The 55828-nt window shown below is 62.8% G+C and carries 60 protein-coding genes, 1 tRNA gene and 1 pseudogene (1 of these 62 cut by a window edge); 57 read left to right on the forward strand and 5 right to left on the reverse strand.

The window, feature by feature from the left end; genetic code table 11:
- The 13 genes and pseudogenes from LB525_RS22800 to LB525_RS22865 all read left to right on the forward strand — a co-directional run.
- Window positions 1-84, forward strand: a pseudogene (locus LB525_RS22800) (elongation factor Tu); the annotation flags it as partial.
- Between the two features lie 2022 nt (window positions 85-2106).
- A complete protein-coding gene (locus LB525_RS22810; protein ID WP_224547459.1) occupies window positions 2107-2592 on the forward strand; it encodes a group II truncated hemoglobin in 486 nt (161 codons plus the stop codon).
- 146 nt (window positions 2593-2738) lie between these two features.
- Window positions 2739-2814 (forward strand) — tRNA-Trp (locus tag LB525_RS22815).
- Between the two features lie 306 nt (window positions 2815-3120).
- Window positions 3121-3852, forward strand: a complete 732-nt coding sequence (locus LB525_RS22820) for a cysteine hydrolase family protein (protein WP_224547461.1) — start codon at window positions 3121-3123, stop codon at window positions 3850-3852.
- A 494-nt stretch (window positions 3853-4346) separates the two neighbouring features.
- Window positions 4347-4550, forward strand: a complete 204-nt coding sequence (gene secE, locus LB525_RS22825) for a preprotein translocase subunit SecE (RefSeq protein ID WP_095765634.1) — start codon at window positions 4347-4349, stop codon at window positions 4548-4550.
- 27 nt (window positions 4551-4577) lie between these two features.
- The gene (gene nusG / locus LB525_RS22830) at window positions 4578-5105 is read left to right on the forward strand and encodes a transcription termination/antitermination protein NusG (protein WP_140545994.1); all 528 of its coding nucleotides are present in this window, start codon (window positions 4578-4580) and stop codon (window positions 5103-5105) included.
- Between the two features lie 189 nt (window positions 5106-5294).
- Window positions 5295-5723, forward strand: coding sequence for a 50S ribosomal protein L11 (gene rplK / locus LB525_RS22835; RefSeq protein WP_095765524.1), 429 nt, complete (start codon window positions 5295-5297; stop codon window positions 5721-5723).
- Window positions 5724-5727: 4 nt separating this feature from the next.
- The gene (rplA, locus tag LB525_RS22840) at window positions 5728-6426 is read left to right on the forward strand and encodes a 50S ribosomal protein L1 (protein ID WP_095765523.1); all 699 of its coding nucleotides are present in this window, start codon (window positions 5728-5730) and stop codon (window positions 6424-6426) included.
- A 405-nt stretch (window positions 6427-6831) separates the two neighbouring features.
- The gene (gene rplJ, locus LB525_RS22845) at window positions 6832-7350 is read left to right on the forward strand and encodes a 50S ribosomal protein L10 (protein ID WP_095765522.1); all 519 of its coding nucleotides are present in this window, start codon (window positions 6832-6834) and stop codon (window positions 7348-7350) included.
- A 54-nt stretch (window positions 7351-7404) separates the two neighbouring features.
- Window positions 7405-7785 (forward strand): 50S ribosomal protein L7/L12, encoded by a 381-nt coding sequence (gene rplL / locus LB525_RS22850; protein WP_224547463.1) that lies wholly within the window; start codon window positions 7405-7407, stop codon window positions 7783-7785.
- 283 nt (window positions 7786-8068) lie between these two features.
- Window positions 8069-12205 carry a DNA-directed RNA polymerase subunit beta gene (gene rpoB, locus LB525_RS22855; RefSeq protein WP_095765521.1) on the forward strand — a complete coding sequence of 1379 codons (4137 nt, stop codon included), beginning with the start codon at window positions 8069-8071 and terminating at the stop codon, window positions 12203-12205.
- 186 nt (window positions 12206-12391) lie between these two features.
- On the forward strand, window positions 12392-16588 hold the full coding sequence (gene rpoC / locus LB525_RS22860; RefSeq protein WP_095765633.1) for a DNA-directed RNA polymerase subunit beta': 4197 nt from the start codon (window positions 12392-12394) through the stop codon (window positions 16586-16588).
- A gap of 80 nt (window positions 16589-16668) precedes the next feature.
- On the forward strand, window positions 16669-17334 hold the full coding sequence (locus tag LB525_RS22865) for an O-methyltransferase (protein ID WP_224547465.1): 666 nt from the start codon (window positions 16669-16671) through the stop codon (window positions 17332-17334).
- Window positions 17335-17341: 7 nt separating this feature from the next.
- Here LB525_RS22865 and LB525_RS22870 read toward each other — a convergent pair whose 3' ends face one another.
- Complete coding sequence (locus tag LB525_RS22870; RefSeq protein WP_224547467.1) at window positions 17342-18271, reverse strand: Gfo/Idh/MocA family protein; 930 nt, start codon at window positions 18269-18271, stop codon at window positions 17342-17344.
- 84 nt (window positions 18272-18355) lie between these two features.
- Window positions 18356-18637: a transcriptional regulator gene (locus LB525_RS22875; RefSeq protein ID WP_095765518.1), complete on the reverse strand. Its 282-nt coding sequence runs from the start codon at window positions 18635-18637 to the stop codon at window positions 18356-18358.
- A gap of 463 nt (window positions 18638-19100) precedes the next feature.
- On the opposite strand from LB525_RS22875, the gene rpsL reads away from it, so the two are divergent.
- The 42 genes from rpsL to LB525_RS23085 all read left to right on the forward strand — a co-directional run bounded on the left by rpsL (window position 19101) and on the right by LB525_RS23085 (window position 51203).
- Window positions 19101-19472: a 30S ribosomal protein S12 gene (rpsL, locus tag LB525_RS22880; RefSeq protein ID WP_006202128.1), complete on the forward strand. Its 372-nt coding sequence runs from the start codon at window positions 19101-19103 to the stop codon at window positions 19470-19472.
- Window positions 19473-19481: 9 nt separating this feature from the next.
- Entirely contained in the window at window positions 19482-19952 is a 471-nt protein-coding gene (gene rpsG, locus LB525_RS22885; RefSeq protein ID WP_027170372.1) for a 30S ribosomal protein S7, read from the forward strand.
- A gap of 29 nt (window positions 19953-19981) precedes the next feature.
- The gene (gene fusA / locus LB525_RS22890; RefSeq protein WP_095765517.1) at window positions 19982-22072 is read left to right on the forward strand and encodes an elongation factor G; all 2091 of its coding nucleotides are present in this window, start codon (window positions 19982-19984) and stop codon (window positions 22070-22072) included.
- Between the two features lie 65 nt (window positions 22073-22137).
- On the forward strand, window positions 22138-23313 hold the full coding sequence (gene tuf / locus LB525_RS22895; RefSeq protein ID WP_095765516.1) for an elongation factor Tu: 1176 nt from the start codon (window positions 22138-22140) through the stop codon (window positions 23311-23313).
- Between the two features lie 69 nt (window positions 23314-23382).
- The gene (gene rpsJ / locus LB525_RS22900; protein WP_006205468.1) at window positions 23383-23691 is read left to right on the forward strand and encodes a 30S ribosomal protein S10; all 309 of its coding nucleotides are present in this window, start codon (window positions 23383-23385) and stop codon (window positions 23689-23691) included.
- Window positions 23692-23752: 61 nt separating this feature from the next.
- Window positions 23753-24469: a 50S ribosomal protein L3 gene (gene rplC, locus LB525_RS22905; RefSeq protein ID WP_224547478.1), complete on the forward strand. Its 717-nt coding sequence runs from the start codon at window positions 23753-23755 to the stop codon at window positions 24467-24469.
- A complete protein-coding gene (gene rplD / locus LB525_RS22910) occupies window positions 24469-25089 on the forward strand; it encodes a 50S ribosomal protein L4 (protein ID WP_095765514.1) in 621 nt (206 codons plus the stop codon). The genes rplC and rplD overlap by 1 nt, the downstream gene beginning before the upstream one ends.
- On the forward strand, window positions 25086-25379 hold the full coding sequence (locus tag LB525_RS22915) for a 50S ribosomal protein L23 (RefSeq protein ID WP_040983033.1): 294 nt from the start codon (window positions 25086-25088) through the stop codon (window positions 25377-25379). The genes rplD and LB525_RS22915 overlap by 4 nt, the downstream gene beginning before the upstream one ends.
- A 22-nt stretch (window positions 25380-25401) precedes the next feature.
- Window positions 25402-26235, forward strand: coding sequence for a 50S ribosomal protein L2 (gene rplB / locus LB525_RS22920; RefSeq protein WP_126084116.1), 834 nt, complete (start codon window positions 25402-25404; stop codon window positions 26233-26235).
- A 16-nt stretch (window positions 26236-26251) separates the two neighbouring features.
- Window positions 26252-26530, forward strand: coding sequence for a 30S ribosomal protein S19 (gene rpsS / locus LB525_RS22925; RefSeq protein WP_006205463.1), 279 nt, complete (start codon window positions 26252-26254; stop codon window positions 26528-26530).
- A gap of 2 nt (window positions 26531-26532) precedes the next feature.
- Window positions 26533-26922: a 50S ribosomal protein L22 gene (rplV, locus tag LB525_RS22930; RefSeq protein WP_006205462.1), complete on the forward strand. Its 390-nt coding sequence runs from the start codon at window positions 26533-26535 to the stop codon at window positions 26920-26922.
- Window positions 26922-27656, forward strand: a complete 735-nt coding sequence (rpsC, locus tag LB525_RS22935) for a 30S ribosomal protein S3 (protein ID WP_095765512.1) — start codon at window positions 26922-26924, stop codon at window positions 27654-27656. The genes rplV and rpsC overlap by 1 nt, the downstream gene beginning before the upstream one ends.
- Window positions 27657-27683: 27 nt before the next feature.
- A complete protein-coding gene (gene rplP / locus LB525_RS22940) occupies window positions 27684-28097 on the forward strand; it encodes a 50S ribosomal protein L16 (RefSeq protein WP_095765511.1) in 414 nt (137 codons plus the stop codon).
- A gap of 12 nt (window positions 28098-28109) precedes the next feature.
- Window positions 28110-28310: a 50S ribosomal protein L29 gene (rpmC, locus tag LB525_RS22945; RefSeq protein WP_042642190.1), complete on the forward strand. Its 201-nt coding sequence runs from the start codon at window positions 28110-28112 to the stop codon at window positions 28308-28310.
- 4 nt (window positions 28311-28314) lie between these two features.
- Window positions 28315-28554 carry a 30S ribosomal protein S17 gene (gene rpsQ, locus LB525_RS22950; RefSeq protein WP_023675136.1) on the forward strand — a complete coding sequence of 80 codons (240 nt, stop codon included), beginning with the start codon at window positions 28315-28317 and terminating at the stop codon, window positions 28552-28554.
- 82 nt (window positions 28555-28636) lie between these two features.
- Window positions 28637-29005: a 50S ribosomal protein L14 gene (rplN, locus tag LB525_RS22955; protein WP_006205457.1), complete on the forward strand. Its 369-nt coding sequence runs from the start codon at window positions 28637-28639 to the stop codon at window positions 29003-29005.
- 12 nt (window positions 29006-29017) lie between these two features.
- Entirely contained in the window at window positions 29018-29332 is a 315-nt protein-coding gene (gene rplX, locus LB525_RS22960) for a 50S ribosomal protein L24 (protein WP_095765510.1), read from the forward strand.
- Window positions 29325-29903 (forward strand): 50S ribosomal protein L5, encoded by a 579-nt coding sequence (rplE, locus tag LB525_RS22965; RefSeq protein WP_095765509.1) that lies wholly within the window; start codon window positions 29325-29327, stop codon window positions 29901-29903. The genes rplX and rplE overlap by 8 nt, the downstream gene beginning before the upstream one ends.
- A 26-nt stretch (window positions 29904-29929) precedes the next feature.
- Window positions 29930-30235, forward strand: coding sequence for a 30S ribosomal protein S14 (gene rpsN, locus LB525_RS22970; protein ID WP_042642199.1), 306 nt, complete (start codon window positions 29930-29932; stop codon window positions 30233-30235).
- 12 nt (window positions 30236-30247) lie between these two features.
- Window positions 30248-30646 (forward strand): 30S ribosomal protein S8, encoded by a 399-nt coding sequence (gene rpsH, locus LB525_RS22975; RefSeq protein WP_066989600.1) that lies wholly within the window; start codon window positions 30248-30250, stop codon window positions 30644-30646.
- A 90-nt stretch (window positions 30647-30736) separates the two neighbouring features.
- Window positions 30737-31270 (forward strand): 50S ribosomal protein L6, encoded by a 534-nt coding sequence (gene rplF, locus LB525_RS22980; protein ID WP_095765508.1) that lies wholly within the window; start codon window positions 30737-30739, stop codon window positions 31268-31270.
- A 139-nt stretch (window positions 31271-31409) separates the two neighbouring features.
- The gene (gene rplR / locus LB525_RS22985) at window positions 31410-31772 is read left to right on the forward strand and encodes a 50S ribosomal protein L18 (RefSeq protein ID WP_095765507.1); all 363 of its coding nucleotides are present in this window, start codon (window positions 31410-31412) and stop codon (window positions 31770-31772) included.
- A gap of 149 nt (window positions 31773-31921) precedes the next feature.
- Window positions 31922-32485, forward strand: a complete 564-nt coding sequence (rpsE, locus tag LB525_RS22990; protein ID WP_032933400.1) for a 30S ribosomal protein S5 — start codon at window positions 31922-31924, stop codon at window positions 32483-32485.
- Between the two features lie 25 nt (window positions 32486-32510).
- Complete coding sequence (rpmD, locus tag LB525_RS22995; RefSeq protein ID WP_224547480.1) at window positions 32511-32708, forward strand: 50S ribosomal protein L30; 198 nt, start codon at window positions 32511-32513, stop codon at window positions 32706-32708.
- 22 nt (window positions 32709-32730) lie between these two features.
- Window positions 32731-33204, forward strand: a complete 474-nt coding sequence (gene rplO / locus LB525_RS23000) for a 50S ribosomal protein L15 (RefSeq protein WP_140708828.1) — start codon at window positions 32731-32733, stop codon at window positions 33202-33204.
- Window positions 33205-33460: 256 nt separating this feature from the next.
- Window positions 33461-34801 (forward strand): preprotein translocase subunit SecY, encoded by a 1341-nt coding sequence (secY, locus tag LB525_RS23005; RefSeq protein WP_095765505.1) that lies wholly within the window; start codon window positions 33461-33463, stop codon window positions 34799-34801.
- The gene (locus LB525_RS23010) at window positions 34798-35388 is read left to right on the forward strand and encodes an adenylate kinase (protein ID WP_224547491.1); all 591 of its coding nucleotides are present in this window, start codon (window positions 34798-34800) and stop codon (window positions 35386-35388) included. Before secY ends, LB525_RS23010 begins: the two co-directional genes overlap by 4 nt.
- Before the next feature lie 232 nt (window positions 35389-35620).
- Window positions 35621-35989, forward strand: a complete 369-nt coding sequence (gene rpsM / locus LB525_RS23015) for a 30S ribosomal protein S13 (RefSeq protein WP_027170351.1) — start codon at window positions 35621-35623, stop codon at window positions 35987-35989.
- Between the two features lie 127 nt (window positions 35990-36116).
- The gene (gene rpsK / locus LB525_RS23020; protein WP_006205444.1) at window positions 36117-36506 is read left to right on the forward strand and encodes a 30S ribosomal protein S11; all 390 of its coding nucleotides are present in this window, start codon (window positions 36117-36119) and stop codon (window positions 36504-36506) included.
- 97 nt (window positions 36507-36603) lie between these two features.
- A complete protein-coding gene (locus LB525_RS23025) occupies window positions 36604-37614 on the forward strand; it encodes a DNA-directed RNA polymerase subunit alpha (RefSeq protein ID WP_027170350.1) in 1011 nt (336 codons plus the stop codon).
- 104 nt (window positions 37615-37718) lie between these two features.
- Complete coding sequence (rplQ, locus tag LB525_RS23030) at window positions 37719-38150, forward strand: 50S ribosomal protein L17 (protein ID WP_140544883.1); 432 nt, start codon at window positions 37719-37721, stop codon at window positions 38148-38150.
- Window positions 38151-38340: 190 nt separating this feature from the next.
- Window positions 38341-39828 (forward strand): DegQ family serine endoprotease, encoded by a 1488-nt coding sequence (locus LB525_RS23035; RefSeq protein ID WP_095765502.1) that lies wholly within the window; start codon window positions 38341-38343, stop codon window positions 39826-39828.
- Window positions 39829-39958: 130 nt separating this feature from the next.
- The gene (locus tag LB525_RS23040) at window positions 39959-41269 is read left to right on the forward strand and encodes a replication-associated recombination protein A (protein WP_224547493.1); all 1311 of its coding nucleotides are present in this window, start codon (window positions 39959-39961) and stop codon (window positions 41267-41269) included.
- Window positions 41270-41438: 169 nt separating this feature from the next.
- Window positions 41439-42266 carry an aspartyl/asparaginyl beta-hydroxylase domain-containing protein gene (locus LB525_RS23045; protein ID WP_095765500.1) on the forward strand — a complete coding sequence of 276 codons (828 nt, stop codon included), beginning with the start codon at window positions 41439-41441 and terminating at the stop codon, window positions 42264-42266.
- A 244-nt stretch (window positions 42267-42510) separates the two neighbouring features.
- Window positions 42511-43479 (forward strand): helix-turn-helix domain-containing protein, encoded by a 969-nt coding sequence (locus LB525_RS23050; RefSeq protein WP_224530051.1) that lies wholly within the window; start codon window positions 42511-42513, stop codon window positions 43477-43479.
- A 136-nt stretch (window positions 43480-43615) separates the two neighbouring features.
- Window positions 43616-45133, forward strand: coding sequence for an aldehyde dehydrogenase (gene adh, locus LB525_RS23055; protein WP_224547495.1), 1518 nt, complete (start codon window positions 43616-43618; stop codon window positions 45131-45133).
- 64 nt (window positions 45134-45197) lie between these two features.
- On the forward strand, window positions 45198-45560 hold the full coding sequence (locus LB525_RS23060; protein WP_224547497.1) for a DUF779 domain-containing protein: 363 nt from the start codon (window positions 45198-45200) through the stop codon (window positions 45558-45560).
- 101 nt (window positions 45561-45661) lie between these two features.
- Window positions 45662-46642: an RluA family pseudouridine synthase gene (locus LB525_RS23065; protein ID WP_140847581.1), complete on the forward strand. Its 981-nt coding sequence runs from the start codon at window positions 45662-45664 to the stop codon at window positions 46640-46642.
- A 43-nt stretch (window positions 46643-46685) separates the two neighbouring features.
- Window positions 46686-47561: a DMT family transporter gene (locus LB525_RS23070; RefSeq protein WP_224547656.1), complete on the forward strand. Its 876-nt coding sequence runs from the start codon at window positions 46686-46688 to the stop codon at window positions 47559-47561.
- 103 nt (window positions 47562-47664) lie between these two features.
- A complete protein-coding gene (locus tag LB525_RS23075) occupies window positions 47665-48456 on the forward strand; it encodes an ATP12 family chaperone protein (RefSeq protein WP_224547499.1) in 792 nt (263 codons plus the stop codon).
- Window positions 48457-48568: 112 nt separating this feature from the next.
- Window positions 48569-49033 (forward strand): cupin domain-containing protein, encoded by a 465-nt coding sequence (locus tag LB525_RS23080; protein ID WP_224547658.1) that lies wholly within the window; start codon window positions 48569-48571, stop codon window positions 49031-49033.
- 280 nt (window positions 49034-49313) lie between these two features.
- A complete protein-coding gene (locus tag LB525_RS23085; protein ID WP_224547501.1) occupies window positions 49314-51203 on the forward strand; it encodes an MFS transporter in 1890 nt (629 codons plus the stop codon).
- An 87-nt stretch (window positions 51204-51290) separates the two neighbouring features.
- Here the strand turns inward: LB525_RS23085 and LB525_RS23090 are convergent, their stop codons facing one another.
- A complete protein-coding gene (locus tag LB525_RS23090; protein WP_140544917.1) occupies window positions 51291-51485 on the reverse strand; it encodes a DUF2735 domain-containing protein in 195 nt (64 codons plus the stop codon).
- 310 nt (window positions 51486-51795) lie between these two features.
- Between LB525_RS23090 and LB525_RS23095 the strand changes: the two genes are divergently transcribed.
- A complete protein-coding gene (locus LB525_RS23095; protein WP_095765491.1) occupies window positions 51796-52833 on the forward strand; it encodes a glutamine synthetase beta-grasp domain-containing protein in 1038 nt (345 codons plus the stop codon).
- 372 nt (window positions 52834-53205) lie between these two features.
- Here the strand turns inward: LB525_RS23095 and glnA are convergent, their stop codons facing one another.
- Both glnA and LB525_RS23105 read right to left on the reverse strand, forming a co-directional pair.
- A complete protein-coding gene (gene glnA / locus LB525_RS23100) occupies window positions 53206-54615 on the reverse strand; it encodes a type I glutamate--ammonia ligase (RefSeq protein WP_095765489.1) in 1410 nt (469 codons plus the stop codon).
- 49 nt (window positions 54616-54664) lie between these two features.
- Entirely contained in the window at window positions 54665-55003 is a 339-nt protein-coding gene (locus tag LB525_RS23105) for a P-II family nitrogen regulator (protein WP_018428041.1), read from the reverse strand.
- A 346-nt stretch (window positions 55004-55349) separates the two neighbouring features.
- Here LB525_RS23105 and LB525_RS23110 point away from each other — a divergent pair, with 346 nt between their 5' ends.
- Window positions 55350-55828, forward strand: partial view of an NAD(P)H-hydrate dehydratase gene (locus LB525_RS23110; protein WP_224547660.1) — the beginning only. It continues 1039 nt past the right edge of the window; only the first 479 of its 1518 coding nucleotides appear in the window; the start codon lies at window positions 55350-55352; its stop codon lies beyond the right edge, outside the window.

Consider the following 55828-nt stretch of genomic DNA (forward strand, 5'->3'; position numbering starts at 1 on the left):
GCGATGGAAGAGAAGCTGCGCTTCGCCATCCGTGAAGGCGGCCGCACCGTCGGTGCCGGCATCGTCGTCACCATCAAGGAATAATCGATCCGGCTTTTGCCGGTTCGACAAGGAAAGGGCGGTCTTCGGGCCGCCCTTTTGTTTGAAGCAGTGCTGCCAGGCCCTTTTCAATTCTGTTGCAACCACCGGCGCCGCAACTAGTATGGTTGCAGCGAGGGGCTTGCCAGACGTGGTTTCCACATTCCGTTCAAAGACCATGCGGTGTTGGCGCGGGCTGCTTCGGCTGGGATTGGCCGCCACGATGGGGCTGGCCGCCTTCGGCGCCGGCGCAAAGGAAGAGCCGCCGGACTATGGTCCGACCATGCGTTTCGTCGTCGTGCGCAGCAGCGCGCCGGGCTGCGAGCCGAACTGCCCGGAATGGATTTCTGCCGAAGGCACGATCGAGGCCGGCACGCCGGCGCTACTGAAACGCCTGCTGAAGACGCTCGGCGGGCGGCAATTGCCCATCGTCGTCAATTCTCCCGGCGGCAATGTCGATGCCGCGCTGCAGCTTGGCCGCATGGTCCGCAAGAACAAGCTCGATATCGCGGTCGGCATCACGGAATTTTCCGGCTGCTCGCCGGGGACGAAAAATTGCCGGGACAATGACGGCAAGGGTCAGCCCTATTCCGGCGTCGCTTACGACAGCGGCGCGATGTGCAATTCGGCCTGTCCGCTGATGTTTGCCGGCGGCATCCACCGCGTCGTCGGCGAATGGGCCTATCTCGGCGTCCATCAGATCACCACCACCTACCAGCGCGAAAAACTGCTCTACCGCACCACCTACCGGGTTGTGAACGGCAAGAAGAAGATCATCGGCACCAAGATCGTCAGCCGCAAGAATGCCGGCAGCTACAAGACCTATGAGATGAGCAAGGCGATCGAGAAGCGGCTGTCGGCCTATTTGAAGGAGATGGGCGTCGAGCAGGGCGTGCTGGGCGTGATGAAGGCCACACCTGCCAGCGACATCAGGCAGATCGAGCCCGATGACATGCTGGAGATGAAGCTCGTGACCAGCCTCGATTCGCTCGATCTGCTGACCGAGAGAACCATTTGCCAGCGCCATCCGGCACCGGCGAATTGTCGCGAGATTCCCGCGAACGGCGCGCCCGTCGCGGTCGCGGCAGTAGAGGCCGGACCTTCTTATACAGCGCCGGCGCCGGCGCCGCCGCCGACACCGCAAGCCCACGAACAGCAGATGCGTTTCGTTCTTGTTCGCGGCAGCAACCCGCTCTGCAATCCCGATTGTCCGGAATGGATTTCGGCGGAAGGCACGATCGCCGCAGATACGGCCGACAAGCTGCGCCAACTGCTCGATATAATCCGTGAGCGCCGGTTGCCGGTCGTAATCAACTCGCCGGGTGGAGATGTGCAGGCTGCGCTCGCCGCGGGCAGGCTGATCCGCGAGCACGGCTTGGATATCGCGGTCGCCCGAACGGATTTTCTCGACTGCGATCCGGGCGCCGTGGGGTGCGTCGCGGCCGACGGTCTCCATGCCGGGCTCACCATAGATGCCGGCGCCGAATGCGACGCCGCCTGCGCGGTGATGGTCGCCGGCGGCGTCCGGCGCCTCGTTGGCGCCGGTGCGCACTTCCTCGTGCATTCCATGGGCATGGAAGACAAGGTCAGGGCCTATCTCGACGAGATGGCGGTCGGCTCGGGCTTTTTCGCCGCCATGCAGTCGGCCGAATATGCAAAGCACAGGGAACTCAGCCGGGACGAACTGAAGACATTCGGGCTGACGACCGGACCGCAATCGGTGGACGCGCTGACGGGCGCCACCATTTGCAGATCCGCACCCAGGCCGGACAATTGCCGGGCTCTTCCGTCCGCCGATGCCGAGGCGAAGGCGCCGGCGAAGCTGTAGATCAGGATGACGTTTCGTTGAATCGCCATCCTGATCTAACTCTTTGTTGGAGCATGATCTTCTCCGAAAACCGGTTTCCACTTTTTGCATTCGCTGACCTTCGGTTCGGATCATGCTCTAGCTGCGCACTGGCCATCGAGACAGGTTGAGCGGGGCAGGGCGCTGCCGCTATCTTGCTGTATGCGCAGGGAGGAGCGGCGATGAGCGAGGACATCCCGACTTTGTACGAATGGGCCGGCGGCAGCGAGGCGCTGAACCGGCTGACACGAACCTTTTATGACAAGGTGGCGGCGGATCCGGTCGTCAGTCCGGTGTTTAGGATGATGTCGCCGGATCACCCGGCGCATGTCGCCGCCTTCATTGGCGAGGTCTTCGGCGGCCCGAAAACCTACAGCGAGAAGCATGGCGGCCATCGCGAGATGGTGATGCATCATCTCGGCAAGCATCTGACCGAGGAGCAGCGCCGCCGCTGGATCAGTCTCCTTGCCGACGCGGCGGATGAGGTCGGCCTGCCCGATGACCCCGAGTTCCGCTCGGCCTTCATGGGTTATGTCGAGTGGGGATCGCGGCTGGCGAAGATGAACTCGAATCTGGGCGAGACCTGCGATCCCGAGACCGAGCCGATGCCCGCCTGGGGCTGGGGCGTGCCGGGCGGGCCTTACAAGCCGCCGGCCGGCAAGTCGTAGGCGCGGGGGTTGTTTGGCGAGCGCGATCGGTCGCCGGCGGTAATGGAATCCAGATTTCCGGCAAAGGGTTTCAAAACCACTGCAGAGTGCTCTTTACAGAGCGCACGGAAGCTTTTAGGAAGCGCCTGCGCCGAACAAGCGCATGCACGGGCATAGCTCAGTTGGTAGAGCGGCGGTCTCCAAAACCGCAGGTCGTAGGTTCGAGCCCTGCTGCCCGTGCCATTCCTTCAAGAGGGCAGGCATCTGGCAACCGCCCTCTCGATCGCCGAAATCAGCCTTTTCTTCCGCCCGTCTGCCGGCCCTTGAGGTCATCTACCTGCCGGCCCGTGTCGCGGGCCTGTGAGTGGCAAAATCGTTGCGCCTTAAGACCAACGATGTAAGGTTTCGTCCCTAGCGCTTGACTGCAACCGCCGTTCTTAGGCCGCCAAGCAGGGATGTAACTCTCCCCTTTCTTGACGCAACGTAGGTGGCGGGTCTTGATAGCCAAGGGCGCAAAGAGCGGCACCTCTTTCTGGTGGGAGGACAAAAATGCATCCCCTGGTCATCGACGCGAAGCCTCAACCTATTTCGATTGATCTTGCTAACGCCGCAGTTCTCGTCGTGGACATGCAGAATGACTTCGGCTCGCAAGGTGGAATGTTCGACAGAGCCGGAATCGATATCTCCGGGATTCAACGGGCTGTCGGCCCTACGGCCAGAGTAATAGCTGCCGCTCGCGGTTTGAGAGTGCCGGTTATCTATCTGAAGATGGGGTATCATTCCGACCTCTCGGACCTCGGAACATCGGACGCCCCCAATCGTCTCCGACATCTCCAGATCTTTGGGGTCGGTGAGAGCATCACGGCCCCGGATGGCAGCGAGAGCCGGATTCTGATCCGCGACACCTGGGCAACGGATATTGTTAACGACCTCAAGCCAGAGGCAGGGGATGTGGTCGTCTACAAAACGCGGTTCAGCGGTTTCTACGAGACCGAACTCGATTCTGTTCTGAAAACCGCAGGTATCAAACACCTCATCGTGACAGGATGCACGACCAGCGTGTGCGTGGAATCGACAATTCGGGATGCCTTCTTCAGGGACTACCACTGCACACTGCTGACGGATTGCACCAGCGAGCCCATCGCCTGGGACGCATCAAGGAGCAATCATGAAGCCTCGATCACGCTCGTGCAGATACTCTTTGGATGGACATCGACGTCCGACGATTTCCTGAAGGCGATCGAGGAGCGAGTTCAGGGACGTCTTGAACTAGCCGAATGAGCTGAGGAGGCGGCGTATCGCCACGAACCGCGCCTTCTCTTCCGGTAGCCACATCGTCGACCCGAACCCGTCAAGATCTCCAGCCTACGGACCGGTTCCTCGCTCCTGGATCTAAGCTCAATCTCTGAAATCGTCATATGTCGAGGCCTTCAAGGCTCCGCAGCGGCCGCTCCGCGGTTGAAAATCGGCGGACGGCTTGCCATATGGCAGGAATTGGGGCATAAGCCCCGTATAGCCGGGACGGGACGACTGGATGGTTCCGAGGCGGCGTTGAGACATAAAGCGGACCCTTGCCACTTGCGTGGATTAAGAATCGGTTTTATGTAGACAAGACAGACACGCGACGCGTGGAGCTGGGAAGCCGGCTTTACGCGTCTGATTTGCGTGGGTGAAATAGCGGTGCTGATTCGCGCCGCATGGAGCCCAGGCGGCACGTCCCGGTCAGCGGGATCATCCAGGAGGCCCGGCCAATGGGTCTCGAAAACAGGCGGCGCATGGCTTCGAAAACCACTAATCCCTTCACCTTTCTCCAGCAGGTTCGCGCGGAGACGGCCAAGGTGACATGGCCTTCGCGGCGCGAAACCATGATCTCGACCGTGATGGTCCTGATATTCGCGGTGATCGCGATGCTGTTCTTCTTCGCTGCCGATATTCTGATGGGCTATGCGATCGAGTGGATCCTGGGTCTCGGGCATTAATTCGGCGGATTACGGAGAGGTCGTGAAATGACTGCGCGGTGGTATATCGTCCACGCCTATTCGAACTTCGAGAAGAAGGTCGCCGAGGACATCGAGAACAAGGCCAAGCAGAAGGGCTTGTCCGGGGACATTGAGCAGATCGTGGTCCCGACCGAGAAGGTCGTCGAGATCCGTCGCGGCCGCAAGGTCGATGCCGAGCGCAAGTTCTTCCCGGGCTACGTGCTCTTGAAGGCCAATCTGACCGACGCCGTGTTCTCGCTGGTCAAGAACACGCCGAAGGTCACCGGCTTCCTGGGCGACTCCAAGCCCGTGCCGATCACCGAGACCGAGGCGCAGCGCATCCTGAACCAGGTCCAGGAAGGCGTCGAGCGGCCGAAGCCTTCGGTCACCTTCGAGATCGGCGAGGCGATCCGCGTTTCGGACGGTCCGTTCGCGTCGTTCAACGGCGTCGTCCAGGAGGTGGATGAGGAGCGGGCTCGCCTCAAGGTGGAAGTTTCGATCTTCGGGCGCGCCGTGCCCGTCGATCTGGAATTCGGGCAGGTCGAAAAGGGCTGATCCGCATACCCGCGCCCGAAGGGCGTCGGGATACCGCGCCGCAAGGCGTCGGGAGGCGGCGTGAACAGACGCCGCATGAACGGGTGGGAGGCGAAGGCGGCATAGCCGGCCGTCGGAACCGCACCACCAGACTGCAACCGCCGCGTTTCCCGGGTAACGGGGCCGGCATGAGAAAAGGCAGGAATAGAGATGGCTAAGAAAGTTGCAGGCCAGCTCAAGCTCCAGGTTGCCGCGGGCTCGGCTACGCCGTCGCCCCCGATCGGCCCGGCGCTTGGTCAGCGCGGCATCAACATCATGGAATTCTGCAAGGCGTTCAACGCACAGACCCAGGAGCTAGAGAAGGGATCGCCGATCCCGGTCGTCATCACCTACTACCAGGACAAGTCGTTCACCTTCGTCATGAAGACGCCGCCGGTGAGCTACTTCCTGAAGAAGGCAGCCAACCTGAAGTCGGGCTCCAAGGAGCCGGGCAAGGTCAAGGCCGGCACGATCAGCCGCGACAAGGTGCGCGCGATCGCCGAGCAGAAGATGAAGGACCTGAACGCAAACGACGTCGAGGCGGCCATGCGCATGGTCGAGGGCTCCGCCCGCTCGATGGGCCTGGAAGTGGTGGGCTAAGATCATGGCAAAGATTGCAAAGCGTGTTGCCAAGAGCCGCGAAGGCATCGATCCGAACAAGGCTTACGCCCTCAACGAGGCGCTGCAGCTGCTCAAGGACCGGTCCAAGGTGAAGTTCGACGAGACCGTCGAGATCTCGATGAACCTCGGCGTCGATCCGCGCCATGCCGACCAGATGGTCCGCGGCGTGGTCAACCTGCCGAACGGCACCGGCCGCTCGGTGCGTGTCGCCGTGTTTGCGCGTGGCGACAAGGCCGAGGAAGCCAAGGCCGCCGGCGCCGATATCGTCGGCGCCGAGGACCTTGTCGACATCGTCCAGAAGGGCACGATCGATTTCGATCGCTGCATCGCCACGCCGGACATGATGCCGCTGGTCGGTCGTCTGGGTAAGGTTCTCGGCCCGCGCGGCATGATGCCGAACCCGAAGGTCGGCACTGTGACCACCGATGTGGCCGCGGCCGTCAAGGCTTCGAAAGGCGGCGCCGTCGAGTTCCGCGTCGAGAAGGCCGGCATCGTCCAGGCCGGCGTCGGCAAGGTCTCTTTCGACGTCAAGGCGCTGGAAGAGAATGTCCGCGCCTTCGCCGACGCGGTGACCAAGGCCAAGCCCGCGGGCGCCAAGGGCAACTACGTCAAGAAGGTGTCGGTCACCTCGACGATGGGCCCTGGCCTCAAGCTCGACATCGCGACGCTCGCCGCGTCGTAAGTGTCGGCCGATCGGGTAAGGCCGATCGCTAGGGCATGATCCCGAAAAGCGGGAACATGCTCCAGCAAGAAAGAATTCCGGACCGCCGATCCGTCGGCGGCCCGGTACCCGGAAGCCGAAAGGTTTCCGGATATCCTGTCCGAGATTGCAGGCGGCCCAAAAGCCTTAATTCGATTGGGCCTGCATGAGACGGGTGAAGACCCGACAAAGGAGCCAAGCTCCAATGAAAGGTTCGAACCGTGTTTGCCTTTTGTCTGCGCACTATCCGGCGTGCCGGCTGGTGTGGCGAAAGGGGGCAGGATCCTCGAGCGTCGTTCGGGCGATCCGTTACTGGATGGCCCGGCCGGCAAAAGGCAACCGACGCCTGACCTCGTCAATGGGGCAGGGGTCAACTGGAGATAGGCAGTGGACAGAGCGGAAAAACGCGAACTCGTCACGGGCCTGAATGATGCGTTTTCAAGCGCTGGTTCAGTCGTCGTGGCCCACTACGCCGGTATCACCGTCGCGCAAATGAACGACCTTCGGTCGAAGATGCGCGCCGCCGGTGGCACCGTCAAAGTCGCGAAGAACCGTCTCGCCAAGATCGCTCTTCAGGGCACGGACTCCGCATCGATCATCGATCTGTTCAAGGGACAGACGCTGGTCGCTTATTCGGAGGATCCGATTGCGGCGCCGAAGGTCGCGTCCGATTTCGCCAAGGGGAATGACAAGTTGATCATTCTCGGTGGCGCGATGGGTGCGACCTCGCTCGACGCCGACGGTGTGAAGGCACTCGCCACACTACCGTCGCTCGACGAGCTGCGCGCCAAGCTGGTTGGCATGATCGCCACGCCGGCTACCCGGATCGCCCAGATCGTCAATGCGCCCGCGGCTTCGGTCGCGCGTGTCATCGGCGCTTACGCCCGGAAGGACGAGGCGGCATGAGGCCGTTCCTCGCTGTCAACAACACACGTTCGAACCTAGTGAAGGAATACAAAAATGGCTGATCTTGCAAAGATCGTAGACGACCTTTCGAAGCTGACCGTCCTCGAGGCGGCCGAGCTGTCGAAGCTCCTGGAAGAGAAGTGGGGCGTTTCGGCCGCCGCTCCGGTGGCGGTTGCCGCTGCCGGCGGCGCTGGTGCCGCTGCCGCTGCTCCGGCTGAAGAGAAGACGGAATTCGACCTCGTTCTCGCCGATGCCGGCGCCCAGAAGATCAACGTCATCAAGGAAGTCCGCGCCATCACCGGCCTTGGCCTCAAGGAAGCCAAGGACCTGGTCGAAGCGGCTCCGAAGCCGGTCAAGGAAGGCGTTTCCAAGGCCGACGCCGACAAGTTCAAGGCTCAGCTGGAAGCGGCTGGCGCCAAGGTCGAGCTGAAGTAAGCCTGTTAGGCGAGGGCGGACGGTCTCGCGCCGTCCGCCCCCTCCCTTGGACTGAGGGAGGGTTCTGTCACGCGAGACGTTTGAAAACCTCTTTCCTGAGGGCCGAAAAGCGGCCCTCCGGAAACGGGTTTTCTCCCGTTTTAGCCGGTAGCCGCCAAGCGATTGGCCCAAGAAATTGGCAGGGGCGGCCGGAAAAACAGATAGGGGCAGCCGCCGAGGCAGCCCGTTGGTGCAAGGCGAGCCGCGGCGAGGTTCGTCCCGAGTTTATAGCTAAGGAGCGACGATGGCCCAGACCCAGACTTTCAATGGCCGCAGACGCGTACGCAAGTTCTTCGGAAAGATCCCGGAAGTTGCGGAGATGCCGAACCTCATTGAGGTCCAGAAGGCATCCTATGACCAGTTCCTGATGGTGGACGAGCCCAAGGGCGGCCGTCCGGACGAAGGACTGCAGGCCGTTTTCAAGTCGGTCTTCCCGATCTCCGACTTTTCCGGCTCCTCGATGCTGGAGTTCGTGAAGTACGAGTTCGAGGCACCGAAATTCGACGTTGACGAGTGCCGTCAGCGCGACCTGACCTATGCGGCGCCGCTGAAGGTGACGCTGCGCCTCATCGTGTTCGATATCGACGAGGATACCGGCGCCAAGTCGATCAAGGACATCAAGGAGCAGGACGTCTACATGGGCGACATGCCGCTCATGACGTCGAACGGCACCTTCATCGTCAACGGCACCGAGCGCGTCATCGTCTCGCAGATGCACCGTTCGCCGGGCGTCTTCTTCGACCATGACAAGGGCAAGTCGCACTCGTCGGGCAAGCTTCTGTTTGCCGCGCGCGTCATTCCCTATCGCGGTTCGTGGCTCGACATCGAGTTCGACTCCAAGGATGTCGTGCACGCCCGCATCGACCGCCGCCGCAAGATTCCGGTGACGTCGCTGCTGATGGCGCTCGGCATGGACGGCGAGGAGATCCTGTCGACCTTCTACAACAAGATCACCTATAAGCGCGCCGGCGACCACTGGCGGATTCCGTTCAACGTCGAGCGTTTCCGCGGCCTCAAGGCCGTCGGCGACCTGGTCGACGCCGATACCGGCGAGATCGTGGTCGAGCAAGGCAAGAAGATCACCGCCCGCCAGGCACGTCAGCTCGGCGAGAAGGGTCTCAAGGCCATCAAGGCGACCGACGAGGACCTGCTTGGCAACTACCTTGCCGAGGACATCGTCAACTACGGCACCGGCGAGATCTTCCTCGAAGCCGGCGACGAGATCGACGACAAGACGCTGAAGGTGCTGCTCAGCACCGGCGAGGACGAGATCCAGATCCTGGACATCGACCACGTCAATGTCGGCGCCTACATCCGCAACACGCTCAACGTCGACAAGAATGAGAGCCGCCAGGACGCACTATTCGACATCTACCGTGTCATGCGCCCGGGCGAGCCGCCGACGCTCGAGACCGCCGAAGCCATGTTCAACTCGCTGTTCTTCGACAGCGAGCGCTACGATCTGTCGGCCGTAGGCCGCGTCAAGATGAACATGCGCCTCGAGCTCAAGGCTGAGGACACCGTGCGCGTCCTGCGCAAGGAAGACATCCTGGCCGTGGTCAAGACGCTTGTCGAGCTGCGTGACGGCAAGGGCGAGATCGACGACATCGACAATCTCGGCAACCGCCGCGTGCGTTCGGTCGGCGAGTTGATGGAGAACCAGTACCGCGTCGGCCTGCTGCGCATGGAGCGCGCGATCAAGGAACGCATGTCCTCGATCGAGATCGACACGGTCATGCCGCAGGACCTGATCAACGCCAAGCCGGCGGCCGCCGCCGTGCGCGAGTTCTTCGGTTCCTCGCAGCTGTCGCAGTTCATGGACCAGACCAACCCGCTCTCGGAGATCACCCACAAGCGTCGCCTGTCGGCGCTTGGACCGGGCGGTCTGACCCGCGAGCGCGCCGGCTTCGAGGTGCGCGACGTGCATCCGACGCATTACGGCCGCATCTGCCCGATCGAGACGCCGGAAGGCCCGAATATCGGTCTGATCAACTCTTTGGCCACTTTCGCGCGCGTCAACAAGTACGGCTTCATCGAAAGCCCGTACCGCAAGATCGTGGGCGGCAAGCTGACCAACGAGGTTGTCTACCTGTCGGCGATGGAAGAGGCCAAGCACTATGTCGCGCAGGCCAACGCCGAGCTCGACAAGAACGGCAGTTTTGTCGACGAGTTCGTGATTTGCCGTAATGCCGGCGAAGTGATGATGGCGCCGCGCGAGAACGTCGACCTGATGGACGTCTCGCCGAAGCAGATGGTGTCCGTCGCTGCGGCGCTCATCCCGTTCCTCGAGAACGACGACGCCAACCGCGCGCTGATGGGCTCGAACATGCAGCGTCAGGCCGTGCCGCTGGTGCGCGCCGAAGCGCCGTTCGTCGGCACCGGCATGGAGCCGGTCGTCGCCCGTGACTCGGGCGCTGCCATCGGCGCCCGCCGCGGCGGCGTGGTCGACCAGGTGGACGCCACCCGTATCGTCATCCGCGCCACGGAAGATCTCGATCCCGGCAAGTCCGGCGTCGATATCTACCGGCTGATGAAGTTCCAGCGTTCGAACCAGAACACCTGCATCAACCAGCGTCCGCTGGTGCGCATGGGCGACCGCGTCAACAAGGGCGACATCATTGCCGACGGTCCGTCGACCGAGCTCGGCGATCTGGCGCTCGGCCGCAACGTGCTGGTCGCGTTCATGCCGTGGAACGGCTACAACTACGAGGACTCGATCCTGCTCTCCGAGCGCATCGTGGCCGACGACGTCTTCACCTCGATCCACATCGAGGAGTTCGAGGTCATGGCGCGCGACACCAAGCTCGGGCCGGAGGAAATCACGCGCGACATTCCGAACGTTTCGGAAGAGGCGCTGAAGAACCTCGACGAGGCCGGCATCGTCTATATCGGTGCCGAAGTGCAGCCGGGCGACATCCTGGTCGGCAAGATCACGCCGAAGGGCGAAAGCCCGATGACGCCGGAAGAAAAGCTCCTGCGCGCCATCTTCGGTGAAAAGGCCTCGGACGTTCGCGACACCTCCATGCGCATGCCTCCGGGCACCTTCGGCACGGTCGTCGAAGTGCGCGTCTTCAACCGCCACGGCGTGGAGAAGGACGAGCGCGCGATGGCGATCGAGCGCGAGGAGATCGAGCGTCTGGCCAAGGACCGCGACGACGAACAGGCGATCCTCGACCGCAACGTCTATGCGCGTCTTTCCGACGTGCTGGTCGGCAAGGAGGCGATCGCCGGACCGAAGGGCTTCAAGAAGGGCTCGAAGCTGTCGAAGGACACGCTCGACGAGTATCCGCGTTCGCAGTGGTGGCAGTTCGCCGTGGAGAACGAGAAGCTCCAGGGCGAGCTCGAGGCTCTGCGCGGCCAGTACGACGAGTCCAAGAAGGCGCTCGAGCAGCGCTTCATGGACAAGGTCGAGAAGGTGCAGCGCGGCGACGAAATGCCTCCGGGCGTCATGAAGATGGTCAAGGTCTTTGTGGCGGTGAAGCGCAAGATGCAGCCGGGCGACAAGATGGCCGGTCGTCACGGCAACAAGGGTGTCGTGTCGCGCATCGTTCCGGTCGAGGACATGCCTTTCCTCGAGGACGGCACGCATGCCGATATCGTGCTCAACCCGCTGGGTGTGCCGAGCCGCATGAATGTCGGCCAGATCCTGGAAACGCATCTGGGCTGGGCCTGCGCCGGCATGGGCAGGAAGATCGGCGAGCTGATCGACGCGTACAAGGGTGGCGGCGACATCAAGCCGCTGCGCAAGACGCTGGAAAGCTTCATGCCGGCCAACGACCGCAACGAGCCGATCCGCGAGTATGACGACGAGAGCATCGTTCGCCTGAGCGAGCAGATGCGCCGCGGCGTTTCGATCGCGACACCGGTGTTCGACGGCGCGCATGAGGCCGACATCAACACCATGCTGGAGCAGGCTGGCCTGCACACCAGCGGTCAGTCGCAGCTCTATGACGGCCGCACCGGCGAGCCGTTCGATCGCAAGGTGACGATGGGCTATATCTATATGCTCAAGCTGCATCACCTGGTGGACGACAAGATCCACGCGCGTTCGATCGGTCCGTACTCGCTCGTCACCCAGCAGCCGCTGGGCGGCAAGGCGCAATTCGGCGGTCAGCGCTTCGGCGAAATGGAAGTCTGGGCGCTCGAAGCCTACGGCGCGGCCTACACGCTGCAGGAAATGCTGACGGTGAAGTCGGACGACGTCGCCGGCCGCACCAAGGTCTACGAGGCGATCGTGCGCGGCGACGACACGTTCGAGGCGGGCATCCCCGAGAGCTTCAACGTTCTCGTCAAGGAAATGCGCTCGCTCGGCCTCAATGTGGAGCTGGAGAACACCCAGGTCGAAGAGACCCCGACGCGTCTGCCCGACGCAGCCGAGTAAGGCATTGGCGCGCGCCGCGTTCTAAGCGCGGCGCGCCCTGAGCATGATCCCGAGAAGCGGTCACCGGTTTTCGGCCGACACCATGCTCAACCAAGAAGTCTTCGGCCGGTTCGACCGGCCAGTCTGCGGACATTTCGTCCGCGATCGATGCAAGGGGTTATCGAGGACCCCGAAAAGGAGAACGGCATGAACCAAGAGGTCATGAATCTCTTCAACCCGCAGGCGCCTGCGCAGGTGTTCGATTCCATCCGGATCTCGCTTGCCAGCCCAGAGAAGATTCTGTCCTGGTCGTTCGGCGAGATCAAGAAGCCGGAGACCATCAACTACCGCACCTTCAAGCCGGAGCGTGACGGCCTGTTCTGCGCGCGCATTTTTGGTCCGATCAAGGACTATGAGTGCCTGTGCGGCAAGTACAAGCGCATGAAGTACAAGGGCGTCATCTGCGAAAAGTGCGGCGTCGAAGTCACGCTGTCGCGCGTTCGCCGCGAACGCATGGGCCATATCGAGCTCGCCGCGCCCGTCGCCCATATCTGGTTCCTGAAGTCGCTGCCGTCGCGCATCGGCACGCTGCTCGACATGACGCTCAAGGACATCGAGCGCGTGCTCTACTTCGAGAACTACATTGTCACCGAGCCGGGCCTCACCGCGCTGAAGGAGAACCAGCTCCTCAGCGAGGAAGAGTACATGATTGCCGTCGACGAGTACGGCGAGGACTCTTTCACCGCCATGATCGGCGCCGAGGCCATTCATGACCTTCTGGCCGGCATGGACCTGGAGAAGATTGCCGGCGATCTGCGTTCGGAGCTGGCCTCGACCACGTCCGAGCTCAAGCAGAAGAAATACCTGAAGCGGCTCAAGGTCGTCGAGAACTTCATGGAATCCGGCAACCGTCCGGAATGGATGATCATGAAGGTGGTTCCGGTGATCCCGCCGGACCTGCGCCCGCTTGTCCCGCTGGACGGCGGCCGCTTCGCCACGTCGGACCTCAACGACCTCTACCGCCGCGTCATCAACCGCAACAACCGCCTGAAGCGGCTGATCGAGCTGCGCGCGCCCGGCATCATCGTGCGCAACGAAAAGCGCATGCTGCAGGAAGCCGTCGATGCGCTGTTCGACAACGGCCGTCGCGGCCGCGTCATCACCGGCGCCAACAAGCGTCCGCTGAAGTCGCTGTCCGACATGCTGAAGGGCAAGCAGGGCCGGTTCCGCCAGAACCTGCTCGGCAAGCGCGTCGACTATTCCGGCCGCTCGGTCATCGTGACCGGTCCGGAGCTCAAGCTGCATCAGTGCGGCCTGCCGAAGAAGATGGCGCTGGAGCTCTTCAAGCCCTTCATCTACGCCCGCCTCGACGCCAAGGGTTTCTCCTCGACCGTCAAGCAGGCGAAGAAGCTGGTCGAGAAGGAGCGTCCGGAGGTTTGGGATATCCTCGACGAGGTCATCCGCGAGCATCCGGTGCTCTTGAACCGGGCGCCGACGCTGCACCGCCTCGGCATTCAGGCGTTCGAGCCGATCTTGATCGAAGGCAAGGCGATTCAGCTGCACCCGCTGGTCTGCACCGCCTTCAACGCCGACTTCGACGGCGACCAGATGGCGGTCCACGTGCCGCTGTCCCTGGAAGCGCAGCTTGAAGCCCGCGTGCTGATGATGTCGACCAACAACATCCTGCACCCGGCCTCCGGCGCGCCGATCATCGTGCCGTCGCAGGACATGGTTCTCGGTCTCTACTATCTCTCGATCGTCAACCAGAACGAGCCGGGCGAAGGCATGATGTTTGCCGACATGGGCGAGCTCCAGCATGCGCTGGAGACCAAGGCCGTGACGCTGCACGCCAAGATCAAGGGCCGCTTCCGCAGCGTCGACGCGGAAGGCAACGTCGTGTCGAAGATCTACGACACCACGCCTGGCCGCATGATCATCGGCGAGCTTCTGCCGAAGAACGTCAACGTGCCGTATGAGACCGCCAACCAGGAGATGACCAAGAAGAACATCTCCAAGATGATCGACACCGTTTACCGCCACTGCGGTCAGAAGGAGACGGTCATCTTCTGCGACCGCATCATGGCGCTCGGCTTTGCGCACGCCTGCCGTGCCGGCATTTCGTTCGGCAAGGACGACATGCTGATCCCGGACACCAAGCTGAAGCTGGTTTCCGACACCGAGGCTTTGGCCAAGGAATACGAGCAGCAGTACAATGACGGCCTGATCACGCAGGGCGAGAAGTACAACAAGGTCGTCGACGCCTGGGCCAAGTGCTCGGAAAAGGTCGCCGACGAGATGATGGCGCGCATCAAGGCGGTGGAGTTCGAGGACAACGGCCGTCAGAAGCCGATGAACTCGATCTACATGATGTCGCATTCGGGTGCGCGCGGTTCGCCCACCCAGATGCGTCAGCTCGCCGGCATGCGTGGCCTGATGGCCAAGCCCTCGGGTGAGATCATCGAGACGCCGATCATCTCGAACTTCAAGGAAGGCCTCACCGTGCTCGAGTATTTCAACTCGACCCACGGCGCCCGCAAGGGTCTGGCCGACACCGCCTTGAAGACGGCGAACTCGGGTTACCTCACCCGCCGCCTCGTCGACGTGGCGCAGGACTGCATCGTCAACTCCGTGGATTGCGGCACCGACAAGGGCCTCACCATGCAGCCGATCGTCGATGCCGGTCAGATCGTTGCCTCGGTCGGCCAGCGCGTGCTGGGCCGCACTTCGCTCGACGACATCAATCATCCGGTCACCGGCGACCTGCTGGTCAAGGCCGGAACGTTGATGGACGAGCGCGATGTGGAGCAGATCGAGAAGGCCGGCGTGCAGTCGGTCCGCATCCGTTCGGCGCTGACCTGCGAGGTCAGGACCGGTGTGTGCGCGGTCTGCTACGGTCGCGACCTGGCCCGCGGTACCCCCGTCAACCAGGGCGAGGCCGTCGGCGTCATCGCCGCGCAGTCGATCGGCGAGCCGGGCACCCAGCTCACCATGCGTACCTTCCACATGGGCGGCACGGCGCAGGTGGTGGATTCTTCGTTCCTTGAAGCCTCCTATGAGGGCAAGGTGCAGATCCGCAACCGCAACGTGGTCCGCAACTCGGAAGGCCAGCAGATGGTCATGGGCCGCAACATGGCGGTGCTCATCCTCGATGAGACCGGCAAGGAGCGCGCCACGCACCGCGTCGCCTATGGTTCGCGTATTTTCGTGGACGATGGCGACAAGGTGAAGCGCGGCCAGCGTATCGCCGAGTGGGATCCCTATACCCGCCCGATCCTCACCGAAATCGAGGGCAGGGTGGCGTTCGAGGATCTGGTCGACGGCATCTCCGTGCAGGAAACGGCCGACGAGTCGACCGGCATCACCAAGCGCGAGGTCATCGACTGGCGTTCGACGCCGCGCGGCAACGACCTGAAGCCCGCGATCGCCATCCAGGACGCCAAGGGCAAGGTCGGCAAGCTGTCGAAGGGCGGCGATGCACGCTTCCTGCTCTCGGTCGAGGCCATCCTCTCGGTCGAGCCGGGCGCACATGTGAAGCCTGGCGACGTGCTGGCGCGTATCCCGATGGAAAGCGCCAAGACCAAGGACATCACCGGTGGTCTGCCGCGCGTTGCGGAACTGTTCGAGGCTCGCCGTCCGAAGGATCACGCCATCATCGCCGAGATCGATGGCACGATCCGCTTCGGCCGCGACTACAAGAACAAGCGTCGCATCATCATCGAGCCGCATGACTCGACGCTCGAGCCGGTGGAGTACCTGATCCCGAAGGGCAAGCCGTTCCATCTCCAGGACGGCGACGTCATCGAGAAGGGCGACTACATCCTCGACGGCAATCCGGCGCCGCACGACATCCTGGCGATCAAGGGCGTGGAGGCGCTTGCCTCCTATCTCGTCAACGAGATCCAGGAGGTCTACCGTCTGCAGGGCGTGTCGATCAACGACAAGCACATCGAGGTGATCGTTCGCCAGATGCTGCAGAAGGTCGAGATCACCACGCAGGGCGATTCGACCTACATCCCGGGCGACCACGTCGATGTGATCGAGCTGGAGGAGGTCAACGAGCGCCTGATCGAGGACGGCAAGAAGCCGGCCGAAGGTCAGCCGGTGCTGCTTGGCATCACCAAGGCCTCGCTGCAGACGCCGTCCTTCATCTCGGCCGCCTCCTTCCAGGAGACGACCAGGGTGCTCACCGAGGCTGCGGTTGCCGGCAAGACCGACATGCTGCAGGGCCTGAAGGAAAATGTCATCGTCGGCCGTCTGATCCCGGCCGGCACGGGCGGCACGATGAGCCAGATAAGGCGCATCGCCACCTCGCGCGACGAGCTCATCATCGACGAGCGCCGCAAGGCCTCCGGTGTCGAGGTCGCCGAGCCGATGCTGACCGACATGGTCAACGCCGCGCAGTAAGCGCGATGAAATGAGAAAACAAGAAAAGGGGCCCGCGCGGCCCCTTTTCGCATTTTGGCTTGATGCAACGAGGAAGAGTTATGAGCCGCAAAACCTGGACCACTGTCGACGACTACATCGTCTCCTCTCTTTTCGAAGCGGACCCCGTGCTGGATGCCACGCTGGCGGCCAACCGCGACCACGGCCTGCCGGCGATCGACGTCTCGGCCGCGCAGGGCAAACTGCTATCGCTGCTGGTGCGTATTCGCGGCGCCAAGAAGGTGCTGGAGGTCGGCACGCTAGGCGGCTACTCGACCATCTGGATGGCAAGGGGATTGCCGGCGGACGGCAAGGTGGTGACGCTGGAGCTCGATCCGCACCACGCCAAGGTCGCGCGTTCGAACTTCGAGCGGGCAGGGGTTTCAGACAAGATCGACCTGCGGGTCGGTCCAGCGCTGCAATCGCTTGCCGCGCTGGCAGGCGAAAATGCAGGTCCGTTCGACTTGATCTTCATCGACGCCGACAAGCCGAACAACCCGAATTATCTCGACTGGGCGATGAAACTCTCGCGCTCAGGCACGGTCATCGTCTGCGACAACGTCATCCGCGACGGCGCGGTCGTGAAAAAGAACAGCGGCGACGCCAATGTCGAAGGCGCTCGCGCCGCTTTTTCTTTCATCGGCGGCGAGAAGCGGCTGGACGGCACCGCTATCCAGACCGTCGGCGCCAAGGGCTATGACGGGTTTACCATCGCGATCGTAGAATGAGGACGCCTCAGTCGAAGAACGCCTCGACCACGTTGCGCTTGCCCAGCATGAACGCATCGGCGACGTGCTGCAGCGGCGCGAGGTCGACATCGGACGTTCCTGCGCGAACAATCTCGGCGAAGCGCTTGTAAAGCATCGGATATTCGGCCTCCGGCTCGTCATGGATCATGCGCCCATCGACGGCGAGCTTGGCGCCGCCGCCCGACAGCACCATCCTGCCCTTGTCGGTCTCGGCGACGATGTCCCAGCTTTGCGGGCCGGTCTGCAGCCAGTCGAGCTCCATCGTCACTGGCAAGCCGGTCGACGTGCGGAAGCCGACATGCGCCGCGACCGGTGCTGCGCGGTTCTCGGGAAAATCGAGCACGGCCGAGGTGATGAACATCGCAGGCAAGATGTGTGTGGCGATCGACAGCGCGTTGATGCCGGGATCGAACACACCGAAGCCGCCCGGCTCCCAGATCCATTCCTGGTTCGGATGCCAGCGCCGCACGTCTTCCTTCCAGTTGATGGCGGCCGAAGTCAGTCTGGCCGACGCAAGGAAAGCGCGCGCGGCCTCCACCGCCGGCGCGTAGCGCGAATGCCAGCTGGCAAAGAGCGAGACACCGTTCCTTTCGGCAAGCGCCTTGAGGTGCTCGACCTCGCTGACCGTGGCGCCCGGCGGCTTTTCGAGGAACACGTGCTTCCTCGCTTCCAGCGCGGTGCGCGCGGCGTCGTAACGGAACTGCGGCGGCATGCAGAGCGAGACCGCCTCGAGGCTGGGCTCGGCCGCCAGCATCGCTTCGATGCTGGGATAATTCGCAATACCGTCCACCTTGCCGTGGCGGCTGGCCGCCGCTGTCAGTTGATAGTTGCCGTCCTTGGCGACCGCCGGCAGGTGCTGGTCGCGGACGATCTTTCCCACGCCGACGATGCCGAGCTTGATGGGATTGCTGGTCATGGGAACTCCAAGGAATGAAAAGGTGTGTCTAGGCAGGGCAGGTTTGTCCGGCGAGTCCGGCAAATATGACGCTGGCCGCGCTTTTCAGATCGGCTCTTCAAAGGTGACGATCGAAACCTCGCCCTCCAATGCGCCTTGATAGGCCGACAGATGCGGCTCGTCGTCGGGCTCGCCCTCCATGTCGCCGATCTGGTCGAGCTCGGCCTCGGCGTAACCTTCGGCGGCAAGCGATTCGAGCGCGCGGCGCACGGCAGAATCATCGTCGGGCGCCACAAGCATCACATGAACGCCTTCAGGCTTGCCGCCTTTTTTCTTCCAGACCCGTCCGGTGATGATCGTGACCGGCCGTTCTTCATTGTCGTTCACGGGCTGATTCCTCGTTTTCCCCGAGATTGTCCGATGCAAGCCGCCTTTTGGCACGAAGCCGGGCCACAGGACAGCGCAAAGCCGGTCACTTTCTTCCTCGCTCTTGAAAAAAGACGCAAGAAAATTACATGCGTTTTCCGCATGGCTGCTCAGCCTCGCGTTGGGCGCAATATTTGCCCCGCCGGGGTTGACGGACCCTGGGGTTGCGAGTAGAAGCCGCGACGTCAGAACCGATGTGAGGCTCTCCTGTCCGAAGCGACACGCTTTGGAGTTTGCCTCAAACAGGGTTCGTTTTACGAGCGAAAAGACATTTCCGGCGCGCATGAAGCGGCTACCGCTTCCTCTGCAATTTGTTCGGGCAGGACCGCGAGACGCGGTGTGTTGCCCGAATTTGCGTATGGAAATGACGCTTTGAGCGGCCCCCTGACAGGGCAGACACGGAATTGAGAGACAAGAGGGTTTAATGCCTACCGTCAACCAGCTGATCCGCAAGCCGCGCCTGGCGCCGGTGAAGCGCAACAAGGTCCCGGCCATGCAGCAGAACCCGCAGAAGCGGGGCGTCTGCACGCGCGTCTACACCACGACGCCGAAGAAGCCGAACTCGGCGCTGCGCAAGGTGGCCAAGATTCGCCTGACCAACGGTTTTGAAGTGATCGGCTACATCCCCGGCGAAGGTCACAACCTGCAGGAACACTCGGTGGTCATGATCCGCGGCGGTCGCGTCAAGGATCTGCCGGGCGTCCGCTACCACATCATCCGCGGCGTGCTCGACACGCAGGGTGTGAAGAACCGCAAGCAGCGTCGTTCGAAATACGGCGCCAAGCGTCCGAAGTAAGGGTTTCCCATGTCCCGTCGTCACAGTGCAGAAAAGCGTGAGATCAATCCGGACCCCAAGTTCGGCGATCTGATCGTCACCAAGTTCATGAACGCCGTCATGTATGACGGCAAGAAGTCGGTTGCCGAGACCATCGTCTATGGCGCGCTGGACCAGGTCCAGGCCAAGACCAAGCAGGAGCCGGTCACCGTCTTCCATCAGGCGCTCGACAATGTCGCGCCGCATGTGGAAGTGCGCTCGCGTCGTGTCGGCGGCGCCACCTATCAGGTTCCGGTCGATGTGCGCCCCGAGCGTCGTCAGGCGCTGGCCATCCGCTGGCTGATCGCCGCCGCGCGCAACCGCAACGAGACCACCATGGTCGACCGCCTCTCGGGCGAGCTGATGGACGCGGCCAACAACCGCGGCACGGCCGTCAAGAAGCGTGAAGACACCCACAAGATGGCGGAAGCCAACCGCGCCTTCGCGCACTACCGCTGGTAAAGCGCGAACGAGACTGAGAGGCACCTCCCATGGCCCGCGAATACAAGATCGAAGACTACCGCAATTTCGGTATCATGGCGCATATCGACGCCGGCAAGACGACGACGACCGAGCGCGTCCTCTATTATACGGGCAAGTCGCACAAGATCGGCGAAGTCCATGACGGCGCTGCCACCATGGATTGGATGGAGCAGGAGCAGGAGCGCGGCATCACTATCACTTCGGCCGCGACCACGACCTTCTGGAAGGGTCGCGACGGCAAGATGCGCCGCTTCAACATCATCGACACCCCCGGACACGTCGACTTCACCATCGAAGTCGAGCGTTCGCTGCGCGTGCTCGACGGTGCCATCGCGCTGCTCGACGCCAACGCCGGCGTGGAGCCGCAGACCGAGACCGTGTGGCGCCAGGCCGACAAGTACCACGTGCCGCGCATGATCTTCTGCAACAAGATGGACAAGATCGGCGCCGACTTCTACCGCTCCGAGGAAATGATCGGTTCGCGCCTCGGCGCGCAGGCCGTCGTCATGCAGCTGCCGATCGGCGCCGAGACCGAGTTCAAGGGCGTCGTCGACCTCGTCGAGATGAACGCGCTCGTCTGGCGTGACGAGACCCTTGGCGCTGCCTGGGACGTCGTTGAGATCCCGGCCGACCTCAAGGACAAGGCCGAGCAGTACCGCGAGAAGATGATCGAAGCCGCCGTCGAGATGGACGAGACCGCGCTCGAGAATTACCTCGAAGGCAAGATGCCGTCGAATGACGAGATCCGCGCGCTGATCCGCAAGGGCACCATCGCGGTCAAGTTCTTCCCGATGTTCTGCGGTTCGGCCTTCAAGAACAAGGGCGTGCAGCCGCTGCTCGACGCCGTTGTCGAATACCTGCCGTCGCCGATCGACGTGCCGGCCATCAAGGGTGTCGATGCCAAGACCGACGCCGAGATCGAGCGTCATGCCGATGACAACGAGCCGCTGTCGATGCTGGCGTTCAAGATCATGAACGACCCGTTCGTCGGCTCGCTGACCTTTGCCCGCATCTATTCGGGCAAGCTCACCAAGGGCACCTCGCTCGACAACACGGTGAAGGGCAAGAAGGAGCGCATCGGCCGCATGCTGCAGATGCATGCGAACTCGCGCGCCGACATCGAGGAAGCCTATGCCGGCGACATCGTCGCCCTGGCTGGCCTCAAGGACACGACCACCGGCGACACGCTCTGCGATCCGCTGCATCCGGTCATCCTGGAGCGCATGGAATTTCCCGATCCGGTCATCCAGATCGCCATCGAGCCGAAGACCAAGAATGACCAGGAAAAGATGGGCCTCGCGCTGCATCGCCTGGCGGCTGAGGATCCGTCCTTCCGCGTCAAGACCGACGAGGAAAGCGGCCAGACCATCATCGCCGGCATGGGCGAGCTGCATCTCGACATCATCGTCGACCGCATGCGCCGCGAGTTCAAGGTCGAAGCCAATGTCGGTGCCCCGCAGGTGGCCTATCGCGAGACGATCACCCGCACGCACGAGCAGGATTACACGCACAAGAAGCAGACCGGCGGTACCGGCCAGTTCGCCCGCGTCAAGATCATCTTCGAGCCGAACACCGAGAGCGAAGAGTTCGTTTTCGAGTCCAAGATCGTCGGCGGTGCGGTTCCGAAGGAATACATCCCGGGCGTCGAGAAGGGCATCAACAGCGTCATGGGTTCCGGCCCGTTCGCCGGCTTCCCGATGATCGGTGTCAAGGCCACGCTGGTCGATGGCGCCTTCCACGACGTCGACTCCTCGGTGCTGGCGTTCGAAATCGCCTCCCGTGCCTGCTTCAAGGAAGCCGCTCCGCGTCTCGGCGTGCAGCTTCTGGAGCCGATCATGAAGGTCGAGGTCGTGACGCCGGAAGATTACGTCGGCGGCGTCATCGGCGACCTCAACGGCCGTCGTGGCCAGATCCAGGGTCAGGAAGCGCGCGGCGTCGCCGTCGTCATCAATGCGATGGTGCCTTTGGCCAACATGTTCAAATACGTCGACAATCTGCGTTCGATGTCGCAGGGCCGCGCCCAGTACACGATGCAGTTCGACCACTACGAGCCGGTTCCGACCGCGGTCGCCCAGGAAGTTCAGAAGAAATACGCGTAACTCGAGCGGGTTGCACGAGACCTTAATTCAAGGCCCGCGCGGGCAAGCAGGATTGGAGAGATCACATGGCAAAAGGTAAATTCGAGCGCACCAAGCCGCATGTGAACATTGGCACGATCGGTCACGTCGATCATGGCAAGACGTCGCTGACGGCGGCGATCACGAAGTATTTTGGCGAATACAAGCGCTATGACCAGATTGACGCAGCACCGGAAGAGAAGGCGCGCGGCATCACGATCTCGACGGCGCATGTCGAGTATGAGACGGCCAACCGTCACTATGCCCATGTCGACTGCCCCGGCCACGCCGACTATGTGAAGAACATGATCACGGGTGCGGCGCAGATGGACGGCGCGATCCTGGTGGTTTCGGCCGCCGACGGTCCGATGCCGCAGACCCGCGAGCACATCCTGCTTGCCCGCCAGGTCGGCGTGCCCTCGATCGTGGTGTTCCTGAACAAGGTCGACCAGGTCGACGATGCCGAGTTGCTGGAGCTGGTCGAGCTCGAGGTTCGCGAGCTTCTGTCGAAGAACGAGTTCCCCGGCGACGACATTCCGATCGTCAAGGGTTCGGCGCTGGCTGCGTTGGAAGATTCCAACAAGACCATCGGCGAGGACGCCATCCGCGAGCTGATGGCGCAGGTCGACGCCTATATCCCGACGCCGGTTCGTCCGCTGGACAAGCCGTTCCTGATGCCGATCGAGGACGTGTTCTCGATCTCGGGCCGCGGCACGGTTGTGACCGGCCGCGTCGAGCGCGGCGTGGTCAAGGTCGGCGAGGAGCTGGAGATCGTCGGCATCCGTCCGACCACCAAGACGACCTGCACGGGCGTTGAGATGTTCCGCAAGCTGCTCGACCAGGGCCAGGCCGGCGACAACATCGGCGCGCTGCTGCGCGGCGTCGACCGTGAAGGCGTGGAGCGCGGCCAGGTTCTGGCCAAGCCCGGCACGGTCAAGCCGCACAAGAAGTTCGTGGCCGAAGCCTACATCCTGACCAAGGACGAGGGCGGCCGTCACACGCCGTTCTTCACCAACTACCGTCCGCAGTTCTACTTCCGCACGACGGACGTGACGGGCATCGTGACGCTGCCGGCCGGCACCGAAATGGTGATGCCCGGCGACAACATCACCGTCGACGTCGAGCTGATCGTGCCGATCGCGATGGAAGAGAAGCTGCGCTTCGCCATCCGTGAAGGCGGCCGCACCGTCGGTGCCGGCATCGTCGTCACCATCAAAGAGTAATTTGGACTGAAACCGATCTGTCGCGGGCGCGGGAGCTGCCCGCGCCGCGCCAGAACAAGGAATTGACGCATGAACGGACAGAATATCCGCATCCGCCTTAAGGCGTTTGATCACCGGGTGCTCGACGCCTCGACGCGCGAAATCGTGTCGACCGCCAAGCGCACCGGCGCCAACGTCCGCGGCCCCATCCCGCTGCCGACGCGGATCGAAAAATTCACGGTCAACCGGTCGCCCCACGTCGACAAGAAGAGCCGCGAACAGTTCGAGATGCGCACGCACAAGCGGCTGCTCGACATCGTCGATCCGACCCCGCAGACGGTCGATGCTTTGATGAAGCTCGATCTGGCCGCCGGTGTCGACGTCGAGATCAAGCTCTAAGGGAATGAGAGAGCGGTAAGGGGCGGTGCCCCTGGCCCGGAACTCTAAAGGAATTGAACCGATGCGTTCAGGTGTGATTGCAAAGAAGGTGGGAATGACCCGCATCTATAACGATGCCGGCGAACACGTTCCCGTCACCGTTCTCCAGATGGAGAACTGCCAGGTCGTGGCCCAGCGCACGCAGGAGAAGAACGGCTACACCGCCGTCCAGCTCGGCGTTGGCCTTGCCAAGGTGAAGAACACGTCGAAGGCGATGCGCGGCCATTTCGCCGCCGCTTCCGTCGAGCCCAAGGCCAAGGTGGCCGAGTTCCGCGTCTCCGCCGACAACATGATCGACGTCGGCGCCGAGCTGACCGTCGAGCATTTCGTCGCCGGCCAGAAGGTGGACGTCACCGGCACCTCGACCGGCAAGGGTTTCCAGGGCGTGATCAAGCGGCACCACATGGGCGGTGGCCGCGCCACGCACGGTAACTCGGTCTCGCACCGCACGCACGGTTCGACCGGCCAGCGCCAGGACCCCGGCAAGGTGTTCAAGGGCAAGAAGATGGCCGGCCACATGGGCGACACCCGCGTCACCACGCAGAATGTCGAGGTCGTCTCGACCGATGCCGATCGCGGCCTGATCCTGATCCGCGGCGCGGTTCCCGGCGTCAAGGGCGCCTGGATCCTGGTTCGCGACGCCGCCAAGGTTGCGCTGCCGGCCAATGCGCCGAAGCCGGCCGCGGTCCGCGCCGCTGCCGCCAAGAACGAAGCCCCGGCCACTGAGGGAGCCGAATAATGGATCTCAAGATCACAACGCTGGGCGGCAAGGACGCCGGCAAGGTGGAACTCTCCGAGGAGATTTTCGGCCTTGACCCGCGCGAGGACATCCTGCAGCGCGTCGTGCGCTGGCAGCTCGCCAAGAAGCAGCAGGGCACGCACAAGGCCAAGGGCCGCGCCGAAATCGCGCGCACCGGCGCCAAGATGTACAAGCAGAAGGGTACCGGCCGCGCCCGTCACCACTCGGCTCGCGCTCCGCAGTTCCGCGGCGGCGGCAAGGCACACGGCCCGGTCGTACGCAGCCATGAGCACGAGCTGCCGAAGAAGGTTCGTGCGCTTGGCCTCAAGCACGCTCTCTCGGCCAAGGCCAAGAGCGCTTCGCTGATCATCGTCGACGAGCTGAAGCTCACCGAAGCCAAGACCAAGGCGCTGGTGGCGAATTTCGAGACGCTGGGGCTGACCAACGCCCTGGTCATCGGTGGCGCCGAGCTTGATCAGAACTTCAAGCTGGCCGCGACCAACATTCCGAACATCGACGTGCTGCCCATCCAGGGCATCAACGTCTACGACATTCTGCGCCGCGGCACGCTGGTCCTTTCGAAGGCCGCCGTCGAGGCTCTCGAGGAGCGCTTTAAATGACCGACCTCCGTCACTACGACGTGATCGTCTCGCCGGCGATCACCGAAAAGTCGACCATGGCTTCCGAGCAGAACCAGGTCGTCTTCAACGTCGCCAAGAAGGCGTCGAAGCCGGAAATCAAGGCTGCCGTGGAGGCTCTCTTCGGCGTCAAGGTGACGGCTGTGAACACGCTCGTCCGCAAGGGCAAGATCAAGCGCTTCCGCGGCACCGTTGGCCGCCAGGGCGACGTCAAGAAGGCGGTTGTGACGCTGGCCGACGGCCAGTCGATCGACGTCGCGACGGGTCTCTGAGCAAGGCCGCGAGGACAGGACAATGGCACTTAAGAAATTCAACCCGGTAACGCCGAGCACCCGCCAGCTGGTCATCGTCGACCGCTCGGGCCTCTACAAGGGCAAGCCCGTCAAGGGCCTGACCGAAGGCCTGACCAAGTCGGGCGGCCGCAACAACTACGGCCGCATCACGGCCCGCTTCATCGGCGGCGGTCACAAGCGTTCGTACCGCATCATCGACTTCAAGCGTAAGAAGTACGACGTCGTCGGCACGGTCGAGCGTATCGAATACGATCCGAACCGCACCGCCTTCATCGCGTTGATCAAGTATGACGACGGCGAGCTGTCCTACATCCTGGCCCCGCAGCGTCTTGCTGCCGGCGACAAGATCGTGGCCGGCGAAGCGGTCGACGTGAAGCCGGGCAACGCGATGCCTCTGGCCTCGATGCCGGTCGGCACGATCGTCCACAACATCGAGCTGAAGCCGGGCAAGGGCGGCCAGGTTGCCCGTTCGGCTGGCGGTTACGCCCAGCTCGTCGGCCGCGACCAGGGCATGGCGATCCTGCGCCTCAACTCGGGCGAGCAGCGTGTCGTGCACGGCTCTTGCATGGCCACCGTCGGCGCCGTGTCGAACCCCGACCACGGCAACATCAACGACGGCAAGGCCGGTCGCACCGTGTGGCGCGGCAAGCGCCCGCACAATCGCGGCGTGGCCATGAACCCGGTCGACCATCCGCATGGCGGCGGCGAAGGCCGCACGTCGGGTGGCCGTCATCCGGTTTCGCCCTGGGGCAAGCCGACCAAGGGCAAGAAGACGCGGTCCAACAAGGCGACCGACAAGTTCATCCTGCGCTCGCGTCATCAGCGCAAGAGCTAAGAAGAGGTAACGCCAAGTGACTCGTTCGATTTGGAAAGGCCCCTTTATCGACGGCTACCTTCTCAAGAAGGTGGACAAGGTTCGTGAAGGTGGTCGCAATGAGGTGATCAAGATGTGGAGCCGTCGCTCCACCATCCTGCCGCAGTTCGTCGGCTTCACCTTCGGTGTCTACAACGGCCAGAAGCACGTTCCCGTCTCGGTGAACGAGGACATGGTCGGCCACAAGTTCGGTGAATTCGCTCCGACCCGGACCTATTACGGTCACGGCGCGGATAAGAAGGCGAAGAGGAAATAATCATGGGCAAGGCCAAAGCTCCGCGCAGGCTTGCTGATAACGAGGCGCGTGCCGTTCTGCGCACGATCCGCATCAGCCCGCAGAAGCTCAACCTGGTTGCCGCGCTGATCCGCGGCAAGAAGGTCGCGACAGCGCTTTCCGACCTCGAATTCTCGGCCAAGCGGATTTCCGGCACGGTCAAGAAGACGCTGGAGTCGGCGATCGCCAATGCGGAAAACAATCACGACCTCGACGTCGACGCTCTGATCGTGGCGGAAGCCTATGTCGGCAAGTCGATCGTCATGAAGCGCTTCCACGCTCGTGGCCGCGGCCGCGCCAGCCGTATCGAAAAGCCGTTCTCGCACCTCACGATCGTCGTTCGTGAAGTCGAGGAAAAAGGGGAGGCCGCATAATGGGCCAGAAAGTCAATCCGATCGGGCTGCGTCTCGGCATCAACCGTACCTGGGATTCGCGCTGGTTCGCGAACACCGGCGAATACGGCCAACTGCTGCACGAGGACCTCAAGATCCGCAAGTATCTTGAGAAGGAACTCAAGCAGGCCGCGATCTCGAAGGTCGTGATCGAGCGTCCGCACAAGAAGTGCCGCGTCACCATCCACGCCGCGCGTCCGGGCCTCATCATCGGCAAGAAGGGCGCCGACATCGAGAAGCTTCGCAAGAAGCTGACCGAGATGACGAAGTCCGAAACGCACCTCAACATCGTTGAAGTGCGCAAGCCGGAAATCGACGCCACGCTGGTCGCCCAGTCGATCGCCCAGCAGCTCGAGCGCCGCATCGCGTTCCGCCGCGCCATGAAGCGTGCCGTTCAGTCGGCCATGCGTCTCGGCGCCGAAGGCATCCGCATCAACTGCTCTGGCCGTCTTGGCGGCGCCGAGATCGCGCGCATGGAGTGGTACCGCGAAGGCCGCGTGCCGCTGCATACGCTGCGCGCCGACGTCGACTACGGCACGGCCGAGGCGAACACGGCCTACGGCATCTGCGGCGTCAAGGTGTGGGTGTTCAAGGGCGAGATCCTCGAGCATGACCCTATGGCTTCCGAGCGCCGTGCAACCGAAGGCGATGCCGCGCATGGCGGCGGCGGTGCTGGCGGTGAGCGCGAACGCGGCCGACGTCGCGAGAACGCCTGAGACATTTGAGAATTTGGAGTTAGAACGATGCTGCAGCCAAAGCGCACAAAGTTCCGCAAGCAGTTCAAGGGCCGTATCCACGGTGCCGCCAAGGGCGGCACCAATCTGGATTTCGGCGGTTTCGGGCTGAAGGCGCTTGAGCCGAACCGCGTCACCGCGCGCGAGATCGAGGCGGCCCGCCGCGCGATCACCCGCGAGATGAAGCGCGCCGGCCGCGTCTGGATCCGGGTGTTCCCGGACCTGCCGGTCACCTCAAAGCCGACCGAAGTCCGTATGGGTAAGGGCAAGGGCGCCGTCGACTACTGGGCGGCGCGCGTCAAGCCCGGCCGTATCATGTTCGAGATCGACGGCGTCAGCGAGGAGACCGCTCGTGAAGCGCTGCGTCTCGGCGCCGCCAAGCTCTCGGTCAAGACGCGCTTCGTGCAGCGCATCGCAGAATAAGGACAGGCGATCATGAAAGCCGAAGACATCCGGACCAAGACCCAGGATCAGCTGACCGACGACCTGGCCGCTCTCAAGAAGGAGCAGTTCAACCTGCGCTTCCAGAAGGCCACCGGCCAGCTCGAAAAGACCGCGCGCGTGAAGCAGGTCCGCAAGGACATCGCGCGCATCAAGACCATCGCCGCGGAAAAAGCCGCGGCCAAGAAGGGTTAAGACCATGCCAAAGCGCATCCTGCAGGGCACCGTCGTCAGCGACAAGAACGAGAAGACGGTCGTGGTCAAGGTCGAGCGTCGCTTCACGCATCCCGTGATGAAGAAGACCGTGCGCATGACCAAGAAGTACAAGGCGCACGACGAGAACAACGCCCACAAGGTCGGCGACCAGGTGTTCATCCAGGAATCGAAGCCGATTTCCAAGGACAAGCGCTGGGTTGTCGTCTCTTCGGATCAGGCTTGATCCGGGCGAACGAACCGAATTTTGGACAGACCGGGGAGGGGTGAAAAACCCGTCCCGTTAGAAAAGAAGAAGGCGGCCAGTCATGATTCAGATGCAAACAAACCTCGACGTCGCGGATAATTCCGGCGCCCGTCGTGTCATGTGCATCAAGGTGCTGGGCGGCTCGAAGCGGAAATACGCCTCCGTCGGCGACATCATCGTGGTGTCGATCAAGGAAGCCATTCCGCGCGGCCGCGTTAAGAAGGGCGATGTGATGAAGGCGGTCGTGGTTCGCACGGCCAAGGACATCCGCCGCCCGGACGGCAGCGTGATCCGTTTCGACAAGAACGCGGCCGTTCTCGTCGACAATAAGAAAGAGCCGATCGGCACCCGTATCTTCGGACCGGTTCCGCGCGAATTGCGCGCCAAGAACCACATGAAGATCATCTCGCTCGCGCCTGAAGTGCTGTAAGGAGCCGGACCAATGCAAAAGATCAAAAAAGGCGACAAGGTCGTCGTGCTTGCCGGCAAGGACAAGGGCCGTTCGGGCGAAGTCCTGTCGGTGCAGCCGAAGGAAGACACCGCGGTCGTCCGCGGCGTGAACCTCATTCGCCGTCACCAGAAGCAGACCCAGTCGCAAGAGGCCGGGATCATCACCAAGGAAGCGCCGATCCACCTGTCGAATATCGCGCTGGCCGACCCCAAGGACGGCAAGCCGACCCGCGTCGGCTTCACCATCCAGAAGGATGGCAAGAAGGTGCGCGTCGCCAAGCGTTCGGGAGAAGTCATCAATGGCTAAGGCTGAAACCAAGCAGGCAACTGCCAAGAACGAGCCGCGCCTCAAGAAGGTCTACAACGAGACCATCCGCAAGGCGATGCAGGAGCAGTTCGGCTACGACAATGACATGCAGGTTCCGCGCATCGACAAGATCGTGCTGAACATGGGTGTCGGCGAAGCAACCGCGGACTCCAAGAAGCCCTCGGTCGCGGCCGAGGATCTCGCGCTGATCGCCGGCCAGAAGGCCGTCGTCACCCGCGCCCGCAACTCGATTGCCGGCTTCAAGGTGCGCGAGAACATGCCGATCGGCGCCAAGGTCACGCTGCGCAAGGAACGCATGTACGAGTTCCTCGACCGCCTCGTGAACATCGCGCTGCCGCGCGTTCGCGACTTCCGCGGGCTGAACCCGAAGAGCTTTGACGGCCGTGGCAACTACGCCATGGGCATCAAGGAACACATCGTGTTCCCGGAGATCAACTACGACAAGGTTGATCAGGTCTGGGGCATGGACGTCATCGTTTGTACGACGGCGAAGACGGACGACGAGGCAAGAGCGCTGCTCAAGGCCTTCAACTTCCCCTTCCGCCAGTAACGGCAGCGAAAAAGGAAACATCTGAAATGGCAAAGACCAGCTCAGTCGAGAAGAACAACCGGCGCCGCAAGCTCGCCGACCAGTACGCCGCCAAGCGCACGGCGCTCAAGGCCATCATCATGGATCAGTCCAAGCCGATGGAAGAGCGTTTCCGCGCCCAGTTGAAGCTTTCGGCGCTGCCGCGCAACTCGGCCAAGATCCGCATCCGCAATCGCTGCGAGGTGACGGGCCGCCCGCGCGCCTACTATCGCAAGCTGAAGCTTTCGCGTATCGCGCTTCGCGATCTGGGCAATACCGGCCAGATCCCGGGCCTGGTCAAGTCGAGCTGGTAAGGAGACACTGAGATGTCATTGAGCGATCCTCTCGGCGATATGCTGACCCGCATCCGCAACGCCTATGGCCGCAAGAAGTCGAGCGTTTCGACCCCGGCCTCGCGTCTGCGTGCCCGCGTCCTCGAAGTGCTGAAGTCGGAAGGCTATATCCGCGACTACAGCCAGACCGACTTCGAAAACGGCAAGTCGGAAATCGAGATCGAGCTGAAATATTTCGACGGCGCCCCGGTTGTGCGCGAGATCGAGCGCGTCTCGAAGCCTGGCCGTCGCGTCTATGTCTCGGCCAAGTCGATCCCGCACGTCGCCAACGGCCTCGGCATCGCCATCCTTTCGACGCCGAAGGGCGTCATGGCCGACCATGAAGCACGCGAGCAGAATGTCGGCGGCGAAATCCTCTGCCAGATCTTCTGATCCGGCGCGAGATTGATGAATGGGCTTCGGTTCTCGGGATCGCGCCCGGGAACTGGAACCTGAAACGAAAGAAGTGACGAGGACAACAAAATGTCTCGTATCGGAAAGAAACCCGTTTCGCTGCCGCAAGGCGTGACCGCGTCCGTCAACGGCCAGACCGTGACGGCGAAGGGCCCCAAGGGCGAGCTGAAGTTCGTGGTGAACGACGAAGTGCTGGTGAAGATGGAGAACAACGAGATCTCCGTCGAGCCGCGCGACCAGACCAAGACCGCCCGCTCCAAGTGGGGCATGTCGCGCACGCAGATCGTCAACATCCTGCAGGGCGTGAAGGACGGCTTCGAGAAGAAGCTCGAGATCACCGGCGTCGGCTATCGCGCGGCGTTGCAGGGCAAGAACCTGCAGCTGGCGCTCGGCTTCAGCCACGACGTGGTCTATCAGACGCCGCAGGGCATCACCATCACGGTGCCGAAGCCGACCGAAATCACGGTCTCGGGCATCGACAAGCAGCAGGTCGGCCAGGTCGCCGCCGAGATCCGCGAATATCGCGGTCCCGAGCCCTATAAGGGCAAGGGCGTGCGCTATGCCGACGAGCGCATCGTGCGCAAGGAAGGCAAGAAGAAGTAATAGGCCTGGCCCCGAGAAGTTGCAGACTTTTCGAAAAAGGGCCAAGCCGCAGAAGTGTAACGCCGCGGGGAGCGGCCGCGGGAGGCTTGGCCTACCGCACAGGGTTGCCCCCGTTTTCTGAAGGCAAGGAACTGACATTATGGCAAGCCCCAAAGAAACCATCCAGCGCCGCGCACAGCGCGTGCGCCGCCAGCTGAAGAAGGTCGCCGGCGAGCGTCCGAGGCTTTCGGTGCACCGCACCTCGAAGAACATCTACGTCCAGGTGATCGACGACGCCAACGGCCACACGCTGGCCGCCGCCTCAACGCTGGAGAAGGACCTCAAGGGTTCGCTCAAGACCGGCGCCGACACCGCAGCCGCGGCCGCGGTCGGCAAGCTGATCGCCGAGCGTGCCGCCAAGGCCGGCGTCAAGGAAGTCGTCTTCGACCGCGGCCCGTACATCTATCACGGCCGCGTCAAGGCGCTGGCCGAGGCTGCCCGCGAAGGCGGTCTCAGCTTCTAATGCTTGATCCCGAACCGAGAGGTCCGCGCAGCGAAAAGTTGCAGACTTTTCGGACAAGATCATGCAAAGGAAAAGTTCGCCGCCGGCGACCCTAAAGCGGCGTCGGCAAACAGCAACCCGTGCTTCCGGAAAAGAACAAGGAACAGGATATGGCACAGGAACGTAGAGAAGGCGGCCGCGGCCGCGAGCGCGAAGAGCGTGACGACGGCATGGTGGACAAGCTCGTCCACATCAACCGCGTCGCCAAGGTGGTGAAGGGCGGCCGTCGTTTCGGTTTTGCTGCTCTCGTCGTCGTCGGCGACCAGAAGGGCCGCGTCGGCTTCGGCCACGGCAAGGCGCGCGAAGTGCCGGAAGCGATCCGCAAGGCAACCGAGTCGGCCAAGCGCGACATGATCTTCGTGCCGCTGCGTTCGGGCCGCACGCTGCATCACGACGTCGAGGGCCGCTGGGGCGCCGGACGCGTTCTGCTGCGCGCCGCCAAGCAGGGTACCGGCATCATCGCCGGCGGTCCGATGCGCGCCGTCTTTGAGACGCTCGGCATGCATGACGTGGTCGCCAAGTCGATGGGTTCGTCGAACCCCTACAACATGGTTCGCGCCACCTTCGACGCGCTGAAGAGCCAGATGCATCCGAAGGATGTGGCTGCCGCGCGCGGCATCAAGTACTCGACCCTTCAGGCCCGCCGCGGCACCGCCGTTGCGGCTGAAGAATAGTCGACGCTGACCAGGGATTTCGACCATGGCCAAGAAAGCTAACAAGACCATCACCGTCGAGCAGATCGGCTCCCCGATCCGCCGGCCGAAGGAGCAGCGCGCGACGCTGGTCGGCCTCGGCCTGAACAAGATGCACAAGCGGCGCACGCTGGAAGATACCCCTGCGGTGCGCGGCATGATCGCCGCCGTCCAGCACCTCGTCCGCGTCGTGGACGAGGCCTGAACGGAAGGGCAGGAGAAGAAACATGAAACTCAACGATCTGCGTGACAAGGACGGCGCGACGCACTCCAAGAAGCGTCTCGGCCGCGGCATCGGTTCCGGCTCGGGCAAGACCGCCGGTCGCGGCGTCAAGGGCCAGAAGGCCCGCTCCGGCGTTGCCATCAACGGCTTCGAGGGTGGCCAGATGCCGCTCTACCGGCGCCTGCCGAAGCGTGGCTTCAACAACATCTTCGCCAAGAGCTTCACGGTCGTGTCGCTGGCCCGCATCCAGGCTGCTATCGACGCCAAGAAGCTCGACGCCAAGGCGACCGTGACGGCCGAGGCCCTGGTTGCCGCCGGCGTCATCCGCCGCGCCAAGGACGGCGTGCGCGTGCTCTCCGACGGCGAACTCAAAGCCAAGCTGTCCTTCGACGTCGCCGGCGCCTCCAAGGCCGCGATCGAGAAAATCGAGAAGGCCGGCGGTTCGGTGAAGCTGCCGGAAGCGGCCGCCGCCGAGTAACGGCGATTTGAAGCGCGGCCGGCTGGGATGACTTCGCATATTCCGTCGAACCGCGCTTTGACCGGATGAATTGGGCGGCCGCGTCAACGCGGCCGCTTGCATGTTTACGGTCCCGAGCTTATCTCGTGAGCTTCGGTGACACGCGCCGCCTGAGCTGCGGCATCGAGCGCGACGTAGAAATCAAAGAAGTAGAGCATGATGTCGTCCGAAAACCGTTCCACATTTTTCGGCATCATGCTCTAGCGGAGAATCAGGCATGGCCTCGGCTGCTGAACAACTAGCCTCCAATCTGAATTTCGCGGCCTTCGCCAAGGCCGAGGATCTCAAGAAGCGCATCTGGTTCACCATCGGCGCGCTGCTCGTCTACCGCCTCGGCACTTATATCCCGCTTCCCGGCATCAACCCCGATGCTTTCGCCCAGGCCTTCTCCTCGCAGAGCAAGGGCGTGCTCGGCATGTTCAACATGTTCGCCGGCGGCGCCGTGCAGCGCATGGCGATCTTCGCGCTGGGCATCATGCCCTACATCTCCGCCTCCATCATCATGCAGCTGATGACCTCGGTCATCCCGTCGCTGGAAACGCTGAAGAAGGAAGGCGAGCAGGGCCGCAAGATCATCAACCAGTACACGCGCTACGGCACCGTGCTCCTGGCGCTGATCCAGGCCTACGGCATTTCGATCGGCCTCGAGGGCGGCAACGGCATCGTCAACGATCCCGGCATGTTCTTCCGCATCTCGACGGTCGTCACGCTCGTCGGCGGCACCATGTTCCTGATGTGGCTCGGCGAGCAGATCACCGCGCGCGGCATCGGCAACGGCATTTCGCTGATCATCTTCTCCGGCATCGTCGCGGGCCTGCCGCGCGCGATCTCCGGCACGCTGGAACTCGGCCGTACCGGCGCGCTGTCGACGGGCCTCATCCTCGCGATCATCGTGCTGGCCATCATCGTCATTGCGCTCATCGTCTTCTTCGAACGCGCGCAGCGGCGCCTGCTCATCCAGTATCCGAAGCGCCAGGTCGGCAATCGCATGTTCCAGGGCGATACCTCGCATTTGCCGCTGAAGCTCAACACCTCCGGCGTCATCCCGCCGATCTTCGCGTCCTCGCTGCTGCTTCTGCCGGCGACCGTGGCGGGCTTCTCGCAGGCGACCAACCTGCCGGCCTGGGCAAGCACGATCCTCGCCTCGCTCGGCCACGGCCAGCCGCTCTACATGATCTTCTATGCGGGCATGATCATCTTCTTCGCCTTCTTCTACACGGCGATCGTCTTCAACCCGAAGGACACGGCCGACCAGCTCAAGAAGCACTCCGGCTTCATCCCGGGTTATCGGCCGGGCGAGCGCACCGCCGACTATATCGACTATGTTCTGACGCGCATTACCGTCATCGGCGCCATTTACCTGGTGCTGGTCTGTCTGCTGCCGGAGTTCCTGATTTCGGCGACTGGCGTACCTTTCTACCTCGGTGGCACATCGCTTCTGATCGTGGTCAGTGTCACGCTCGATACGGTGGCGCAGATTCAGGGTCACCTGATCGCGCACCAGTATGAGGGCCTGATCAAGAAGTCGAAGTTGCGCGGGGGGAAGAGGAGCAGATGAGGCTGATTTTGCTTGGGCCGCCAGGAGCGGGCAAGGGGACACAAGCACAAAGACTGGTTGAAAAACACGGCATCCCCCAGCTCTCGACGGGTGACATGCTGCGTGCCGCCGTCCAGGCCGGAACCGAGGTCGGCAAGCGTGCCAAGGCGGTGATGGATGCCGGTGAGCTGGTCTCGGATGCGATCGTCAACGCCATCGTCGCCGAGCGTATCGATCAGCCGGATTGCGCCAAGGGATTCATCCTCGACGGCTATCCGCGCACGCTGGTCCAGGCCGACGCGGTCGACGCCATGCTTGCCGAACGCGGCATAGCGCTCGACACCGTCATAGAGCTCGTCGTCGACGACAAGGCGCTGGTTGGCCGAATCGTCAAACGCGCCGAGGACGCCAAGGCCGCCGGCCAGCCTGTGCGCAAGGACGACAACCCGGAGGTGTTCGAGGAACGCCTGCGCGAATACTACAAGAAGACGGCGCCGCTGACCGGCTACTACTACGCCAAGGGCAAGCTCAAGACTGTCGATGGCATGGCCAGTATCGATGCCGTGACCGCCGAGATCGGCAAGGTGCTCGCGGCCGCGGTGAACTAGACCGCGCCGCCAACTAAAGATAGCGCTTGGCGACAATTAACGATTGCGCTTGACTGGAGTGGTCCGTTGGGGTATGGCGGCCCGTCTTCCTATCAGGCATGGACTTTGCTTGCCCTTGCGGGCAAGGCATCCGCTTTGAACCAGGAAACTCCCGCAAGGGCCGGCCTCCACCGGACGCGGGGCAACTTCGACAGCGCCGGCTCGTCCGGCCCAAATGGAGAAAGAGAAGAAAATGGCTCGTATAGCCGGCGTCAACATTCCGACCAACAAGCGCGTCGTCATCGCGCTTCAGTACATTCACGGCATCGGCAAGAAGTTTGCCCAGGAGATCGTCGACAAGGTCGGCATCCCGGCGGACCGCCGCGTCAACCAGCTGACCGACGCGGAAGTGCTGCAGATCCGCGAGACGATCGACCGCGACTACCAGGTCGAAGGCGACCTGCGCCGCGAAGTCTCGATGAACATCAAGCGGCTCATGGACCTCGGCTGCTACCGCGGCCTGCGTCACCGTCGCTCGCTGCCGGTCCGCGGCCAGCGCACGCATACCAACGCCCGCACCCGCAAGGGCCCGGCCAAGGCGATCGCCGGCAAGAAGAAGTAATTGAGCGAATAGCGAGTAGCGGTTAGCGAGTAGGGGACCCTGTTCGCTATTCCCTACTCACTACTCGCTTTTCCAAGGTGGAGCCGCTGGCATTACGGCGGTGTAGAGATCAACTGAAAGGAATACCATGGCCAAGGAAGCCGCTCGTGTTCGCCGTCGCGAACGCAAGAACATTTCGTCGGGCGTTGCCCACGTCAATTCGACCTTCAACAACACCATGATCACCATCACCGACGCGCAGGGCAATTCGATCGCCTGGTCGTCGGCCGGTGCCCAGGGTTTCAAGGGTTCGCGCAAGTCGACCCCGTTCGCAGCCCAGATGGCTGCCGAGGACGTCGCCAAGAAGGCGCAGGAACACGGCATGCGCATGCTCGAGGTCGAGGTCTGCGGACCCGGCTCCGGTCGTGAATCGGCGCTCCGCGCGCTGCAGGCGGCGGGCTTCACCATCACCTCGATCCGTGACGTGACGCCGATCCCGCACAATGGCTGCCGCCCGCGCAAGAAGCGCCGCGTCTGATTTTTAAACGCCGCGCGAACGCCAAGGCGATCCTCCGCGGTTTTCCGTGTCGCCCGCCACGATTGGATGGTGGCGGGGCAAAGGAAGGAAGACTTTTATGATCCAGAAAAACTGGCAGGAACTGATCAAGCCGAACAAGATCGAGTTCTCGTCGAAGAAGAAGACGCTGACCACGCTGGTGGCCGAGCCGCTCGAACGCGGCTTTGGCCTGACGCTGGGCAACGCGCTGCGGCGTGTGCTTCTGTCTTCGCTGCGCGGCGCGGCTGTCACCGCCGTGCAGATCGACGGCGTGCTGCACGAATTCTCGTCCATCGCCGGCGTGCGCGAGGACGTGACCGACATCGTGCTCAACATCAAGGAAATCGCCATCCGCATGGAAGGCGATGGCCCCAAGCGCATGGTCGTGCGCAAGCAGGGCCCGGGCGCCGTGCTCGCCGGCGACATCCAGACGGTCGGCGACGTCGAGATCCTCAACCCCGACCACGTGATCTGCACGCTGGACGAGGGCGCCGAGATCCGCATGGAGTTCACCGTCGACACCGGCAAGGGCTATGTGCCGGCCGAGCGCAACCGCGCCGAGGACGCGCCGATCGGGCTGATCCCGGTCGACAGCCTCTATTCGCCGGTCAAGAAGGTCTCCTACAAGGTCGAGAACACCCGCGAGGGCCAGGTTCTCGACTATGACAAGCTGACCATGACGATCGAGACCAACGGCTCGATTTCGGGCGAGGACGCGGTCGCTTTCGCCGCTCGCATCCTGCAGGACCAGCTTGGCCTGTTCGTCAACTTCGACGAGCCGCAGAAGGAAGTCGCCACCGAGGCCGTCACCGAGCTCGCCTTCAACCCGGCGCTGCTCAAGAAGGTCGACGAGCTCGAGCTTTCGGTGCGTTCGGCCAACTGCCTGAAGAACGACAACATCGTCTACATCGGCGACCTGATCCAGAAGACCGAAGCCGAGATGCTGCGCACCCCGAACTTCGGCCGCAAGTCGCTGAACGAGATCAAGGAAGTGCTGGCGGCCATGGGCCTCCATCTCGGCATGGAAGTGCCGGACTGGCCGCCGGAAAACATCGAAGACCTCGCCAAGCGTTACGAAGACCAATATTGAGCATGAATTCCAAGGATCGGCGGCGAGAGCCGCTCGATCCGACGGTCATGCGGAAAACCATCAGAGGCCGTGGCCTCTTGAACAACTGAAGAAGGAAAAGAGCCATGCGCCACGGTTTCAAAGGCCGTCGTTTCGCCCGCAGCATCAGCCACCGCAAGTCGATGTTCGCCAATCTCGCCGTGTCGCTGATCGAGCACGAGCAGATCGTCACCACCTTGCCGAAGGCGAAGGACCTGCGTCCGATCGTCGAGAAGCTCGTGACGCTCGGCAAGCGCGGCGACCTGCACGCCCGCCGCCAGGTGATCGCGCAGATCGGCAATGAAGGCGTCGTCAAGCGTCTGTTCGAGACCATCGCCCCGCGCTACGCCACCCGCAATGGCGGCTATCTGCGCATCATGAAGGCGGGCTTCCGCAAGGGCGACAACGCCGCGATGGCGGTGATCGAATTCGTCGATCGCGATACCTCGGCCAAGGGCGCCGCCGACCGCGCCCGCATAGAGGCTGAGGGCGCCAACGAGGAAGCCGCGGCCGCCTGAGGTCGCTGTTTCGTCAATGACTTCGAGGGGCCTACGGGCCCCTTTTGCATTTGGAGCAGGTTTGAGCGGGTGAGCGGAATTTCACGCCCAGGCTCAAGCTTTTGCGCGACAAGTGTCGCATTTGTGTGCATTAGCCTTTCATTCTGCACATTCGTCGAGACAATGGCGCCCTATCTGGAGGGATTCGAGAATGCACCTCAAACGACTGTTTCTTGTTGCCGCGCTGGCGGTCTTCGCCGCGGCACCGGCCGCAAGACAGGCTTTTGCCGAGGACGCCGCCAAGCCGGCCGATCCGGGCCTCTCCGACGTGCTGACCGATCTGTTGCATGGCGTCGAAGGCGAGAACGGCACGTCCGGCCCCGACAAGCGCGTGCCGTTCGGCCGCGAGGAGGTGCAGCTCTCCTTCGCGCCGCTGGTCAAGCAGACGGCGCCGGCCGTCGTGAATGTCTATGCCTCGCAGACCGCAAAGGTGACGTCACCTTTCGAAGGCGATCCCTTCTTCGAGGAGTTCTTCGGCCGTGCCCAGCCGCGCGCCCAGTCCTCGCTGGGTTCCGGCGTGCTGGTCGATCCGAGCGGCGTGATCGTCACCAACTTCCACGTCATCAAAGATGCTGACGAGGTGAAGGTCGCGACCGCCGACGGGCGCGAGTTCACCTCAAAGGTCATGCTCAAGGACGAGACACTCGATCTCGCGGTGCTCAAGATCTCGGCCGACAAGCCGTTTCCGGTGATTGCCATCGGCGATTCCGACGCGCTTGAGGTCGGCGACCTTGTGCTCGCCATCGGCAATCCGTTCGGTGTCGGCCAGACCACCACCAGCGGCATTGTCTCGGCGCTCGCCCGCAGCCATATCGGCGTTTCGGATTCGGGCTATTTCATCCAGACCGATGCCGCCATCAATCCCGGAAACTCCGGCGGCGCCCTGATCAACATGGGCGGCCAGCTGGTCGGCATCAACACGGCCATCTACAGCCGCAGCGGCGGTTCGATCGGCATCGGCTTCGCCATTCCTTCGAACATGGTGCGCGCCTTCGCCGACGCCGCCAAGGCCGGGCTCGACTTCTTCGAGCGTCCCTATATCGGAGCGGAATTCGAACTGGTGACGCCGCAGATCGCAGAGTCGCTCGGCATGGAGAAACCCACCGGCGCATTGGTGTCGTCCGTGGACGCCACCGGGCCTGCTGGCAAGGCCGGCCTGAAGCCTGGCGACGTCATCCTGTCGCTCAACAACACGCCGGTCGAAAGCATCGAGGCGCTCGACTACCGCATGGCGACGCTGTCGATCGGCACCAAGGCGACCTTCGCCGTGCTGAGCAAGGGGCAGCAGGCGACGTTGGAGATTCCGCTGGAGCGCGCGCCGGAAGGCGCCAAGCCCAGCGAGGTCACCTTGCGTGGCCGCAGTCCCTTTTCCGGCGCCAAGGTGGCGGAACTGTCGCCCAGGCTTGCCCAGCGGCTTGGCCTTCGCACCGATCTCAAGGGCGTCACCGTCATCGATATCAGCCGCGATTCGCCGGCCGCCGATTTCGGTTTCCAGCCGGGCGATATCGTGCGCGAGGTGAACGGCACCACCATCGAGACCGCGGCGACACTGGCGCAGGTTGCCCAGCAGGACACGCGCTGGTGGCGCTTTACCGTCGAGCGCGGCGGGCAGATACTGCGCCAGGTGTTGCGTTATTGAGGCGATCTGCCCATTTAGAGCATGATCATGATCCCGAACCGAAGGCCGGCGTAGCAAGAAGTGAGAACCGGCGTTCGGATAAGATGGTGCTCTAAAACGAGCGGAACCGCGTTTCAACCAAAAGACTTGCATGGCAGATCTGTTCAGTTCCGATGAGCCGGAAAAGGCGCCGCCCGGGCGGCCGCTGGCCGATCGGTTGCGCCCAAAAAACCTCGGCGAGGTCGTCGGGCAAGAGCATCTGACCGGACCTGACGGCGCGCTGACCAGGTTGATCGATTCGGGTTCGCTCGGCTCGATGATCTTCTGGGGTCCCCCCGGCACCGGCAAGACGACAGTGGCGCGGCTGCTCGCCGGCGAGACCAAGCTTGCCTTCGAGCAGATCTCTGCCGTGTTTTCCGGCGTCGCGGACCTCAAGAAAGTCTTCGAGGCGGCGAAGCTGAGGCGCGCCAACGGCCGCCAGACGCTGCTCTTCGTCGACGAGATCCATCGCTTCAACCGCGCCCAGCAGGACGGGTTTTTGCCGGTGATGGAAGACGGGACCGTAGTGCTGGTCGGCGCCACGACGGAGAACCCGTCCTTCGAATTGAATGCCGCGCTTTTGTCCCGCGCGCGCGTGCTGGTGTTCCGTTCGCTGGGTGAGGACAGCATCGCCAAGCTTCTGGCCCGGGCAGAAGAAACCGAGGGCAGGGCGCTGCCGCTCGACGAAGAAGCGCGCGCCATGCTGATCCGCATGGCGGATGGCGACGGCCGCGCCTCGCTGACGCTGGCTGAGGAAGTCTGGCGCGCCGCCAAGAAAGGCGAGGTGTTCGGGCCGGAAGGCCTGCAGCGCGTCATCCAGCGCCGTGCGCCGATCTACGACAAGGGCCAGGACGGCCACTACAATCTGATCTCGGCGCTGCATAAATCGGTGCGCGGCTCCGATCCGGATGCTGCGCTCTACTATCTTGCTCGCATGTTCGATGCCGGCGAGGATCCGCTTTATCTCGGCCGCCGGCTCGTGCGCATGGCGGTGGAGGATATCGGACTCGCCGACCCACAGGCGCTTGTCGTGGCCAATGCGGCCAAGGACGCCTATGACTATCTAGGCTCGCCAGAGGGCGAGCTCGCCTTTGCCCAGGCCGCCGTTTATCTCGCCACGGCGCCGAAATCGAACGCGGTCTACACTGCCTTCAAGGCCGCGACCGCGGCAGCCAAGGAGTTCGGCTCGCTGCTGCCGCCCAAGCACATCCTCAACGCGCCGACCAAGCTGATGAAGCAGGAGGATTACGGCGCCGGCTATCGCTACGACCATGACGAGCCGGAGGCGTTTTCAGGCCAGGACTATTTTCCGGAGAAGATGGGCCGGCGCACTTTCTACGATCCGCCGGAACGCGGTTTCGAGCGCGATATCCGCAAGCGGCTGGAATACTGGGCGAAGCTGCGAAGCGAACGGAACAGCTGAGTTACGCGGCCCGGCGGTCGGCACGCTTCGACGCCAAGCCGCGTTGTGGTGGACCACACCTGCTGCGGCATTGTGCCGGGAAACAAAAAATCCTATCAAGACGCACGGCTGGCGGGGGTCGCCGTGATGTTGTCCCATGGAACAGGATCGCGCTCCCGCGCGAATGACAATGACAAAGCAAACCGTCAAGACGCTCCGCAAGGCCGCCATCGCCGTCGTGGTTCTCGCGCTCGCCTTCTACTTCATCCCGATCCTGACCACCATCTGGGTCGTCTGCGGCCTGATCGATGTCATGCGCAACGACCAGAAGAACCAGAACCTGTTCGAGCGCTACTTCCTCGGCAACGGCCTGTTCACCTGGCTGTTGTCGCCGTTCAATCTGATCGTCGACCTTCTCAGCTACCGCAACCCCGGCGTCTGGAAGCCCGAGCAGTTCCCCGAGGACTATCAGCGCGAGATCAACGAGGTGCTGGGCGTCTTCAAGGCGCGCAAGGACGAGATCATCGCCGATATCGATGCCAATTTCGGCGCCGGCCGCCGCGGCATGTATGTCTACCAGTGGTACGGCAAGCACAAGATCGACAACGTCCCCGAATTCAACAAGGACTACAAATACATCAAGACGATCGCGGTATCCGTTTTCAGCAAGCGCGAATCGACGTCCTGGCATTTCGGTCCGCTCCGGCTCAGCCTGCGCATCCTCTACAATCTGATACCGGTCAAGGCCGAGATCTTCGTCCAGTGCGGCAGCAAGAAGAACTACTGGTACGACAATCCGCTGTTCATCTTCGACGACACCCTGTTCCACCGCTCGGTCAACGAATATGACGGCCGCCGCTACTGCGTCTTCGTCGATATCATCCGGCCGTCTCCGTTTCCCAGGCTGATCGCGGGCCTTCTCGCCATCGTCTCCGTCAGCGTGGAGCGCATCAATTCGGTCTTCTACAAGAACTGGAAGATGATCGGCTCATCCAAGCCGAAGGCGGCCGCCAACTGACCACGGCGGAACCTCGCCTCAATCGGCCTTAAACCAACGTCCAATGGCGCGGACGAACCGCGACCTTTAGGACTCCAGCGCGGCTCCAGGACACGCGTAGCGATTTTTCGTCGGGAATTGCGCAAGATCAAATACGCGTTCCGGCCGGCGTTCTATCGAAAGCTGACCCGCAACTGGCGTCGGAAATGTTCTAGCGGGCATGGTGGCGGAGCGGCAGGAGGTTCCGCTCACCGGGAGGATTAGGTTGATCGGACGGCAACCAGCCGTGCACGCGGACCAGGTCCAGGCCTCGGTCGCCAAGAGCGACGCAGCCCATTCGGCGGTCGTCGCTTCGTGGCGGCGGTCCCTCCAATTGCACGGCCTGGACCCCGCAGCACGCACGGCGCCGCGGCGACTGACCGAAGGCGAGCTCAGGCTCACGAGACAGCGCATGGAGCGGTTGATCCGCGCGGCCGAACCCAGCCTCAATCGGCTCTATCTCGCCGTGGGCGGCGTCGGCTGCTGCGTCATGCTGGCGGATCGCGACGGCATCCCGGTGGAGCGACGGGGCGCTGTCGCGGACGACGAGACATTCGATGAATGGGGCCTGTGGACCGGCACCGTCTGGAGCGAGGACAGCGAAGGCACCAACGGCATCGGCACCTGCATCGCCGACCAGCGCGCTCTGACCATCCACCGCGATCAGCATTTCTTCTCCCGCAACACGCTGCTGAGCTGCACCACGGCTCCGGTCTATGACCATGAAGGCAATCTGGCGGCGGCGCTCGATGTCTCGTCCTGCCGGTCAGACCTGACCGAGGGCTTTGTACAGCTCATCGCGGTCGCGGTCGGCGACGCCGCGCGCCGGATCGAAGCGGAAAATTTCCGCATGGTGTTTTCGGATGCCCGCATCTTGCTCGCACCCGTCACCGAGCGCAGCGCCGGTGCGCTGATAGCGGTCGATTCGGATGATCTTGTGATCGGCGCGACGCGCTCTGCCCGTCTTGGTCTCGGCATAACGCGGGAAGCGCTGGCGAGAGGACTGCTTGCCACCGATATTCTCGGCGACTGCGCAAAGACCGCTGAGGATTTGGACGATGCCGAGCGTGGTGTGGTTCAGCGGGCGCTGGCGCGCGCCGGCGGCAACGTCTCGGCCGCCGCGCAGAACCTCGGCATCTCCCGCGCCACCCTGCATCGCAAGCTCGCCCGCTTCGACATTCGCCGCCCGCATTGATTGCAGACCGGACTGTCGCAGTTCTGCGACAGTCGGGCGCCACGATCATCCAGCCCCGGGCTGACAAGCCAACGCCGATCCGCAACCCTTCCTCCCATAGCGCCGCATCCCGCGGCGTGCTCATCGGGAGGCAGTGATGAACAAGGTGGAATTCTCGCGCACGGCCAAGGTTCCTTTCGCCAAGCGCTACGACAACTTCATCGGCGGCAAGTGGGCCGCGCCGCTCTCCGGCAGATATTTCGACAACATCTCGCCGGTCACCGGCCGGCCGCTCTGCGAAATTGCCCGGTCGGACGCAAATGACATCGAGGCCGCGCTTGATGCAGCCCACACGGCCAAGGACGCCTGGGGCAAGACCAGCCCCGCGGCCCGCGCGCTGATCCTCAACCGCATCGCTGATCGCATGGAAGACAATCTCGACCTGCTGGCGCTCGCCGAGACCTGGGACAATGGCAAGCCGATCCGCGAGACGACCGCCGCCGACCTGCCTCTGGCCATCGACCATTTCCGCTATTTCGCCGGCGTGCTGCGCAGCCAGGAAGGCTCGATCTCCGAAATCGACCACGACACCGTCGCCTACCACTTCCATGAGCCGCTCGGTGTCGTCGGCCAGATCATTCCGTGGAACTTCCCGCTGCTGATGGCGGTGTGGAAGCTGGCGCCGGCGCTCGCCGCCGGCAATTGCGTGGTGCTGAAGCCCGCCGAGCAGACACCCGCCACGATCATGCTGTGGGCCGACCTCATCGGTGACCTCTTGCCAGAAGGCGTGCTCAACATCGTCAACGGCTTCGGCCTTGAGGCCGGCAAGCCGCTCGCCTCGTCGAACCGCATCGCCAAGATCGCTTTCACCGGCGAGACGACCACCGGCCGCCTGATCTCGCAATATGCCAGCCAGAACCTCATTCCGGTGACGCTCGAGCTTGGCGGCAAGTCGCCCAACATCTTCTTCCAGGATGTGACCGCCGAAGACGACGATTTCTTCGACAAGGCGATCGAGGGCTTCGTCATGTTCGCGCTCAACCAGGGCGAGGTCTGCACGTGCCCCAGCCGCGCGCTGGTGCATGAGAAGATCTACGACAAGTTCATCGAGCGCGCGCTGAAGCGTGTCGAGGCGATCGTCCAGGGCGATCCGCTCGATCCCGCCACCATGATCGGCGCGCAGGCCTCGAGCGAGCAGCTGGAAAAGATCCTGTCCTACTTCGACATCGGCCGCCAGGAAGGCGCCGAAGTCTTGACCGGCGGCGAGCGGAACTATCTGCCGGGCGATCTCGCCGGCGGCTACTACGTCAAGCCGACAGTGTTCAAGGGCAACAACAAGATGCGCATCTTCCAGGAGGAGATATTTGGACCCGTCGTGTCCGTGACGACCTTCAAGGACGATGACGAGGCGCTGTCGATCGCCAACGACACCCTCTACGGCCTCGGCGCCGGCATCTGGAGCCGCGACGCGAACCGCTGCTACCGCTTCGGCCGCGCCATCCAGGCCGGACGTGTCTGGACCAACTGCTATCACGCCTATCCGGCGCATGCCGCCTTCGGCGGCTACAAGCAATCCGGCATCGGACGCGAGACGCACAAGATGATGCTCGACCACTATCAGCAGACCAAGAACATGCTGGTCAGCTACAGCCCGAAGAAGCTCGGCTTCTTCTGATCCTCCCAGGGCGAAGAGGAGGGCGCGGCCCACCCGCGTCCTCCCGTCAGTCGAGGAGGATTTGATGGACAAGCCTTCATTGGGCAAGGTGTCGGCCACGCCGGAGGCCGAGGCGCTGCTTGCCGAGATCATCGCCGATCACGGCCCGGTTCTGTTCCATCAGTCCGGCGGCTGCTGCGACGGCTCTTCGCCGATGTGCTACCCGCGTGGCGAGTTCATGATCGGCGACAATGACGTGAAATTGGGCGAAATCGGCGATACGCCGGTCTACATCAGCGCCTCTCAATATGAGGCGTGGAAGCACACCGACCTCATCATCGATGTGGTGAAGGGCAGGGGCGGCATGTTCTCGCTCGAGAATGGCCGCGAGAAGCGCTTCCTGACGCGCTCGACGGTCTGCGCGGTGCTTACGCCTTCGGGCAGTTGATCAGACGACGTTGGGGTAATTATCGCGCTTTGTTGGGCCTTTGGCTCGCAACCTGTCCGCCTTAGTGCTATGGCGCCGCTTTCGAATGGAAAAGCAAAGTCATGGCAGGTGTTGAACAGATCACGGTTGAGGCCGGTGAGGCGGGCATGCGGCTCGACCGCTGGTTCAAGGTCCATTATCCGGGCCTCGGCTTCGGCCATCTGCAGAAGTTGCTTCGGTCGGGGCAAATCCGCGTCGATGGCGGCCGGGTGAAGGCCGACACGCGTGTCGAGCCCGGCCAGTCTGTCCGCGTTCCGCCGCTCGACGTCGATAAGAAGGGTGATGCGCCGCTCACCGGTCACTCGATCCGTAACCAAGGCGATGCCGACGTGCTCGCCAAGATGCTCCTGCATGAGGATCCGAAAGTTTTCGTCTTCAACAAGCCGGCCGGCCTGGCGGTCCAGGGCGGCTCCGGCGTCACCCGTAATGTCGACGACATGCTGGAGGCCTGGCGCAACAAGAAGGGCGAGAAGCCGCGCCTCGTCCATCGCCTCGATCGCGACACGTCCGGCGTGCTGGTGGTTGCCCGTACCCGTCTTGCGGCGATGAAGCTGTCGGAGGCGTTCCGCGCGCGCGAGACCAAGAAAACCTACTGGGCGCTGGTCAAGGGCGTGCCGCCCAAGCGCGAGGACAAGATCTCGACCTGGCTGATCAAGGAGCCGACGGAAGATGGCGACCGCGTGCGCGTGGCTGCGCATGGCGAGAAGGGCGCCGACCACGCCGTCTCCTACTACCGTGTCATCGAGCAGGCGGCGCAGACGATGACCTGGCTGGAGATGGAGCCCTATACCGGCCGCACGCACCAGCTTCGCGTTCACGCCGCCTACATAGGTTGCCCGATCATCGGCGATCCCAAATATTTCGAGGCCGATACCAATTGGGATTTCCCGGGTGGCATTCAAAACCGCCTGCACCTGCATGCGCGCCGCATCATCATCCCGCATCCGGACCACGGCGTCATCGACGTCACGGCGCCGATGCCGCCGCATATGCGCCAGAGCTGGAACCTGATCGGCTTCGACGACCAGAGCGCGGAAGACTGACTTGGCTGTCGCCCCCGCATTGGACAGACGCGATGCAGTCGATATGGCCGCCGCCGCCATCATGGTCGGGCTGACCTTTTCCTGGGGCCTGAACTATGTCGCCGCCAAGGTGTCATACTCCGGCTACGACCCTGTCTTCGTCTCGATCGCACGTTCGCTCATCGGGGGAGCCTGCGTGTTCGCCTGGTGCCGGCTGCGCGGCATCAAGCTCTTCGAAGCGGATCGGACGCTGGCCGCCGGCATCGTCGTCGGCGTGCTCTTCGGCGTCGAGTTCCTGTGTCTCTATATCGGCCTCGAATATACGACCGTTGCCCGCAACACGCTTTTGGTCAACACCATGCCGTTCTGGGTGCTGATCGGCGGACATTTCCTGCTTGGCGAGCACATCAACGCGCGCAAGCTCGGTGGGCTTGTTCTCGCCTTCTGCGGCCTGGCGGCGGTCTTCTCCGACGGCATCGCTGCCGGCAGCGGCGCGACACTGACCGGCGATCTGCTCAGTCTCGGCTCGGGCATTCTCTGGGCGGCGACCAGCATCGTCATCAAACGATCGAGGCTGGCCGAGACGCGCGCGGAGAAACTGCTGCTCTATCAGCTGGCCGGCGCCGCCGTCGTCGGTCTGCTGGTGATGCCTTTCGCCGGCCCACCCATCCGCGCGCTTGCCGTCCTGCCGACACTGGCGCTGCTGTTCCAGTCTATCTATATCGTCGCCTTCACCTATGTGTTGTGGTTCTGGCTGCTCACGCGCTATCCGGCAGCCGGCTTGTCGAGCTTCGCCTTTCTGTCGCCGGTGTTCGGCGTCCTGTGCGGCGCGGTGCTGTTGGGCGAGCTGCCGACGACCAGGATTTTCCTAGCGCTCGGCCTGATTGCCGCCGGGCTGATCATCGTCAATCGCCCGGCGCGCAGACAGCCCACACCATAGATCAGCTCGCGGAACGGCAAGCTGCCCTATCTCTTTGTGTTGGCGCGATTGCGGACGCAAAACCGCTTCACACCTTTCCTCAAATTGCTTTAAGGAGTTCGGAATGCGCGACATCCTCGAAGACCTCGAAGCCGGCAAGCTGCTTTCGGATCCCGATCCTGTGCGCCGCGCCCAAATCCAGATGAAGACGCCGCTGCCGAAACGTTTCTACAAGGATGTTTCGGTGGTTCCTGTCGAGAATGGCTTTGCCGTTCATCTCGACGGCCGCCCGGTGCGCACGCCGGGCAGGGCTGTGATGGTGCTGCCGACCGAAAAGGCTGCAGCACTTGTGGCCGCTGAATTCAGCGCGCAAGGCGAAGTGATCGATCCCGTGACGATGCCTATCATGCGGCTGGTGAACACCGCCATCGACGGCGTCGCCTCCGATCCGCAGGCGGTGCTGGAGGATATCCTGCGCTTCGCCTCGTCCGATCTTCTTTGCTACCGCGCCGATAGCCCGCAAGGCCTGGTCGATCGCCAGAACAAGCATTGGGACCCGGTGCTGGACTGGGCGCGCGGCCATCTCGGCGCACGCTTCAACCTTGCCGAAGGCGTCATCCATGTCGAGCAGCCGCGCGAGACAATCGCGGTCCTCGGCGCGCATCTTGGCCAGCGCTCGGAACCGATGCGGCTGGCCGCCATCCATGTCATGACAGCGCTGACCGGTTCGGCGCTGCTAGCCTTGGCCGTCGATTTCGGCGAGCTCGACGGCGAGGAAGCCTGGGCGGCCGGCCATGTCGACGAGGATTGGCAGATCGAGCATTGGGGCCAGGATGCGGAGGCCATGGCGCGCCGCTTGGCGCGCAAGCGCGACATGATGGCGGCGGTCAGCCTGCTCGAGGCTCTGCAAGGCTAAAGTAACTTCAGGAACGCCGCACAACGGGTTCCGTTCAGAATACCGCGTGGCCACTGACAGCTATCCGGCAACCGATCCTATGCTATTATTCGCGGCGCAATCGGGGGCGGCAATGTCAGACTTTCGGAATGCGGTAACCTCAATGCCGGGCAGGGAGCGCCTGGCTAAAGCGCCCCATGGCGCAAAAGTTGTGATCCATGCCACTGCAGCCGAGACGAACGGCGCATTCGGGATGTGGGAAACTTTCACCCCACCCGGGAAAGGCCCGGCCCCTCACACCCACACCCGAGAGACCGAGGTTTTTCGGGTGATACGCGGGATCTATCGTTTCCAATGTGGTGACGAGGAATTCGATGCCCCTCCAGGCGCCGTCGTTGTTTTGCCTCCTCACGTGCGTCACAGTTGGCGAAACATTGGCGACGAGCCCGGGCAGATGTTCGCAATAGTGACGCCGGGTGGTTTCGAGCAACTCTTCATGGAGATAGAGGCCTCTGGCGCCGACGCGCCCGACGAGATCGCATTGATTGAAGCACGCCTTGGGATAATCAACGACGAGACGTTGGCGATCAATCGCTGACGCTTGGCCATGCATCTTGAGAAACGCTTCCTTTCCAAGAAGACACATTCGATCGGCGATATTTGCTGCCCGGTGCCGGAAATGATCCGCTCCAAGTGCTGCACTCAGCTTTCGCACTGCACCTAATACCAAAGTCATAATCCCATCGTCGCGGTGCCTTTCGCCCGCCCTTTCTGTCATTTTTCGTTGTTGGCTGCGTTTTTGAGTCCGCGTTCGCAGGGGCGCAGACGGTGGCGCGCAGCCATCGAGGACAGACGGGATCTCACGGGAGGATACATCAATGGCAATGGCTTCGACCGCCGGCAGAACCAGCCGCGGTATGACGCGGGAGGAGAAGAAAGTCATCTTCGCCTCCTCGCTCGGCACCGTTTTCGAATGGTACGATTTTTATCTCTACGGCTCGCTGGCCGCCTTCATCGGCTCGACCTTCTTCAGCCCGGCGATCCCGGAAGCGACGCGCAACATCTTCGCGCTGCTGGCCTTTGCCGCCGGCTTCCTCGTGCGTCCGTTCGGCGCGCTGGTGTTCGGCCGCATCGGCGATCTCGTCGGCCGCAAATACACTTTCCTCGTCACCATGACGATCATGGGCCTGTCCACCTTCCTGGTCGGCCTGCTGCCCGGCTATGCCAGTTGGGGCATCGCGGCGCCCGTGATCCTGATCGCGCTGCGCATGCTGCAGGGCCTTGCGCTTGGCGGCGAGTATGGCGGTGCCGCGACCTACGTCGCCGAACACGCGCCGGACGACCGACGCGGCTACTACACGTCCTGGATCCAGACCACGGCGACGCTCGGCCTGTTCCTGTCGCTGATCGTCATCCTGATCGTCCAGGGCTCGCTCAGCAAGGAGACCTACGCCAGTTGGGGTTGGCGCATCCCCTTCATCGTCTCGTTCCTGCTGCTAGCCATCTCGATTTGGATCCGGCTGTCGCTTTCGGAGTCGCCGACCTTCCAGCGCATGAAGGAGGAAGGCAAGGGCTCGAAGGCGCCGCTAACGGAAGCTTTCGGTCAGTGGAAAAACGCCAAGATCGCGCTTCTGGCGCTGCTCGGCCTTACCGCCGGCCAGGCCGTGATCTGGTACAACGGGCAGTTCTACGCCCTGTTCTTCCTGCAGAACGTGCTGAAGGTCGACGCATGGTCGGTCAACGTCATGATCGCTATCGCGCTTGCCGTCGGCTCGATCTTCTTCGTCGTATTCGGCTGGCTGTCGGACAAGATCGGCCGCAAGCCCATCATCATGGCGGGCCTTGCGCTCGGCATCGTCTGCACTTTCCCGCTGTTCAAGGCGCTTACCTGGGCCGCCAATCCGGCTCTGGCCACCGCGCAGCAGAACACCCGCGCGACGGTGACGGCGGCGCCCGGCGACTGCAAGTTCCAGTTCAACCCTGTCGGCACGGCGAAGTTCACGACTTCCTGTGATATCGCGACGTCGTTCCTGACCAAGAACTCAGTGCCTTACGACGTCGTTGCGACGGCGGCGCCCGGCACGGCTGCCACGGTCAAGATCGGCAATGAGACGGTGGCGTCCTATGATGCCGTTGCCGCTGGCGATCAGGCCAAGGCAAAGGAGGCGGCCTTCCAGAAAGCGGTGAACATGGCGCTGCGGGACGGCGGCTATCCGCTGAAGCGGGCCGCGGCCAAGGTTCCGGACCAGAAGCTCGACGCCTTCATCGCGGCCAATCCCGAACTCAAGCTCGATGCCGCGGCCATCCGCGGCGGCGAAAAGGCGACGGTTCCGGCCGACAAGGCGATGGCCGACAAGCTGCTGACCAAGGAGGAGGCGGCGGGTGCGCCCGAAGTCACCGTCTACAATATCCCGGGCGGCGGTCCGTTCGCCATGACTGCCGATCCGGCAGCCATCAACTGGCCGCTCACGATCGGCATCCTGTTCATCCTGGTGCTGTTCGTGACCATGGTCTATGGGCCGATCGCGGCCATCCTGGTCGAGATGTTCCCGACCCGCATTCGCTACACCGGCATGTCGCTGCCCTACCACATTGGCAATGGCTGGTTCGGCGGTCTGCTGCCGGCAACGGTGTTCGCGCTCAGCGCCTACAAGGGCGATATCTACTACGGTCTCTGGTACCCGGTTATCATCGCGGCAATGTCGCTTATCATCGGCATGATCTTCGTCAGGGATACGCTCGGCACAGACCTCCACGCCAAGGAATGACCTCGGTCATCCCGCTCAAACAGAAGGCCCGGCGTGAGCGATCACGCCGGGCTTTTTTTCATGCCCAATTGCAAGAAAGCGGACAGCTCAGCTCTTGCGCTGCTGGTTCTCTTCCTCGATCGCCGCTTCGTGGTACCAGCCGTCGAAGTCGGCGTGCTCGCCGCGAAGTGCCGCAAGTTCTGCCGCGAATTTGGCCTTTGCGCCTAAATTTGAGGCAGACTTGCGTGCTGCGAGCGGGAACAGCAGGACTTTTGCCGACGGCCGCGATGGCGTGACTTGCATTGCCGATCTCCTCGCCTTTTCAGGAGCGTACCGATTCACCTTCCCATCAAAATATGCCCTGCGACTCCTTTAGGCAATATGCTTACAAAAAGATCAGCAAATGCCTATTTTGTAAGCAAAAACGGCGCCTGAACGATCCAGTCGCATTGCTGAGACGGCTCAACAAAATCAACGCGTTGCCATGACCATTTTGCCGCACCCCGCGAAGGCCGAGTGGCATACGAATTGCTTTTTGACCGTCGGCAGGCCGGCTCGAGCCGGCCGAGCGTCGCCACCATTTGGCGGTGATCAAGCAACGAGAGGCTCTAGAATGACCAAATACAAGCTCGAGTATATCTGGCTGGACGGCTACACACCGGTCCCCAATTTGCGCGGCAAGACCCAGATCAAGGAATTCGCCGAGTTCCCGACGCTCGAGCAGCTGCCGCTATGGGGCTTCGATGGTTCCTCCACGAACCAGGCCGAGGGCCGCAGCTCCGATTGCGTGCTGAAGCCGGTCGCGCTTTATCCGGACCCGGCCCGCACCAACGGTATTCTGGTCATGTGCGAAGTGATGATGCCCGATGGCGTCACCCCGCATGAATCCAACAGCCGCGCGACCATCCTCGACGACGAGGATGCCTGGTTCGGCTTCGAGCAGGAATATTTCTTCTACAAGGACGGCCGTCCGCTTGGCTTCCCCGAGAGCGGCTACCCGGCCCCGCAGGGTCCGTATTACACCGGCGTTGGCTACAAGAACGTCGGCGATGTCGCCCGCCAGATCGTCGAGGAACATCTCGACCTTTGCCTCGCCGCCGGCATCAACCATGAAGGCATCAACGCCGAAGTGGCCAAGGGCCAGTGGGAATTCCAGATTTTCGGCAAGGGCTCCAAGAAGGCCGCCGACCAGATCTGGATGGCGCGCTATCTGCTGCTGCGTCTGACCGAAAAATACGGCATCGACATCGAGTTCCACTGCAAGCCGCTCGGCGACACCGACTGGAACGGCTCGGGCATGCACTGCAACTTCTCGACCAAGTACATGCGTGAAGTCGGCGGCAAGGCCTATTTCGAGGCGCTGATGGCGCAGTTCGACAAGAACCTGATGGATCATATCGCGGTCTACGGCCCGGACAACGACAAGCGCCTGACAGGCAAGCACGAAACTGCGCCGTGGAACAAGTTCTCCTACGGTGTCGCCGACCGCGGCGCTTCGATCCGCGTGCCGCACTCCTTCGTCAAGAACGACTACAAGGGCTACCTGGAAGACCGTCGCCCAAACTCGCAGGGCGACCCCTACCAGATCGCCTCGCAGGTGCTGAAGACGATCTCGCAGGTTTCGACCGCCGCGGTTTCGGCCGCCGCCTGATTCCTCGCTTGCCAGGGCGCAGGCCCCTGGCGCGATGGGCACGCTAGAAAAGCCCCAGCGGAAACCCGCTGGGGCTTTTTGCATGGGAGAGCCGGCAATACAGGCCAGTCTGCCGCCACCGTCAGGCGGCAATCACGCACGCGATTTGAGCGCTGCCACTACGTCTTGGCGTGGGGCAGGGCACGGCGTGCGGTTCCCGTCGCGGTTGACCAGGGCGAGGAAGATGTTGCCGGAGAAATGCGAGCAGCCGGCGGTGCCGGTGCGCGAGCCCGGCCGGCACGCGCCGCGCCGGCTCGAAAGCCCGTCTTCAGAAATGACAAGCCCTTGGAAGGGAATGCCTTCCAAGGGCAGAATTTCTATCCGATCAGAAGTTTAGACCGAATAGTACATGTCGTACTCGACCGGGTGCGGGGTCATTTCGAAGCGCATGACCTCGGCCATCTTGAGCTCGATATAGCTGTCGATCTGATCGTCGTCGAAGACGCCGCCGGCCTTGAGGAAGCCGCGGTCCTTGTCGAGGTTCTGCAGCGCTTCGCGCAGCGAGCCGCAGACGGTCGGGATCTTCTTCAGCTCCTTCGGCGGCAGGTCGTAGAGATCCTTGTCCATCGGCTGTCCGGGGTGGATCTTGTTCTTGATGCCATCGAGGCCGGCCATCAGCATGGCGGCGAAACCGAGATAGGGGTTCGCGCCCGGATCGGGGAAGCGGACCTCGACGCGCTTCGACTTCGGCGAGTTGCCGAACGGAATGCGGCAGGAAGCTGAGCGGTTCCGCGCCGAATAGGCGAGCAGCACCGGTGCCTCATAGCCCGGCACCAGACGCTTATAGGAGTTGGTCAGCGGGTTGGTGAAGGCGTTAATCGCCTTGGCGTGCTTGATGATGCCGCCGATGTAATAGAGGCAGCTCTCCGACAGGCCGGCATATTCGTTGCCGGCGAAGGTCGGCTTGCCGCCCTTCCAGATCGACTGGTGGACGTGCATGCCCGAGCCATTGTCGCCGAACACCGGCTTCGGCATGAAGGTGGCTGTCTTCCCGTAGGCGTTGGCGACCTGGTGCACGACATACTTGTAGATCAGCATCTTGTCGGCGTTGCGCACCAGCGTGTCGAACTTGATGCCGAGCTCGTGCTGCGCGGCGGCGACCTCGTGGTGGTGCTTTTCGACGCGCACACCCATTTCGGCGAGCACGGTCAGCATCTCGGAACGCATGTCCTGGCAGGAATCGATCGGCGGCACCGGGAAATAGCCCCCCTTGATGCGCGGACGGTGGCCGAGATTGCCGGTCTCGTAGTCGGTGTCGTCGTTGGAGGGCAGTTCGGTCGAGTCGAGACGGAAGCCGGTGTTGTAGGGATCGGCCTTGTACTTGACGTCGTCGAACACGAAGAACTCGGCCTCGGGACCGACATAGATGGTGTCGCCGATGCCTTCCGCCTTCATATAGGCCTCGGCCTTCTTGGCGGTGCCGCGCGGATCGCGGTTATAAGCCTCGCCCGAAATCGGATCGAGGATGTCGCACAGGATGACCATGGTCGACTGGGCAAAGAACGGATCCATATGGACGGTATCGGTGTCCGGCATCAGCACCATGTCGGACTCGTTGATTGCCTTCCAACCGGCGATCGAGGAGCCGTCGAACATGACGCCGTCGGCGAACATGTCTTCCTCCACCTCGACGACATCCATCGTCACATGCTGCAGCTTGCCCCGCGGATCGGTGAAGCGCAGGTCGACGAATTTCACGTCGTTGTCCTTGATCTGCTTCATGATGTCTTTGGCTGTCGTCATGTCATTTCTTCCCTGTGTGATGACGTCCGGAAATGGATTGTAGGTTTGGTCAGATGGCGTCGATGCCGGTCTCGCCCGTGCGGATGCGCACGACTTCCTCTATGTTGGAGACGAAGATTTTTCCATCGCCGATGCGGCCGGTCTGCGCCGCCTTGCGGATGGCCTCGATGGCGCCTTCGACAGCCTCGTCGCCAAGCACCACCTCGATCTTCACCTTGGGCAGGAAATCGACGACATATTCGGCGCCGCGATATAGCTCGGTATGGCCCTTCTGACGGCCGAAACCCTTGGCTTCGGTGACGGTGATGCCTTGCAGTCCGGCCTCCTGAAGCGCTTCCTTCACTTCGTCCAGCTTGAATGGCTTGATGATCGCTTCGATCTTTTTCATGTAAAAAGTGGCCTCCACTGCCAAGAAGACGGGTTGTGTGCCCCGCTTGCGCCTTCATCAAGCACGAAGCGTGCCAATCCTGAGGAGCGCAGACGGTGAGGGGCGTTTTCGCGCCCATGCCGCGTCCGGATGCAAATTCGCATCATCGGCTGCATCGGATGCGTCATGGACGCCCAAACCGTATACATCGCTCCTCCTCGCGCCTGCGCAAAAAATGGGCAGACAGCGCAATTTGCAGGCTGAACCCCTCCCGGATGCGACCGCATTTGCAAGACAAGGCGCGGTCACTGGTTTGCTTCGAACCGAAAACTGGACAATGCTTGATCCCATGGAGATCGGCAATCCCATGCGCAATGAACTTCTATCGCCGGCCGAAATGGCCGAGGTCGACAGGCTGACAATCGCGGCCGGGCCGCTCGACGGCTATCGCTTGATGCTACGCGCCGGCGAGGCGGTCGCGGCCGTCGTGCTGGCGCGCTATCCTGGCGCGAAGAAGGTGCACGTGCTGTGTGGCCCGGGCAACAATGGCGGCGACGGCTACGTCGTGGCGCGGCTGCTGGCCGCGGCCGGCGTCGATGTGGCCCTATGGACATTGGGCGAACCGAAGGCAGGCAGCGACGCCGCGCTCGCGGCGGCTGATTGCGCTCTGGAGCGGCACCCGCTTTCCGCCTTCACCGCGGAAGCTGGATCGCTGGTTGTCGACGCCATCTATGGTGCGGGCCTGTCGAAGCCTCTCGCCGGCGACGCCAAAGACGCGGTCGACGCCGTTACCAGGCTGAACCTGCCGGTTGTCGCGATCGACCTGCCTTCGGGCGTTTCAGGCGA

Origin of the sequence: Mesorhizobium sp. CA16 (assembly GCF_020165175.1) — a bacterium.
GTDB lineage: Bacteria > Pseudomonadota > Alphaproteobacteria > Rhizobiales > Rhizobiaceae > Mesorhizobium.

What these genes read in the sequence shown, in the direction of transcription:
- LB525_RS22810 (WP_224547459.1), top strand. Translation starts at nt 2,107, where the DNA reads ATGAGCGAGGACATCCCGACTTTGTACGAATGGGCCGGCGGCAGCGAG.
- LB525_RS22820 (WP_224547461.1), top strand. Translation starts at nt 3,121, where the DNA reads ATGCATCCCCTGGTCATCGACGCGAAGCCTCAACCTATTTCGATTGAT.
- secE (WP_095765634.1), top strand. Translation starts at nt 4,347, where the DNA reads ATGGCTTCGAAAACCACTAATCCCTTCACCTTTCTCCAGCAGGTTCGC.
- nusG (WP_140545994.1), top strand. Translation starts at nt 4,578, where the DNA reads ATGACTGCGCGGTGGTATATCGTCCACGCCTATTCGAACTTCGAGAAG.
- rplK (WP_095765524.1), top strand. Translation starts at nt 5,295, where the DNA reads ATGGCTAAGAAAGTTGCAGGCCAGCTCAAGCTCCAGGTTGCCGCGGGC.
- rplA (WP_095765523.1), top strand. Translation starts at nt 5,728, where the DNA reads ATGGCAAAGATTGCAAAGCGTGTTGCCAAGAGCCGCGAAGGCATCGAT.
- rplL (WP_224547463.1), top strand. Translation starts at nt 7,405, where the DNA reads ATGGCTGATCTTGCAAAGATCGTAGACGACCTTTCGAAGCTGACCGTC.
- rpoB (WP_095765521.1), top strand. Translation starts at nt 8,069, where the DNA reads ATGGCCCAGACCCAGACTTTCAATGGCCGCAGACGCGTACGCAAGTTC.
- rpoC (WP_095765633.1), top strand. Translation starts at nt 12,392, where the DNA reads ATGAACCAAGAGGTCATGAATCTCTTCAACCCGCAGGCGCCTGCGCAG.
- LB525_RS22865 (WP_224547465.1), top strand. Translation starts at nt 16,669, where the DNA reads ATGAGCCGCAAAACCTGGACCACTGTCGACGACTACATCGTCTCCTCT.
- LB525_RS22870 (WP_224547467.1), bottom strand. Translation starts at nt 18,271, where the DNA reads ATGACCAGCAATCCCATCAAGCTCGGCATCGTCGGCGTGGGAAAGATC.
- rpsL (WP_006202128.1), top strand. Translation starts at nt 19,101, where the DNA reads ATGCCTACCGTCAACCAGCTGATCCGCAAGCCGCGCCTGGCGCCGGTG.
- rpsG (WP_027170372.1), top strand. Translation starts at nt 19,482, where the DNA reads ATGTCCCGTCGTCACAGTGCAGAAAAGCGTGAGATCAATCCGGACCCC.
- fusA (WP_095765517.1), top strand. Translation starts at nt 19,982, where the DNA reads ATGGCCCGCGAATACAAGATCGAAGACTACCGCAATTTCGGTATCATG.
- tuf (WP_095765516.1), top strand. Translation starts at nt 22,138, where the DNA reads ATGGCAAAAGGTAAATTCGAGCGCACCAAGCCGCATGTGAACATTGGC.
- rpsJ (WP_006205468.1), top strand. Translation starts at nt 23,383, where the DNA reads ATGAACGGACAGAATATCCGCATCCGCCTTAAGGCGTTTGATCACCGG.
- rplC (WP_224547478.1), top strand. Translation starts at nt 23,753, where the DNA reads ATGCGTTCAGGTGTGATTGCAAAGAAGGTGGGAATGACCCGCATCTAT.
- rplD (WP_095765514.1), top strand. Translation starts at nt 24,469, where the DNA reads ATGGATCTCAAGATCACAACGCTGGGCGGCAAGGACGCCGGCAAGGTG.
- LB525_RS22915 (WP_040983033.1), top strand. Translation starts at nt 25,086, where the DNA reads ATGACCGACCTCCGTCACTACGACGTGATCGTCTCGCCGGCGATCACC.
- rplB (WP_126084116.1), top strand. Translation starts at nt 25,402, where the DNA reads ATGGCACTTAAGAAATTCAACCCGGTAACGCCGAGCACCCGCCAGCTG.
- rplV (WP_006205462.1), top strand. Translation starts at nt 26,533, where the DNA reads ATGGGCAAGGCCAAAGCTCCGCGCAGGCTTGCTGATAACGAGGCGCGT.
- rpsC (WP_095765512.1), top strand. Translation starts at nt 26,922, where the DNA reads ATGGGCCAGAAAGTCAATCCGATCGGGCTGCGTCTCGGCATCAACCGT.
- rplP (WP_095765511.1), top strand. Translation starts at nt 27,684, where the DNA reads ATGCTGCAGCCAAAGCGCACAAAGTTCCGCAAGCAGTTCAAGGGCCGT.
- rpmC (WP_042642190.1), top strand. Translation starts at nt 28,110, where the DNA reads ATGAAAGCCGAAGACATCCGGACCAAGACCCAGGATCAGCTGACCGAC.
- rpsQ (WP_023675136.1), top strand. Translation starts at nt 28,315, where the DNA reads ATGCCAAAGCGCATCCTGCAGGGCACCGTCGTCAGCGACAAGAACGAG.
- rplN (WP_006205457.1), top strand. Translation starts at nt 28,637, where the DNA reads ATGATTCAGATGCAAACAAACCTCGACGTCGCGGATAATTCCGGCGCC.
- rplX (WP_095765510.1), top strand. Translation starts at nt 29,018, where the DNA reads ATGCAAAAGATCAAAAAAGGCGACAAGGTCGTCGTGCTTGCCGGCAAG.
- rplE (WP_095765509.1), top strand. Translation starts at nt 29,325, where the DNA reads ATGGCTAAGGCTGAAACCAAGCAGGCAACTGCCAAGAACGAGCCGCGC.
- rpsN (WP_042642199.1), top strand. Translation starts at nt 29,930, where the DNA reads ATGGCAAAGACCAGCTCAGTCGAGAAGAACAACCGGCGCCGCAAGCTC.
- rpsH (WP_066989600.1), top strand. Translation starts at nt 30,248, where the DNA reads ATGTCATTGAGCGATCCTCTCGGCGATATGCTGACCCGCATCCGCAAC.
- rplF (WP_095765508.1), top strand. Translation starts at nt 30,737, where the DNA reads ATGTCTCGTATCGGAAAGAAACCCGTTTCGCTGCCGCAAGGCGTGACC.
- rplR (WP_095765507.1), top strand. Translation starts at nt 31,410, where the DNA reads ATGGCAAGCCCCAAAGAAACCATCCAGCGCCGCGCACAGCGCGTGCGC.
- rpsE (WP_032933400.1), top strand. Translation starts at nt 31,922, where the DNA reads ATGGCACAGGAACGTAGAGAAGGCGGCCGCGGCCGCGAGCGCGAAGAG.
- rpmD (WP_224547480.1), top strand. Translation starts at nt 32,511, where the DNA reads ATGGCCAAGAAAGCTAACAAGACCATCACCGTCGAGCAGATCGGCTCC.
- rplO (WP_140708828.1), top strand. Translation starts at nt 32,731, where the DNA reads ATGAAACTCAACGATCTGCGTGACAAGGACGGCGCGACGCACTCCAAG.
- secY (WP_095765505.1), top strand. Translation starts at nt 33,461, where the DNA reads ATGGCCTCGGCTGCTGAACAACTAGCCTCCAATCTGAATTTCGCGGCC.
- LB525_RS23010 (WP_224547491.1), top strand. Translation starts at nt 34,798, where the DNA reads ATGAGGCTGATTTTGCTTGGGCCGCCAGGAGCGGGCAAGGGGACACAA.
- rpsM (WP_027170351.1), top strand. Translation starts at nt 35,621, where the DNA reads ATGGCTCGTATAGCCGGCGTCAACATTCCGACCAACAAGCGCGTCGTC.
- rpsK (WP_006205444.1), top strand. Translation starts at nt 36,117, where the DNA reads ATGGCCAAGGAAGCCGCTCGTGTTCGCCGTCGCGAACGCAAGAACATT.
- LB525_RS23025 (WP_027170350.1), top strand. Translation starts at nt 36,604, where the DNA reads ATGATCCAGAAAAACTGGCAGGAACTGATCAAGCCGAACAAGATCGAG.
- rplQ (WP_140544883.1), top strand. Translation starts at nt 37,719, where the DNA reads ATGCGCCACGGTTTCAAAGGCCGTCGTTTCGCCCGCAGCATCAGCCAC.
- LB525_RS23035 (WP_095765502.1), top strand. Translation starts at nt 38,341, where the DNA reads ATGCACCTCAAACGACTGTTTCTTGTTGCCGCGCTGGCGGTCTTCGCC.
- LB525_RS23040 (WP_224547493.1), top strand. Translation starts at nt 39,959, where the DNA reads ATGGCAGATCTGTTCAGTTCCGATGAGCCGGAAAAGGCGCCGCCCGGG.
- LB525_RS23045 (WP_095765500.1), top strand. Translation starts at nt 41,439, where the DNA reads ATGACAAAGCAAACCGTCAAGACGCTCCGCAAGGCCGCCATCGCCGTC.
- adh (WP_224547495.1), top strand. Translation starts at nt 43,616, where the DNA reads ATGAACAAGGTGGAATTCTCGCGCACGGCCAAGGTTCCTTTCGCCAAG.
- LB525_RS23060 (WP_224547497.1), top strand. Translation starts at nt 45,198, where the DNA reads ATGGACAAGCCTTCATTGGGCAAGGTGTCGGCCACGCCGGAGGCCGAG.
- LB525_RS23065 (WP_140847581.1), top strand. Translation starts at nt 45,662, where the DNA reads ATGGCAGGTGTTGAACAGATCACGGTTGAGGCCGGTGAGGCGGGCATG.
- LB525_RS23070 (WP_224547656.1), top strand. Translation starts at nt 46,686, where the DNA reads ATGGCCGCCGCCGCCATCATGGTCGGGCTGACCTTTTCCTGGGGCCTG.
- LB525_RS23075 (WP_224547499.1), top strand. Translation starts at nt 47,665, where the DNA reads ATGCGCGACATCCTCGAAGACCTCGAAGCCGGCAAGCTGCTTTCGGAT.
- LB525_RS23080 (WP_224547658.1), top strand. Translation starts at nt 48,569, where the DNA reads ATGTCAGACTTTCGGAATGCGGTAACCTCAATGCCGGGCAGGGAGCGC.
- LB525_RS23085 (WP_224547501.1), top strand. Translation starts at nt 49,314, where the DNA reads ATGGCAATGGCTTCGACCGCCGGCAGAACCAGCCGCGGTATGACGCGG.
- LB525_RS23090 (WP_140544917.1), bottom strand. Translation starts at nt 51,485, where the DNA reads ATGCAAGTCACGCCATCGCGGCCGTCGGCAAAAGTCCTGCTGTTCCCG.
- LB525_RS23095 (WP_095765491.1), top strand. Translation starts at nt 51,796, where the DNA reads ATGACCAAATACAAGCTCGAGTATATCTGGCTGGACGGCTACACACCG.
- glnA (WP_095765489.1), bottom strand. Translation starts at nt 54,615, where the DNA reads ATGACGACAGCCAAAGACATCATGAAGCAGATCAAGGACAACGACGTG.
- LB525_RS23105 (WP_018428041.1), bottom strand. Translation starts at nt 55,003, where the DNA reads ATGAAAAAGATCGAAGCGATCATCAAGCCATTCAAGCTGGACGAAGTG.